Origin of the sequence: Nostoc sp. CALU 1950, from assembly GCF_051172895.1 — a bacterium.
Taxonomy (GTDB): Bacteria; Cyanobacteriota; Cyanobacteriia; order Cyanobacteriales; family Nostocaceae; genus Nostoc; species Nostoc edaphicum_A.
Map to the genome: position 1 here is coordinate 1 of NZ_JBDNJQ010000059.1, position 44,403 is coordinate 44,403.

Genomic DNA, 44,403 nt, shown 5'->3' on the forward strand with positions numbered 1-44,403 from the left:
AAAAAGCTCTTTGATGTTCTTTTACCACAGAATGTTACTATTTTGGAGATGTCTAAAGCATAAGCAGCTTGACGATGTTTTTCTACCAAGTGAGGCGGGAAAATAACTCGTGTCTGTGTGCATATATGGGTAAAAGTAGCGAAGCTGCTATGAGCCGCTACGCAACGGCTGAAAACTTTACTCAAAGAAAGTTTCATCAACATTTTTCCAGTTTTACTCAAAAAATGAGATTTTGGCAGACTGGATATGCACTTGAAGCTGTACCATTTAAACCCCACTGAATTTTGTAGCCTGAAGGCTCTATGGCTATGTTGCCAAAGGCTGTACCAAATAGCCTAAAGTCGAATGGGCACTCTTCTCGCCTCTAAGCATAGCAGTTTCAAAAGTTTAAGATAGATACAAGAGAGTTACTTGAAAACTCTTCAGGAGCCATGATTGCCAGTTGGTCAATGACTCGACTGCGATGTTCAATGGCATGACGAATACACAGAGAGTACTCCTCATATTGGATTGAATCTATATCTTGATGAGGGTAGATGAGCTTGAGAAGACCGGCCGCTGTTTTCTTGATAGCAGTTTGATTGCGGCTAGTTAGACCTTCTATTTTGGCATATTTTTCAATACTTATAGAATAATTAGTGCGTCGCAGGCGGTTAAATATTTCAGCTAGGTAATCAGTAATAAAGCCGTATCCCTGAGCATAATTTTCAGTACGAATTTTAGGCATTTCCCAACCAGGTAGGAAAGCATGAATTCGATCTAGGAAAGCAGTGTCTTGTAAGTCAACTGGTAGCACAGAAAAAAAATGTTTATAGCTAACTATAGGTTTTTTATTTTTTATATCTGTATCGATATTGCCACCAAGGACTATGCTAGCTTGAGCATTATATTCATCACTTCCACGAGAGAAACGCCCGGTTTGCATATAGTCTTTAAGTACTGAGATTGTACTCGCGGCATTGGAAAACTCTGTGTGGGCTATCTCATCGAAAAAGACAACATCTTTCTGCCCTAAAACTCCTACCTTACGAGTGTTTTGGTTAAAAAATAAAGTTGCAGGTGTAGCGCGACTGCCAGAAAGAACAAATGAGTGGCTGGATGTATTGCGATATGTGTAAGTTTTACCTGTCTCACGCGGCCCCAGTTCAATCAAGTTGTAATTAGCCTCTACAAATGGCACAAGGCGTAATAACATTAAATATTTTTCTCGTTCATTAAATCGTTCCGGCTCAAAGCCGATAGAGGTAATTATTAAATCAATCCATTCATTTGTTGTAAATAATCTTCTTTTTTCAATATAATCATCCAGATCCAAGCGAGTTACTTGGAAAGGTGTGAATTGCTTAATATAAAAGGGATACTTTTTACGACCTAATTCGTAGGTAGAATCGTACTCAAGAACTGCTGTTCCCCAAGCTCCGCAAGTGAGTAAAACATCACTAAATTTATGGAGAATACTAGGGCTAACACGGACATAGCTTTCACCAATTGCAGGGACTTCAGCCCAATAATGGTCACGAGTCGCATCGAGACGAACTTGGAACTGACCGAGGATTGTATATTCTCCCTTCTCTTTAATTCTGCTTTTGATAAGTTCTTTGCCCTCAGAGCCAACGTAATGCTCATTCAGAAGTCTGTCAATTTTGTGTTGTCCTATACTAGGATCGGCAGGGTCAACATACCTAGCACAGAGGTATTCCATGACATAACGAGGGAATTCTTTGTAGGCATCGTTCCAGCGGGTCAGGGGCTTAAGAACGACACGATCGCTTAAGTGAGCAAGAACTTTTTCGTCTAATGACTTTCTAGCATTCATGGAGGCAAAAGTCTAGCATTCATGGAGATAACAGTAGCTTTAATCATTAAAATCTAATCCAGCTAGTGGATCTGAAAACTCAACTTTATCGTGACGAGCAGAGATTTGCAGAGATATACGGTTTATAGCATGACGAGTTCCTTCGGTATCTAAAAGTTCAATCGTCAAAATTTGCTGACCAAGATGACCTAAGAAAGTAAGAGTCACAGGAGTATGAGTACCTGCAACCAGTTCTTGCTGTAAAAACTGTGGTTGGTTATCATCAATGCGCCAATTAATTAAAAAGGATCTGCGTTGTGTGCCACTATTAAGAATGGAGAAAACTAATTTAATTTCTTCATCCTCGCTCAAGAGCAACTGACTTGGTAAATCTAGTAATTCGAGTTTACGAATTTGTTTAGTTATGGGTTTGAGGATTGCTCCTGGCACAACCATTTCATCTAAAGAGATGCCGCCATGAGTAAAACGCTCCATTTTATGGCTATCAGGGCGATTAAACCATTGCCGTCCCACTGCAACTTGATAGGTATACTCTGAAAGACCGTAGCTAACGCTCTTTCCGTGGATAGCCTGATCTGTTTTCAGGTAGCGATAGCGAACATCATGGCTGTTAATCTCGGTGATTTTGATTTGATCCTGCAAATCGAGTTCGATAAATCCGTGGTCACTCGAAAGGACAACAATATCTTGGGGATTAATGCGAGATTTTAAATCTGGTAGTATGGATTCCACTAAAGTTTTTTGAATAAAATCATTGAGCAGGGCAAGGTCATCACGCCAGTTGTGAATCCAATCATCACTGACGTTATAAATAAGAATGTTGTATTTTTTAGCATCTTCTTCGCCAAGTCCTAATTTCAGCTGACCTGCGACGGTTTCAGAACGGACAATAATTTGGAGTTCTTGGTCGCGGTGATCTTGAGGAATCTTGAACTTTTTAGCTGCAAGAAAATTGTGATTTTTGATAGGTATACCTGAAGCATTTTTCCACTGTTCGGGAGTTGTGCCTGCAATTAAAGCAATACGAGCGATATCAGTGATAGATGGCAGAGAAGTCAGATAAAGTTTTTCTTCAATCTGAAACTGGTCTTCTAGAATAGGACGGATAACTAGATCCCAAGCATCTAGCCTCATACCGTCAAATATTAAAAACCAAACACGAGTGTTATTAGGAATCGAAGATGGCAGAGCATCTGAGAGAAATTGCGTTGAATGGCGGGGATGATGACAAAATTTAGACCAGTTAGAACCTGTTACTAAATCAGCCAAATTTTCATCTAGGTGATTTAGGAAATCTCGCCACTGCGATCGCAAATTCTGGAGCTGCTTAATGATGTTCTCCAACAATTGTCCTGGAAGTTGCTTCAACTTAATAACGCCACGGATAGCACGGGAGATTTCTAATTCCTGAGTGTGGATTTTCTCAGTGCGATACCACTCAAGTAGGTGAGAAATGTCATTGAAGACAGGACATGGTTGAGATAGATGACTATTCACCTTCCGACTCACTGCTAAGACTTGTTGTAGGGTTTGAGCTATATAGCAGTAGTTGCCGATTAGGGAACGAGGAGTGTAAACAACTGGGTCGAATTCCTCTAGGGGTTTGCTTTCCTCAATTGCAATACAAACTGCTGCCACCCAAATTCCTGAGATGTCAGTTCGACTGGCAATTTCTTGCTTTGTAGCGGTAAACTGCCGAACTAGATCGCTGAGTTTTTCAAGTGTTAAAAGTTGCTCGGCTCTGGTAAATAAAGTTGTCCAGGTGGTTTTATCTTCTTGAAGCAGCGTCAGAGCCGATTCGATGATGGACAAGCAGGCGATCGACAAACGGGGTAGCCAGAGTAGGCGATCGACCGCTTGAGGTGTGAGCATTACTGTTGCTGCATGGTAGGCGTAGACAAAGCAGATCAGGTCAGATGGTGGAAATTCCAGAAACTCAGATGGTATAGGGAAATCGCCAATTAGTTCAACCAATGAGGGGTTGAGGTCATTGCTTGGCGTGGTCAAAATGATTTGCAGATACCAAGTTAGGAGACTGGCTGGGCTTTGGCTGGGGATGTTGCATAGTAGCTCTAAAGTCAGTTCTGGTTGACCGATATGCAACAAGAGCAATTTAAGATCATGGCTATTGAGGACAGATTTGTTAGTAATGTGGTGAAAAAGTTTTGCCGCATTAGCTAATGCCCCTAAGTGTGGTGCAGCTAGGTTGTCTTGGGTAGCTAAGTCAGATGGCCAAGCTTTGTAGGGTGTCAGTTCTGCAAGAATGCTTTCTAGACGCAGGTCAAGAATGCCATCGTGACGATTGAGTAAGTCTGCCAAATATGTCAAGTCGAGAAGTGGGCTGACTTTGCCGATTGGTGGACGTATCCAAATGATTACGGGTTGGGTTTTGTCCAAATGGTTGAGTCTGGCGCGAAAGCGAAAATCATCTCCTCGGTAGGAAAGGATTTGCCAGGACTTACCCCGATTATCAACTAGATGGTCTGCTAGTTCCAATAAGGTATAAGGATCTAGCCAAAGAACCAACTTAGCAGCTTTGGGTAACTTTGTTAGCCACTCAAGGGTATAGTCATCGAGCTTACTGGGGATACTCATGCAACATCCTCCGTTGCTTGTTCTGTAATAGGCTCCAGGTTGCGATAGCCAACACCACCCCAGCTGGGTCGTTGCCCAATTGCAACTTGGAGGTATGAGTCAACCTGTGCATATGCTGTCAGTTTGGCTTCATAGAGCTTTTGCAGCGCTTCCCGTCGCTGGTCGAGAGTAGCAGTATTCGTAGGAATTGGGTTGTGTCGGCTGGGATCGTATGGTTCGCTATTAACCAGAACTTGTAGAACACGGGCGCATGGGTTATCCGTTCCGCCATATTTGGTAATGTAAACTTCAACACCAACACCAACATAGCGAACGCGGTACTTGCCATCTTGTACAGAAGCTAAACCTTTTGATAGAGTACGCTGCACAGATTGAGCCTGTTGTTGCAAGTCTTCAAGGTCTAAACGGAGAGAACGATCAACTTCCTCACTGTTAGCATCTTGCCCTATGGCCAGCACTGAAGTATCCCCATTACGCTGGCACACTTTGCCAATCTGGCGAACTGCCTGTGCTTTTTTGTCCGACAGTTCACCCAGGTTAACTTGAGCGTAAATCAATGAACCACGATAGAAAAAGCGATTTCGATAGCAAAAATTGAGCCAATTAAATAGTGTCTCAGAAGTCGGCTGTTGGCGCTTAGATCCTAAAGTAAATAGAACAATTTCTCGGAATAGCTCTGTATCTAAGTCTTCTAAAATGGGATTTAGAGTTTCATCACTCATCCAGTTCCGTGGGATAAAGATAGCTTCTGCGATATTTATATAATCTTGAGCTTCAGAAAGTGTGCGCCAAAAAGCTGATTCTCCTGGTGGATAAGCGTAGAAATTACCAAGGAACTGTAGAAAATCTTTAGCATGAAGAGGTTCACGGATTTGATTAAAAATATCTCTAATTATCTTTGAAGCTTCTCCTGGTTGGTACTGACGTTTACCTTCAATAGATAAACCAAATTTCTTTTCCTTATTAGAAGCAGTTTGACAAAAAAGAGGGCTAACATTTAAGTATAAATATATGGTTTTGGCATCATACTTACACAGGTCAATATCTTGTTCTAAGTCCGACAAGGTAACAGGACTAGCTTTAAGTTTAGCAACTAATAAATTTATTAAATTTTGTTCCGGTAATTCGTAAAATCTTCCTGGAACTCCGTACAAGTTGCTGCGCCCAATTTTCTTGAATAGATTTGGGTGAAAACTTAAGGTCATTGTAACTGTAGGTTGAGTAACTGCATAGGATTGACTCAAATCAGTATAGATATCTTCAGCATCTACAGGTAAAGACTGTTTACTCAGATAGTCAAGCAAAACTTCACGAAAGTGACCGTATTCCATAGTCCCCCACTCTCGTAGTCCATAAATACCACTACCAGAACGGATAATTTCTGGATGCCTATCAACCAAGCTCTGTGCAGCCCTTTCGATATTATCTGCTTTCCAGTCAGGCTTAAGCTGTTTGAGTAGTTGACCTATTTCCGAAAAGTGAAGGGCTTTCCCTGCCTCAGATATAACATAGTAGGCATAATCTGCTAAATCCCATTGAATAGCACTGAATATGCCCGGAAGCTGCTCATTGCAACAGGTATTAATTAAAGTATCTGCTACTTGCTCAGAATTAAGAATATCTTCAGGTAAAAGAGGTAGTATAATTTGGTGAAGTTGAGAGCGATCGCTAAATCTTTGTTCTGTCCAAAACTCTGTAAGCTGATCTTCTAGATTTTCAAAAATTTGGTTAGTAAATGGAGCTATATAGAAGAATTGCTTTTCCAAAATCTGAATACTATGTATTTCAGGAATAAAGTCCATAACCCATAAAATAAATGATGGTAAATGAATCTCACCAGCAGGATATATCTGAGCTATATCTTCACACCACTCTTGAAGATTATTGATGCAACCAGCAGAATGTAGAGCTTCAATTGATACCCGCCTAAATTGTAATAAAATACTTTTTTTATTGATATCATTCAACTTATTTTTTGCTTTACCTTCAATCTGCCGCACTCTTTCCCGGCTTAATCCTATTACTCTTCCGATATCTGCAAGGTTTCTCCGTTTTCCATTTTGTAAACCTAACTGTTGCTTTAAGACAATTTTTTCTTGGTCATTCAAGTCATCAAACCAGTCATCTATCTCTTCTGCAATGGTAATAAAACTTTTAGATGGGATTCTGCCAAAAATAATAGCCTGACAAGTAATTTCACGTGCATCTGAGGCAATTGATGACAAAATTTCACGTGCAGACAATTCTTTTAGAATATTTGGTGTCCACTGATATTTTGTCAAGACTTGAATGAGTGTAACTTTAGGGAGACTAGTAAGCCAGTTAACATAGTCGAGAGAAGCATCACGCAATAATTGGAAAGGAGTTATTAAAACTCTAATTTCTCCATATTCATGTGGATATTGTACTATTATATCTCCTGCTTCAAAAGCATCAATCAAGTGGGCAACTGTAGAATATTTGCTGATAAATTGATGTAGGTGGGGAGATATAGATAAGCAAATTGTAGGTATTTGTAATAAACAAAGTTTTAACCATTCTGGCTGGAGAGAAAGCTCTTGAGTTGCTCTAGAATATGGTGTTGGTTGAAATATAGCTAGTACTGACTTTACATTATCCAGTGATGTTTGTCCAAAACCGTCGATAGTCAATAAATATTCGTCAGAATAGCTTTGTAGTTCTGCAACAGTATTGATTCTAGCTCTCTTCAGTGAATGGAAAACTCGTTTAGATAAATTTAGTATTTCAATAGGAAAATCAAACGCGGTATTATTGACGTTGTTAGTCTCTTTCGGCTTTTCAACTGTCATTACTGGATTAGCACAATCCAGTGAAATATCTACAACAGGGTAAGCCTCCTGTTCTATAGCTAATGTTAATTCTGTCAGATTTTGTTCAGTAGACTGATCACCAAGTTCTTCTGAAGTTTTTTCCTGGGTCTCCACTAGCACCCAACGGGGAGAAACATGAGCAACTTCTTGGGAATCTCGTAAACTTTGAAGGACAAATAATAGTTCAGCAAAAATACTACTTCTGCTACGCCCCTGATAGTGGGGTAGAGCCAGAAGGTGGTCTAAAATTTCAAATGGAGTGAAGCCTTGGGGCGATCGCCCTAAAATCTGTACAATTAGCTCGTAACTCACATTCTGCACCTTAAAATGTTACATCTAGGATTTGGGGAGGCTGGAAGGGGACTGAAGACCTGAATTTCGATATTTGGTGAACAGTCAAACTGAAGACTGGGAACACTATTAAATGTATTTTAGGTTATAAAAATTACTCTATACTAGAGAAAAATTACTCAAACTACTTATTTTTTTAATGGAGGGTGCAGAATGCGGGCTAGAATCGATAGACACAATTCTAGCTGTTCTCTTTTCCAAAAGAATTCCTAATTGTTGACCAGATCACAGATTACTCAAGGTTAATTCGCACAGTCTTACCTGGATTTACCTGTTCTACTTCTTCAAAATTTGCCTCTAGAAGTAATTCCACTGCCTGTACAACTTCTCTTAGTTGCTGGCGCTCTATGGTGGGATAAGTTTCTCTTATTTGTCCCAGTACATTACTTGTGGCAGAGACAACATTCGCTTGCTGTAAGAGGGATTGGAGGATTTGCGTTACCTCATCTGTTAGCAACCCAACGAGATCCTCGGCATTACCTGACTCCAGAACTTGCAGCAGGTTCCTTAGATATTCAGTCTCGGCATTTCTGAGCAGGCGTTTAACCGTTTCGCTTTTCAACCGAGCAAACTGCTCTATCATTGCCCGGTTTAAATTCTGTTGCCAAGCTGTAACCTGATCCGTGGGGACTGATTGCCGTAATTCCAACCGACAATGCCCACATAATGGATCATGTACTAAACCCTGCTGCAACTCCAAATCGATCACTGAACAGACCTGTAGCTGGTTTAGCAAAGCCTGCTGTAGCTGTCGGTGATTGAGAGCAATGGGTAAACCAAGTTCACTAATCCTATTTAACCGTTCCAAAGTTTTCAACTTTTCTTGTGCCCCAGCTAAGTCAGTGCGTAAAGTTTCCACCGCTTGGTAATGCTCACGGTGATGGATGCGGTACTGGTTGATATACTCATTTTTGATCTGTTCAAGCTGCGATCGCAAACTCTCCTGAAAACTGGACGACTCTAGCAGTTGCTCCAAATTAAACTGCACCAGCACTTCATCCAGGCTTTGACGTAAAGGATCTGCATCCAATGGGAGTGAATCCTTCAGTTGTCGCAGATAAGCCCGATCAGCCCCCAAATCTGTACTCAGATGGGATAAATTTTCCAGAGCCACAAAATCCCCGATTACCTTTACCAGCTGTTCCTCACTCCCAAATTGAGACTGGGCAGTTTCAAAGAAGTTATCTAAATCTGAAGTTTGAGTTAGTAACTGCAAAGGTGAAAGTTGTTCAGATACTGACGCTGGCAGGGTAGAACCCAACGTTCTAGCCAAGCTTCTGAGACTATTATCTACAAGTGCTACTCGCTGCCCCCATGTTTGACAACCACGTTTTAGCCGCTCATACTGCTCTAACTTTTGTTGTGAGTCTGTTGTCGTTGTCAAGGTGTCATCCAGGATGCGGGCAAAAGGAACAACTTGATTCCAGTCAACCCCAACAGACTCTTGCAGAACGCGAATTTCCCGGTCAAATTTGTTGCTCCACTTTACCTGCCGGATTATATCTGTTGTCAAACGCCCTTTAGGTGGAGCCATACCATTTTCCAGTTTTATGGTGTTATCATGGCTCAACTCTAGCTCCACTCGTGGGTTGCCGTGATGTACGAAACACAGCAGGTAGAGAGATAGTAAATCCCTTGTCAATCCATAAGGCGAACCAACTAGTAGCTTCTCCAACTGAATTCTTGTTACCCGACCTTGATGCTGATTTAGCTGCTGACGCAGAATCTCAAAAACCTGACAATTTTGAGGATTAAACGTCGCCGAATTTTGAGCAGGCGTTAATCCCAGTCCAACTCCATAGTTTTCGACAGCATTTCGGTTAGCAACCGATGGATTAGAGATTAACAATCCTTCAAATACTTTACGCACATCTGCAAGTTCCAAGCTTTTCCCGCTCTTAAACTCTGAAGCATTAATTAATGCCTGAGTGTAAGCGTCTGCCAGTAGTTTTTGAGCTATAGACTCAATCGCCTGCTCCGCAGTAGCTTGACGAAAAATGTCACTTAGCTTCATGCCCAAAGAGCGCCGTGTAAAAACTTTTCCTTTCCGATAAGCATCAACTTGAGTTTTCTGGAGTTCTGGAACGATTTCCCGCCGTTTCTCCTTAAGAAACTCCCGCATTTTTTCCCCGTCTGCTGTTGCATCATTGCGGTATCTTTCTTCTAGGGCATCAACTGTTAGCCAATCTCGAATTAATTCCTTAGCTGATTGAGTCAGCACAGCGGGAGCCACAACAGCAATTCGGTCATCTAAAATTTCTGAAGAATCAATTTCACCGGGATAGGTCAAGATAATAATTCGCGCATGGTTATCTAAATCTAGTTGACTACCATAAGCGCTACTGTTCCACTGATCTGTCAGTACAACTTCCTGTTTGTACTCCACCCGATTATAGATAACACGCTTTGAGGCTGTAGTGTTTAAACTGAATTTATTTAATAAGTTGTCCTTGCCAAAAGTTTTATTTGGTGAAGCTAGAATAATTTCTCGCCAGGTTGTTAAAAGTTTGCCCTCATCATTTGTGGTTCTCCCCTTAGCACTTCTAAACTTATAGACTGGATTATTGGATCTATCACTTTCTACTGAGACAAAACGGGCTTGTCTCTCACCTACTACTTGTTTTTGTGATTGGTACTCAATTTGATTCAATTCTTTTAATTGTAGTAACACCGAATCAATTGTGTCCTCGCTCATAAGCACATCAGATTGAGTTAGCGTTGCCTCTACGATGTCTGATACTTTTAGCCAATGTTCTATTCCAGAATCCAGGTAGGCAATATGTTCTAAAAACAAAGTTCCCAGGATGTTATCTGCAACGAGACGCTCCGAAGCCTCTATTTCCTCCATTTCTGTTAGATTATCTTTGGCTTCCTGATATGCTTTGTAGCTGTCTTCGTAGAGCGTGTCTTTAAATCCATCAGTCAGACTACTACTTTTTAATAAATCGCTAGCGATAATCAGTCGATTTTGCTGTAGTAGCTCTCCCCGTTTCAAAATGTCATACAGCACACCGATGCCAAATCTTGCTGAAGGTAAGTTCTCCCGTGTAACCCGACGGATAATATCAAAGGCACGCGGCTGAAACGGAAAACGGTCTATAAATTGCTCATAATTAATATTATTTAACCTGAGAAACTTAAAGTTATTGCGATAAAAGTCATAATATTGATTAATTTCTGGTTCTCGGTTAGGTTGTATGTCTCGGATTCTCCGAGAAGCAATTGTGTAGTAATCAGTTTGGTTTCTATCGGCTAATAGACTTAGCTCCTTAAAGCGATCACCTTTCAACTTGGTAGGAGCAGCCTTCTGAGAAGCCACAATCACCCAAATGTTTGCCCCTTCATCTCTAGGCAAGACATGACCAATTGTTTCTAGGGTTTCTTCATCAGCTGCCCTTTGTTCATCAGTTTTTTCCCGGTCTTGCCAGAAAGCAAACTCATCCATTACTATCAGCATCCCTGTATACCCGGCTTCTTGAATCTGCCGATAAATATGTCTGACTCTTTCTTTTGTGCTGATAGCAATTTCAGGCTGAATTCCATTACTCTGACAGTAACGTAATATCTGTTCGGCAGCAGCGCTGTCCCCCTCTTCTGAACGCAACTCAGCGAACGTAACGCTAGCTTCTGCCTTAACAAACCTCTCGATATCGGAACGCAATCCCTCCTTACAGTTTTGATACCATTCCAACAAATCATCATCTGTTGTCACTCTCAGAGGAGGTAAGTGATGATGTTGCTGGCGTTGCAATTCCCATGATTGGGCTGTTTCACGGGCAATAATGTCAAAGAGACTGCGCTCTAGAAGACCTGTTTTTCCTCCTTCTCCTCGCAGAGAAAATACAACTGTTAGTAGTCGCTTGGGTTGTATTTGAAACCGCTCATTTTGGATTTCAAGATCGCTGACAGCATCCCAAATTTTCTGTTCAACAGCATTGCACTGTTCCCCTAATAAGGAGGCTAAGGTACCAAGAAAGTGTGTTTTACCAGCCCCATACTCTGCCTGAATCCAAAATGCTTGACCGCGAAGAGCCACTACCTCTGCAAAAATTTGGTTAAAGTAAGCTCGAATGGAGTCTGTAAAGATATAGGTTTCGACTGTTTCTACTGGCTTACGTAGCGCTTCAATCAACGAAAGGGTAGTTTCGGGTCGTTTAGCTTTAGGAATAATGAGTTCCCGTAATGGGGCTAGTTCAGTGGTCAAGATATATACTCCCTTTTAATGTGTATGGCTTAAAGATTAATTAGGGGACTTTCAACTCGTCCCACTTCTGGGAAAGGCTTCCTGAGTGTTTCAACATCCACCCTCGCACAGTTGGGTAATGCCTCTAATGATTCCAAACTGGGAACTGATGGCAACATAATCATCGCAGCAGTGCCATCTCTGAGGTAGTATTCGTAGAGAGGTGACAGTCCTATTTGGTAGCGAACCAACAGCATGGGCTTGGTCAGCACTAAAAATTGGGGTATCCCTACACTACGGATTTGTTCCAGCTGTTCTTTGAGTTTCTCTGTTAATCTTAATACAGCTTCCCGATTAGGTAGAGGCTCTGCAAGTTCGCTAAGATTGAGGATTTGCAAGCGGTTGGCAGGCTGTTTACCATGTTTCAGAGAAGCACGAAGCAAGTTCAAAACTTTGTCTTCTGGTTCATGGATAAAGAATAGATGACGACCAGCACGGACACTACTAGCTAGGCTCTCAGCAACAGCTTCAAAGTCCTGTAGATTCACGGCAACCTCTTGTGATTCAAAATTTCGTCAGCGCTGTATGCCGTAGTGACTTGCTCCAGCTGATCGGCACGTACATACTTGACGATGATTCTCTGAGCTTCTAAGCAACGCAACAACTTGACTACATCACTGGGTTCGCGCAGTCCCAAGTAGCGCCAAAATACATGATTGAGAATGTCTTTGACGGCGATTGTTGTGGATTGAGGTGCAAACAACACATGGAGCAACACCCCAAAAGCACGTTCTATGTCCGCTTGTTCCCGCACATACATTATCTGTTGCGATCGCGTGACTAATCCAGTTGCTTGCAGTGCTGCACTCAACCTCTGTCTGAGTTTCGGTTTAACTTCTCCGTAGGTTTGTTGAAGAAAAGAGTCAGCCAAATCCCTAAACTCCAGATGATCTCCAGGTTCGCGGTTCAGAACGTTAAGTTTGGCGAAGTCCGCAATCACTGGCTCACTCATCAAAAACTGATACCGCATCAAATGCTGCAACAGCTTTTCATCTTTGTAGCTACGCCACGTCAGCCGCGTCGGTTGGTTAAGAGTTTTTTCAGAGAAAAATCGTTTTACAATTGTTCCTGCACCTCGCCTCCTTGTTTCTTCTGAAGTTTGAGGCAACTTTTCTATTAATTGACCATAAAAAGGCTCAAAATCGCTTACTTTACAACTGAGCTTAATGGCAAAAATACTGTCCTGCCACATATGATCCTGAAAAAATTTAGCCATGCTGAGTTGTACCCTTAAAAGGGCGAGGTTCTACTTGTTACCCAATTACTACTTCCCGTTGAAAAAATCCAAAAGTTCGGGTTTATACCTTGATTATTCCAAAACTATCTTACGCGGATTTCTCATAAATGAGGAAAAATCATATATATTACTGAATGGCACTTAGTTAAGAGACAGCCTTTGCCCTAAATGGCTCTTAGCCTGAAGGCTGAGAGCCTCTGCGATACTCTTCGAGACGGCGTATGTGGCGTATGTAATGGTACTCTCAATGAGGCTATAATTAGTTACAGTTTAAAGTCATCGAAGTATATCCCTAAGTGGTTACTAAACCGAGTTCAGTAGATGAACCGAGAGAAAGCAGCTGTTAAAGAGATTTTACAGGTATTGGAAGTTTTAATAATTAGTAGGGGTTAATTTAGCGTTTAGTGTTTATTTTATTAAAGTTGCAAGTATTAATACAGTACTGATTATTTAACTTTCACTTCTTACCAGTTTTCGATGAATATATTGAGCCAAGATTCTAATGTTTTAGCACGTCGTTTAGCTGTATTTTTTGAAAGTGATGGACACACTTCATTCAAAAATTGCTCTGCATTTTCAGGCTTAATTTCAGAAATATCATTTGCATTTTCCCAACTAAACCATGCTGACCCAATATTTGATGATATAAATTGATAAGCCAGAAACCTCATTTTTCCTTCTCTTGATGGCAAGCGATTAAGTACAGAACAGGCGGGAGTTAGTTGCACACGTTCATCTGCAAGCCCAAGAATTTTTACTGCTGTTTGATAATAAAAGAAATCTCTACTAACAGTTCCCTTTGTCTCTAAAAACTTTTCTCGCACAATTGATGGAGAAGATGGATATTGAACTAGTAGTGATGCGAAATATATAACTCGTTCAAGGTTGTTAGCCTGCGGAACATCATGAGAAAGAACCCTAATGCTGGGCTGGGGAGGCTTTTCAATATTGGGAATATCTCTTGTAGAAATGGATTTAACAATGTGAAACTCTGGAGCATCGGTAGAAATAGCTAAATTTACTCGAATATCATCTTTTTTTAGCTTTTCTATACAATCTTTCCAACTATTAAACAAAGATAATTTGCTTTTACTTTCTCCATTGTCTTCTGTTAAAGAAAGATATTTTATTTGTGTTGCAAGGGAAGTTGATTGATTAGAATTAAGGCTTATATGAAGAATAATTGTCCATGATCCCGGCATTGCCTGTGCAGGTATAAACGTAGGCAATTTAGACATATTAGTAAAAGTCATATCTGCAATTTCTTGAAATAATCGCTCTAACTTATCAATTACACTAGCAATAACTGACCAAGGTTTTTCCTCTTGATGGTTGTCAATATGAACTGCGACTGATAAGCCATCACCACTAAGAATTGTTCCAAATGCCGCAAGAGATGAAGTAATTAATCGGTGTATATTCTCTTTTACTTTATAATAATCACTCGATTCTGTATCAGAATTTAAGACTTGAGTAGTATAAATTTCTTTTAATAAATTACTACCAGCCGACCATATACGTTCATCATAGTATTTATCCTGACGAGCTTTTTTAGCTGTTTGAGAAAATATTTTTATTCCTTCAGCCCATTCTTCTTTTAGCTCCAAGTCATCTACTTGATTCAGCACCAACTCAGTAGAATATTCAAGCTCTTTAAGTTGCTTCTTTGTTCGAGGAGCTTTTGCATAACTGTCTCCATAAGTGGCAATGAAATCCAGAGTTTGTTCGGCAATAAGATGACCTCCTTGAGAAAGGCTAATCTTAAAAAAATAATCTAGTGCAGGAGTTAGTAGCGTAAAAATAGGTGATTCCCAATCCTTCACATAAGATGTAAGTCCAAGAATACTAATTCTTGATGGACTATCAGGAGTAATGCTCTGTCGGGATAATATTGCTGCGAGAAATAACCAAATCACTTCAATTTTAACTTCCGAATCTTTCTTAAGAAGTTCACGCCCCAATACTCCCAAGCCTATTTCTAGAGCCTTCTGCGATCCCAGAGCAAGTAGTGCGGCAAAATCTCGAATACTGGCATTCACAGCTTTTAGGTTGCTGAAAGTTTTTGCCACTTCTTCTCTTGCTCTATCGATATTATCAGAGTCTAAAAATTTTTGTACTTCTACAAGGATAGTTGTCATTCTGTTTCTTTTGGTACAAAAGTGCGCCCCATTGCAATCTCAATGTCAACACGAGAATTAGGGACTTTACGCTTAGGATCTTGGAATGAGTGTGGCTGCGATTCAGGCCCAACACCACCTTGCTCACTCGCAGTTTTCACAAAACGTTTAGCCTTAGAAAAGGCTTGTTTTCGTTCTTTTTGTTGCTCCTTACTGCATTCTGCTTGAATTTTATCAAGAAATAATAAGCCCTCTTGCTCTGTAACAGGGCTTTGTTTTGCCCAAGGGTAGCTGTAGCCACCATTTTGAGAAATATCCCCCCCTTGAGCTTGTACTCTCCCACGGTAGGGTGCTGACGAACTGGATATATCGAACTCTGCCATATTATTACCCACTTTTATGCAATATCTAACTGGTCGAGTAGTTTTAATTGCTTACCACTGATGTAGGACTCATCGCCAATTTTGGTTGGCTTGATGTTTAATCGATTTAATACGATCATTGAGGACAGATTTAACAATCTCATACTGATCAGGAAGTTAGGCTACTAGTATTCGGTCAAGTTTGGTCATGAGCAACGGTTAACTGGCAAATTACTTGTATAACAGCATACGCTTAGATACTGCTAATCAGCAACTTTATCCATTCAGCCAAAAAGCTTAGTGCGTAAACAAATTTTGTGCTTTCCTCATAGTATGCAGAGATAGACATCGAATGTGAAACTCCATTTAGGGGAATACAAAAGCGCTTTAGATTTCTAAGCAGTACCATTTTTGTGCTATCTATTACTAAGGAATTTCAGTAATAATAACTTGTTTGTAATAACAATCGATTTGGAATAGAATGGTATTTATGATCTAAAGTACGAGTATGCCCATGAAAAATCGTATTAAAGAATTTGTTGACAGCAGGGGAATAAGCGTTTATCAGTTCTGGCAAGAAACTGGTATTAGCCGGACTACCGCATATAGCCTGTACAACAATTCCGCTCAGTATCTTGGTAGAGATGTTATGGATGCGATTTGTAGTCGATACAACATACAACCAGATATTTTACTGAAATGGATACCAGCCCAGGAGTTAAAACATGGTGATTAATCCTGCCACTATAGATCCTCTTGCTTTACCTTCACTACCACTTTGTGAGCGATCGCAGTTACCCACCACACCCTGTATCTACTTTGCTGTCGATGCTCAAGGAGTAGTGCAGTATATTGGCAGAGCTATAAATCTTAGAACAAGATGGCAAGCACATAGTAAAGGAGTAGAGCTTGGTGCTATTGCTGGGATTAGAATTGCATACTTACAAACTGATCTGAATTTACTATCAAAAATTGAAGCAGCTTTAATTCCTTGGTTTCGACCTCCGCTTAATAATCTAATTCCAAGACAACCTTGCATAATTGCTGAAGGCACACGAATTCAAATCAGACTAAAACAATTAAGGGAATCGAGAGGCTTGCAACAGAATGAGCTAGCAAGAAGACTTGAAATGTCGTTGGCTAATGTTCAGAAAATTGAGTATGGCAAAGCCAAATCAATACCTTTGGAGACATTAGACAAGTTATGCCAGATTTTGGAGTGTGAAGTTGGCGATCTACTAGTTCGCGTACCTGATAAGGATGGTGGAAGTTCTGAGAAGGAACAAAAAGTAGTTCAAGTAGCTGATGAAGTCAAAGAAGGCAAAATCAGCACACTCAATTCAAAAAGCACAAATGCAAGTGGGATGATTGCAGCATGAGTGCAATCGCTTTAAATTTAATCAAGCCTGTAGCATTAGCGTTGCTCTCTTGAAGTGGAGTAGGGCATGAGTACCAAGAAAAATTAGAGTCGCGGCACGCTGCAACAGAGAAAAGAGAAGTGCCGCAATATGGAAAACAAGTATGGTTGGAAGCTGCTATGGGTAGAGGTAAATGAGGACAAGAGTCTGAAAGTTAACTCTTCAAGTACTGTTCAAGAGGTGGAATTATGACTAAACCATCCTCTAAGCGCAAAAAAGCCACCTCTGCCACATCCAGGGATAGCACACCGCCAGATGATCACGACCTTGAAGATATCTCCCAAGAAGAAAACCCAGCTACAGCAACAATTACAGTTAGCGCTGTTGAAGTAGAGGAGTTGTCCGAAACGGAACAACGGGATCGCCTCCATCTAGAGCGGCGTGTAGAGAGAGCGTTTTTTGAGGCGGGTAAGGCACTGGCAGAATTGCGCGATCGTCGGCTGTACCGTTCGACGCATTCAACCTTTGAAGAGTATTGCAAGGACAGGTTTGGGTTTGAGCGTCGTCATCCTTACAGATTAATTGAAGCTGCTGGAGTTGTAGATAATTTGATCAAAATGTGTCCAAATTGGACACAAAATCAAACTGAAGATGATCCTGCTACAGTCCGCTCCGATCAGCTACAAATCTTGCCTACCAGCGAAGGACAAGTTCGGCCCATGACTAAACTGGAACCCCAGGAACAGCAAGAAGTGTGGCTAAGAGCAGTAGAACTTGCTGGTGGTAAAGTCCCAAGTGGTAGGATTGTGAAGGACGTGGTGCAGCAGATAATGGAACGCACCCAAGTACCCAACAGCTATCAGATTGGCGAAGTCTGCCAAATCATGACCAAAGACAACCCCGAACTCAGGGGCAAGGGTGGCTGCTGGGGTATCGTAAGCCAAGTGAATGATTTTAGCTGCACTGTGAAAATGTGGGATAGCGAGTACACGGTTGGATTACAGCACCTGAAGTCCTTCAACTACCTGCCTGCCGAATGTCGGCAGGTTCAGGAGATATGCGATCGCATATCTCGGGTGTATTCGAGTGGGCTGGAGGAGACAGTTAAAAATCTGTTGCAGTCGTTGGGGAAGGTAAATCGACCTTATCTTACTGCTGTGGAAGAGAAATTGTTGAAGCTTCTGGAGTTGGAGTATGGGAGAATACCCTGAACAATTTTGGCAATTTGGCATCCAATGGCTTTGGGTTGCAGTTTCAATGGAGTTAGCAACACAACGGGACAATGAAGAAGTTGTACGAGGGAAAAGATAAAACTTCCCGCTTCTTGACATCCAGCTATGCCAGTTGTTTAGTTGAGTGCTGTAGAACCCCCTCTACATTATTCATACAGCGCGTCCAGATATATTCTGCCCCATGCCTTTATCCACTTTTCTTGGTCTTGGGATCGCTATTTGGGACATTCTGGGCAGAATCCATGCAGCCAATATCCTCTGTGGCGCTTTTGAGCCTACCGCTCGATGCTTCAAACTCCCAAAAAGTAGCTTGGCTCAATTGTGTTAACATCAACCAAGAAAAGATGCAGAAATGGGCAGAACACGCTCCCATGAAATATCTACATAAATTTCATCTAGTCGAGGCAGAAAAAGCGCGAGTCTTAGGGCAATTTTTTGAGGCTGAAGAGTTTTACGAGCGAGCCATCGCGGGGGCTGCTGAAAATGAGTTTATCCAGGAAGAAGCACTCGCGTATGAATTAGCGGCTAAACATTATCTGGCGCGAGGGCGGTCAAAAATTGCTCAAACTTACATTAAAGAGGCGCACTATTGCTATGATCGCTGGGGCGCAACCGCTAAAGTTAAAGATTTAGAAAAACGCTATCCACAACTCCTCAACACCAACCTAGTTCGGCAATCACATTCAATTGTGACCGATGAAACGATCCGTCATCCGACTGCGGCGATCGATTTGGCTGCGGCGATGAAAGCGGCTCAAGCTATCTCAGAAATGATCCATCTCGATCAATTAACTGCAACGTTGATGCAGGTGGTGATAGAAAATGCAGGAGCCGAAACTGGCGCTCTGGTTCTCCTGGAAGATGATCGGCTCACTGTTGTGGCTCAGTGCAGTGGGAGTAGACAGTGTAACCTAGAAAAGATCGCTGTTGCTGGCTGTGCAACAATTCCTGTCTCCGTCATCCAATCAGTAGAACGCACATCTGAAACTCTGGTGTTTGATGATGCAATCAGCGAACCGTCTTTTTTGACTGATCGGTATATTCAAAACCAACAAACGCGATCGCTCCTGTGTATGCCCATTCTCAAGCAAAATCAGCTGATTGGCATACTTTATCTGGAGAACAATCTCAGTACCGGAGTGTTTACTAGCGATCGCTTGCAAGTCCTTAAACTGTTGATGGCTCAGGCAGCAATTTCACTGGAGAATGCTCGGTTGTATGAACGGTTATCGGATTATTCCGAAACACTGGAACGAAAAGTAGAAGAGCGAACTCAAGCCTTGCAGCAGGAGATCGCGGAACGTCAACAAACCGAAGCCGCATTGAGACAAAGTGAAGCGAATTATCGCAACCTGCTACAAACCGCGAATTCAGTCATCATTCGCTATGACCCGCAAGGACGGATTCACTACATCAACGATTATGGGGTAAAACTCCTGGGCTATGAAGAACATGAGATTTTAGGGCGAACCGTATTTGAAACCATCATTCCAGAAGCCGAACTTTCTGGACGCGATGTGAGACCCTTTGTCCATGATTTACTTCGTAATCCTCAATCGTACCCGAAAGGCGAGGGTGAAAACCTGTGTCGAGACGGTCGGCGAGTTTGGGTTGCTTGGTCGAATCAAGCCATCTTTAATGAACAGGGAGATGTCGTTGAAATCTTATCGGTTGGTAATGACACCACCCAGCGCAGACAAGCAGAAGAGGCATTACAACGCAGTGAAACCAAGTTCCGCAATATCTTTGAAAACTCGCAGGTCGGCATCTTCCGAACCCGCCTCTCGGATGGATTACTTCTCGATGCCAATCAACGCCATGCCAATCTGTTTGGCTTTGATTCACCAGAGGAGATCATTGGGCTTGAACACGCCACAGACTATTATGCAGATCCCAGCGATCGCCAACACGCCATTGAGTTGCTGAAGCGGAATGGGGAAGTGCGAAGCTATGAAGCACAGATGCGAAAACGAGATGGGGCAGTGTTTTGGGGGCTTTTCTCTTTCTATCTGAATGCAGCCGATGACTACATCGAAGGGGTGATTGCAGATATTAGCGATCGCAAACAGGTAGAAGTAGCATTGCAAGCCTCTGAAGCAGAGCTACGGGCGCTCTTTTCAGCCATTCCCGATCCGCTATGTGTTGTTACTGCCCAAGGGCGAGTGATCGAAACAGTCGCAGGGAATCCGAGGCAGTTGTATAGTTCAGTTGAGGAGAAGGTTGGTAAAACACTGCATCAGATTTTTGAAGAAGAACAAGCCGATAAATTTATGGGTTATATTCAGCAGGTGCTGAGAATCCAACAAGTGCTTACCGTTGAGTACAGCCTACAGATAGATGGACGAGAAACTTGGTTTTCAGCGCGCATTGCACCGATTCGGCACGAGCAGGTAATTTGGATAGCGCGAGATATTACGCTGCAAAAGCAAGCAGAAGCAGCCTCAATTTTGGAAGAACGCAACCGCATGGCGCGTGAAATTCACGACACACTCGCTCAGGCGTTTACGGGCATTCTGGCTCAGGTGGGAGCGGCAAAACAGGTGCTAACGGATGATGTAGAAGCAACGCAGGCACACCTAGACCTGATCAAAGAATTGGCGCGAACTGGACTGACTGAAGCGCGGCGATCGGTAGTAGCGCTCCGTCCTCAGCTTTTGGAGGAAGGCAGTCTACAGAGCGCTCTACATCGTCTCGTCGCTCAACTCAGAACTGCCGCAATGGATACCACTTTATATTATGAGATTGAGGGTGCAGTATATTCTCTGCCGACTGAAGTCGAGAGTAACCTACTGCGGATTGGGCAGGAAGCATTAATCAATGCGATTAGACACGCCAATGCTGACGAAATTCGAGTGAAGCTAGGATACGATCGCGATCAGTTTTGCTTGCGCGTGAGAGACAATGGACAGGGCTTTGGAGTTGGGAGTATTCCAGCCTCTGAGGGTTTTGGCTTACTAGGCATGAGCGAACGGGCAGAGCGCATCGGTGCACAACTCACGATTAGGAGTCAACCTGGAGAAGGAACAGAGATGATTGTTACCGTCTATCGGGAGGCATCACAATGAGCCAAGCCATTCGGGTTCTCATTGCAGACGATCATGCTATTTTTCGGCAAGGATTAGCCACCATTATTAACCGTGACCCAGATATGCAGGTGATTGCCCAAGCCGAAAATGGGGAACAAGCGATCGCTCTATTTGGGGAACACCAACCGGATGTCACACTCATGGATCTGCGAATGCCTGAAGTGGAAGGAGTTGCCGCTATCGGTGCAATTTGTGCTACTGCTAAATCTGCTCGGATTATTGTACTGACCACGTATGATAGTGACGAAGATATTTATCGGGGATTGCAGGCAGGCGCAAAAGGATATCTGTTGAAAGAAACTGAACCTGACGAGCTTCTGAATGCTATTCGTACCGTTCATCGGGGTCAGAAGTATATTCCGCCTGATGTGGGAGCAAAGTTGGTACAGCGCCTCAGCAATCCTGAACTGAGTGAACGAGAACTAGAAGTACTCGGTTCACTGGCGCAGGGAATGAGCAATGCCGATATTGCAGCTGCTTTGAGTATCGGTGAAGGCACTGTCAAATCTCATGTCAACCGGATTTTGAATAAATTGGATGTGAGCGATCGCACCCAAGCTGTAATTGTTGCCGTTAAACGTGGCATTGTTAATTTATAGGATGTACTTTCGATAGAATTGGGATTCTAACTTGAGTTAGAACCAGCCTTCTACTCCACGATGGCATGGTTGATCTATCAATTTATACTGTAAAAATTTTAACTTGCTATAGACGACAGCTTGAAGGCGATCGCCTATATTGAATTTATGCAAACAGTTACGCAATCCATTGATTGCGTAAGTAAATTGCCAGGTTCCATGCTTGATGCAAATGTATAAAAATGAACGACGATCGTAGCCACAGTTCCTTACTTGTAACCCCTTCAACCCAGGATTGGATGCGAGGTGTGCTGAGTGCTAAGGTCGTGCTGGTGATGTATGGAGACTATCAATGCTCTAAAAGTGCGGATGTTTACAAGCTGATTAAAGTGCTCAAAGGAGAACTTAGTGCTTCTTTTGGAGAAGATGATTTATGCTTTATCTTCCGTCATTTTCCGCAAGCACAGATTCATCCCCAAGCTCAACGGGCAGCCCAAGCAGCCGTTGCCGCCGCCGCTCAGGGACAGTTTTGGTCAATGCACGACACTTTGTTTGCCCATCAACAGAAGTTAGAAAATGGTTATCTTGTAGAGTACGCCAATGATTTAGGGCTTGATATCCCTCAATTTCTCAAAGAGTTGTCTAAACAAGTGCATATTGATCGCATCAATGAGGATATCGAAAGTGGATTGCAGAGTGGAATAACGGCGGCTCCAGCCCTATTTATCAATAACATCCAATATATCGGACGCTGGAGAATGACAGAGTTGATGGGAACCATTGTTGCTGCCAGTCACTAAGCTCTATTCATATCTAACTTGTTTGTTAGTGCTGGTAAGCTATCGAAATTAGATAGCTAGTACCGCAAGGCGGAATTAAAAATTAAAAATGAATACAGTGTAAGCGTTTCTTTGATTTGGAATGAGTGGTTTATTTACGCCGTGCTGTACTAGCTTTTGCCTACTTTTTTGAACTCCGAACCCGTTTCCCAGAGCCACCACAAGGGTCGTCGGTGATCTCGTCAGTCAATAAAGTTTTTTGGTTGCCAAAGACAGCGCAAAGGCTTGGACGAGTACTACCTCTAAGCACAATGGAGATAACAACATGAACACAAAAACTACTTCTATTCAAAACGCTTCCTCAGTTTTGCTCAAGATGGAAGCGGCAATCAATGCCCATGACATTGATGCATTCGTGAACTGCTTTGCTCTTGACTTCGTGGGTGAACATCCCGTTCATCCAGAACGAAACCTCATCGGTGCAGCACAGGTGCGAAAGAACTGGACTGCTCTCTTCGCTCAAGTTCCTGACATCCAGGCAAAATTAATCACCCATACGATCGCGGATGAGTTGGGTTGGTCGGAGTGGCACTGGCAAGGCAACCATACCAACGGCACAGAACTCGATATGCGAGGCGTTGTCGTTGTGGGACTGAGAGAAAACACGATCGCATGGGCGCGGTTGTATATGGAGCAGCTTGCCCAAGTTGTACAGGCAGACATCCTAAAAGGAGTCTAACTGCCAATCAGCTTTAATCACCTACAAGGAACAATCACGAATGGCACTAAGAAAAGCTGAAACCCCGTCAGGGCAGGGTGTGGGAGGACGGGGAAGAAGTCTTACCCCCCACATTCCCCACACTCAAAATCTTGTTATATCAGGGCTTTGCGATTAACTTAGTGCCATTTGGTATTGATCTGAGATACGTGCAAAAACTTATCACTTAGGTTTCATTCCTGGCAGGAACGGACGGGGGCTGGGTTAATGCTCAAGTTCTTCGCGCTAACGGCGGTTACGCTTAATTCAAATTCGGCATATTTCATCTTCAACGGGAGACGCGCGAGCCTATGCCTCAAGCTCAAGGTGGTCTGACTGCAACCTCGCTCAACGGCAAGCTTTACGTTTTTGGCGGCGAACAGTGGGTTCCAGAGCAGAGAGTGTTCGCAGAAAGTTGGGTATACGACCCGAAAACCGACGTTTGGAAAGCATTACTACCCTTACCAACTCCACGACATGGATTGGGAGCGTCAGCCGTTGGCAACCGAATCTTTGTGTTTGGTGGTGGAACCAGAACAGGCGGAAATGCTGCTACAGCGAGCCACGAAGTGCTAGTGTTGCCCACCAGGTGAGTGCTATGCACTAAATCTCGAAAGTTAAGAGAACACAGGAGAAGTAATCATGCAGATGCGAAAGCTAGGCAATCAAGGACTAATGGTTTCAGAGATGGGGTTGGGCTGCATGGGCATGTCTGAGTTCTATGGCAGCACTGATGATCAAGAAGCAATCGCTACCATTCATCATGCCATTGATCTAGGTATCAACTTCTTTGACACCGCAGATATGTATGGGCCATTCACAAATGAGCAGCTCGTTGGCAAGGCAATCCGCGATCGCCGCGATCAAGTGATTGTTGCGACCAAGTTTGGTAATGTTCGCACATCAGATGGGCAATTTCTAGGCGTGAGTGGTAAACCTGACTACGTGCGCTCTGCTTGTGATGCCTCTTTGCAGCGCTTGGGAATTGACACAATTGATCTCTACTATCAACATCGGGTTGATCCGACTATACCGATCGAAGAAACAATCGGAGCAATGGCAGAACTGGTACAGCAAGGCAAGGTTCGCTATCTTGGGATGTCAGAAGCAGCTCCAGCTACAATTCGACGAGCGCAAGCAGTTCATCCGATCAGCGCATTGCAAACAGAATACTCGCTATGGAGCCGCGATCCAGAGGATGAAATTCTTCCCACAGTGCGCGAATTGGGGATCGGCTTTGTTGCCTACAGTCCGCTAGGGCGCGGCTTCCTCTCTGGTGCAATTACCAAACCAGAAGATTTAGATCCAAACGATTTTCGCAGCCAATCTCCCCGCTTTCAGGGTGAAAATTTTTACAATAATCTGCAATTGGTCGAGCAAGTGAAGGCTATTGCGGCTGAAAAAAGCGTCACGCCCAGTCAGCTTGCTCTGGCTTGGCTCTTAGCTCAGGGTAAAGATATTGTACCGATCCCAGGCACGAAACGTCGCAAATACTTAGGAGAGAATGCAGCCGGAGCAGATATTACCCTTACACCAGAAAACCTACAGCGTATCGAAGTAGTTGCACCAAAAGGAATTGCTGTTGGAGAACGTTATGCACCTGGACATATGAGCAGTGTGAATCAGTAAACGCATTTAGAAATGAACAATCATCTTTCCCGCAGCCGTAGTCGCGGGTCTCGCCACCGCCGATATCTTCCACCGCAGCGGATCGGTCTGGACTGCTGTTATCGTTCATGTCGTTTTCAACTTGCCTACAATCCCGACGATGGTGCTTATCGGCGCGGGCTGATAGAACGGATCGGAGTTTGGGCAGAAGGTCAATATTGATTGAAACAGGAGAAACAGGATGATACTTGAAAATAAGGTGGCTTTAGGACAGGTACTTTTTGCCGGAGGATCGGGCTTGGTGGGGCGCACTGCCGTCAGGTGGTTCCGCGAGAGGCACCCCAGCGTTCGAGTGCTCGTCGGAGGACGGAACCTGCAATCGGCAGGTGAAGTCGCCCAGGAGGTAGGCGCTGCCGAAGCTGTTGCCATCGATCTCGATAAGCCCCGCTTGGGTCTCGGTGATGATTTCACAGTAGCTGCTGTGGTCATGTTGGCTCCCGAAGCCGGACTCAAAGGACTGAGCTACGCGCAGGACTTGGGCATCCCTTACCTGAACATCAACGCTGCCCTCACCGAAATCGGACCTGAGTTGGCGATGTTCGCGCATCGTGCGACTGCTGCACCCGTGGTGCTTGCCAGTCACTGGTTGGCGGGTGCGGCCACGTTTCTGGCACTGAATAGTGCCAAAGGCTTTGAGAGCATCCAATCCATTAGGCTTGGGGCAATCCTTGATGAGAAAGATCCAGCCGGGCCCGCGTCGCTCGAAGACATGGAGCGGGTACACGGGGCTGCTCCAGCCGCACTGGTATTCGAGGGTGGGCGGCGCGTATGGCTGTCCGGCGACGCAGCAAAGGGCAAGGTCGAATCAATCGACGATCGCTCGCTCGATGCCACCGCATTTTCCACGTTCGATATCGTGAGCCTCCAGGTTGCCACCGGAGCATCGGATGTACGCTTCGACTTGGTAACCGATGAATCATCCAGCCGCCGTCGGGGCGGTGGGGCGGCCGCCGAGATCGTCGTCGAGATTGAGGGCGAAGCCGATGGTCGAACGAAGCGATCGCGATCGATGCTGGAGTTCAAACATGGCGCAGCCTCACTCACGGGTATCAGCGTTGCTCTTTCCCTCTCGTCGGTGTTGGGACTGAACGACCGTTCTCCTGCCCGCCCTGGACTTTACCTACCGGAACTACTCTCAGATACCAAATGGTTTCTGGATGAACTCCGCAGTGCGGGAGCGACTATCTACGAAGACTCTAAGTCAACTCTACAGTTTTAGGTGGTAAATCAAATGATTCAGTACAAAGATTTTGCACCTCGGATTACTGAACGGGGACCCTTCGGCGGCGAGTTGGCAAGCTGTCTCAGCAACGCGAAATAGAGTCAAACTTACTGAACCAAGGAACACCATGAATAAGCCCAAGTTTTTTGTCACTCCCGGTTATGGGGAATACCTGCTGAATGAATTGCATTACCACAAGCGGTAAAAATTGGCGATCGAGTGGAGACATCAGGTCAAGGCGGGGTGGATGACAATCTGCAAATTCCCGAATTGCTTGCGGACGAGATTGCTCAGGCGTTTCGGAACGTAGAGCGAACCCTGGCGACTGCTGGTGCGGGTTGGGAGCATGTTGTCCACATCAACTCTTACCATGTTGGCGGGTTTCCCCCAGAGGTTAACGATGTGATGGTCAAGCTATTTCGTCATTACATGCCCAACCATGCCCCCATTTGGACAGAGATAGGAGTTGCGGCTCTTGGACTTCCAACGATGCGAATTGAAATTCGCGTTACTGCAATTGTTCCGTGAGTTTTGCACAAGCGGCAACGGGCTATTGCGAAGTTAGGGAGTTACCTCCGCTGAATGGTATCGAAATCCCGTCACTGTTTATTCTGAATCAAGGGAAGTTGACACAGATGGAATCTATGAAAGCAGCCGTATTAACTGCGCTTGGTGATGCTGAGAAGTTTGAGATTCAAACTGTTCCCAAACCAACACCGAAGGTGAATCAGGTGTTAGTCAGAGTTTGTGCAACCTCGATTAACCCGGTCGATTACCAAACTCGTCGTGGTGATTACAAGGAACTGGTTCGATTACCCGCCATCCTTGGAGTCGATGTTTCAGGGGTGATTGAGGCAATTGGCGAAGCCGTGACCGATTTCTCTTGGGATCAGGTCGTTCTGGCACACCAACGTCTAGAGCAGGGAGGAACACGGGGCAAAATTGTACTGAAATTTACAGAAAATTAGACTAGCTTCACAGCGTTAATAATTGCTAAACGGATTGGAGTTTGATTTTGTCCAGCAAAGCATCACAAGGGGGATGTTGATGAATGACCGACTAGAGCAGAACAAGAGAACCGTCACGGCGTTCTACGACCTGATGTTCAACCAGTGCCAGCCCCGCGAGGCCGTGCAGTGGTACTTGGGGCTACGTACACCCAGCACAACTCGCATGTGTCCGACGGCAAGGACGGGTTCATCGCGTACTTTGAGCAGATGGCGCGCGAGTACCCCGGCAAGCAGGTACAGTTCATGCGGGTGATCGCCGAGGGCGACTACGTGGTGTTGCACTGCCACCAGGTCTGGTCGGGTGAGCCGGACTGAGCAGGCATCGACATCTTCCGCTATCTTCTGCCACGTCTCCATTGCCTAATCCTCTCAAACAAAGGTTGTGTTTAAGATGGGTGGGTAGTTTATCAGGTGAAACATGACTCCAGCAAGATGTGAATCGGGAAAACCTTCTTATCATAGAGAAACGTGGCATTCGTCAGGAATCACGCATGACAATCAAGACACTCAATCACAGAAACACGATCAGCATTTCCTCTGGTAAAGAGACTTTGTCAGCGCAACAGTCCGTGGCAGTCGCCAAATGTGCAGAGCTGGCGGCATTAGCCGATCAGCATACTGATGCCAGGGGAGAGGGTTATCATCCAACCGCGATCGATCCTTTAGTCTTTGTGCGACAAAGCAATCCTTGCATCACCATCCAGGAAGTTAGCGAACCCCTATTCGCGATTGTGGTGCAGGGGCAAAAAAAAGTATCGCTGAATGAGGAAACGTTTCAGTACGGAATTGCTCAGTATCTGGTTCTTTCGGTGGATATGCCGCTGAGTGCCTGTATGGTAGAAGCGACCCCTGATCAGCCCTATCTCGGCTTGAAGCTGAAGCTAGACCCGATGCAACTCTGTGAGATTATTGCTCAAACGAATCTGGGCATCAGTCAGAAAGAAAGCCCAGTCAAAGGTTGGTGTGTCAGCGATGCCGCTCCACCCTTGATCGACTGCGTCATCCGGTTAGCAAAGCTGTTGGATACACCAGAGGATATTCCGTTTCTAGCACCGTTGATGATTCGCGAAATCTATTACCGTTTGCTTACCGATCAACAAGGTGAAGCGGTGCGTCAGATTGCGACCGCTGGCAGTAGTATGCAGCGTATTGCTGAAGTGATCCAACAGATTAAAGCTGATTTTACAAAGCCGCTGCGGGTTGAGGAACTCGCTGAACAGGCGAATATGTCGGCTGCATCATTCCATCGTCACTTCAAGGCAGTCACCTCCATGAGTCCACTGCAATATCAGAAGCAATTGCGACTGTTAACAGCCCGACAGATGATGCTTGCCGAGGTGATCGATGCCACTCAAGCGGCTTATCGGGTTGGGTATGAGAGTACGTCGCAATTCAGCCGCGAATATTCCCGCATGTTTGGTGCACCGCCCATTCGAGATATGGAACGGCTCCGGGTATCCTGAATGCCGTGCATCTTTTGAGAGGATCAGGCAACCATCTGCAAGGTTTGTGTATTCAAACTCCTGATTCTTGCTTATAGGATGAAACTATTCGAGTACAACAGTCTTTAACTGGGGTTCGGCGATCGTATCTTGCTCCTGCAATTAGGTGTTATCGATCGAGCCGCAGACTTCGCAGCCGTTAGGCTGCATACGATCAGTTTGGACAGTCGAAAATGACATATCTGCACTATAGTTTTGTGGCTCAGAGCGCAAACCAGTATCAAACCATATTGAGACAAAGAAGGTCTTGTATGAAAACACAATCAATGCTCAAAACATTGGCAGTGACGATCAGTGGCACAGGGCTGATTGGGCTGCTGGCTATTCCGGCGATGACGCAAGCGCGCACGGATGAGGCAGGTTTTCAGTCGAATGGGACTGCGGTTGAGCCAAGTCATGACTCAACCGCATTGAATAAGCAGCCTGCCCTCGATCAGTTTCCAGCGCTCGTAGATTTGGCTCAGGTAACTCAGTCCAATCAAGCAGACGCCGAGACTCAGGTGATCGAACAGCGCAACAAGGAAATCGTCCGGCAGTCTTTTGACGGTTGGCGCAACGGAACTGGCAACTTCTTTGACCTGCTCGCCCCAGAAGCGAGCTGGACGATTACGGGCACTGGCGCAACTGCGGGAACCTATCGCAAGCAAGCGTTACTCGATCAAGTCATTAACCCAACCAGTGCCCGATTATCGACCCCAATCGTGCCAACCGTACGCGGCATCTGGGCAGATGGCGATATGGTCATTGCCTTGTGGGATGGAGAGGCGACCGCTGGAGACGGCAGACCTTATCGGAATACCTACACCTGGTATTTCAGAATGCAGAACGGCAAAGCAATTGAAGCGATCGCCTTTCTGGATATGCAAGAGTTCAATGACCTGTGGACAAGAGTTTCACCGAGAAACTAGGGCTGGTCGCCATGTCGCTGAGCTAAAGCGACTTCCGCAACCTCAACAAGGAGAATAACCATGACAAACAACACGAAGATCGCATTGGTAACAGGAGCAAGCCGAGGACTGGGCAAAAATACTGCTTTGGCGCTTGCCAAAAAAGGAGTCGATGTGATCGTGACCTATCGCAGCAGCGAGGCAGAGGCAAGTCGCGTTGTCTCTGAGATTGCAGAAATCGGTGGTAAAGCCGCTGCCCTTCAATTGGACGCTTCCAGTACAAAACCCTTTGATGAATTTGCGGCACAGGTCAAACAGACACTTCAAGAGAAATGGCAGACCGAGCAGTTTGATTTTCTGGTAAACAATGCAGGAATTGGTATCCATAAGCCGTTTGCCGAAACCACGGAGGACGATTTCGATCAATTGATGAACATCCAATTCAAAGGCGTTTTCTTTCTCACCCAAAAGCTGTTGCCCCTGCTCAAGGACGGCGGACGGATTGTGAATCTTTCGTCGGGTCTTGCTCGTTTTACGCTGCCGGGCTACTCAGCCTATGCCAGCATGAAAGGCGCGATCGAGGTGCTAACTCGATATATGGCAAAAGAACTGGGACACAGACAGATTGCCGTTAATGTTGTGGCTCCGGGCGCGATCGAAACCGATTTTGCGGGCGGTGCAGTCCGTGACAATCCAGAAATCAACAACTTCCTCGCTTCGCAAACCGCGTTAGGTCGTGTGGGTCTTCCCGATGATATCGGCGGAGCGATCACAGCATTGCTCTCCGAAGACAATCGCTGGGTGAATGCCCAGAGAATCGAAGTCTCTGGTGGTCAGTCTATTTAATTCCAATCCACCTCAACAGTCAGGAGAACTATCATGTTGAATGTAGAAAACAAAGTGATTGCTATCACCGGAGCTAGTAGTGGTATTGGTGAAGCCACCGCAAAGCTGCTCGCCCAAAATGGCGCAAAAGTCGTTTTGGGGGCACGGCGGACAGACAAGCTAGAGAAGCTAGTCAAGGAAATTCACGCATCCGGTGGTACAGCAGAATTCAAAGCGGTCGATGTCACCGCTCGCGAAGATGTGAACGCATTTGTTGAGTTTGCCAAAGACAAATTTGGTCGCGTCGATGTCATTTTTAACAATGCAGGCGTGATGCCCCTATCGCTGATGAATGCCCTGAAAGTCGAGGAATGGGACAACATGATTAATGTGAATATCCGGGGCGTATTAAATGGTATCGCGGCGGGGCTACCGATTATGGAAGCGCAAGGTGGCGGGCAAATCATCAATACTGCGTCCATTGGTGCCCATGTAGTAGTACCCACTGCGGCAGTTTACTGTGCAACCAAGTATGCGGTTTGGGCAATTTCTGAAGGACTGCGGCAGGAATCCCAAAATATTCGCGTCACCACCATATCTCCGGGTGTCGTTGAAACTGAACTGGGTTCTGATATTACCGATGAGTCATCCAAAGGCTTGTTAAAAGAATTTCGCAAAACTGCACTTCCCTCAGAGGCGATCGCCAGAGCCGTTTTGTACGCTGTGTCCCAGCCGGACGATGTTGATGTTAATGAAGTGATTGTCCGCCCAATCCGCCAGACGATGATGTAAATATCGGACGACATCACTCCATCTCATCACTGACTTATTCAAGTCTTCAAACCACAAAATCGTGAAAATAGGGCAACGCAAAAATAAGCATTTCAGGATTTAAAAGCGGCCATTTTATCGGTTCTTGTCAGATTTTGGTGATGATGAAAGGTTACGCGCTTTAAGGCAGAAGGCAGGAGGCAGAGGGCAGAAGGGTTTAAAACGTTTTCTTATCCGGGCGTGGGATTTGTGACTTCAAGGGGCGATCGCTTACGGCTTTCAAGTGATGCAGATGTTCTATAATCCTTGCTATGCTTCAATTGTGGGAATTTTTCCTTCCTCTTCCTTCTGCCCTCTGCCGTCTGCCTTCTGCCTTACCCCAACCAAGATCACCAAAAGTTGCCAAGAACCATTTTATCCTTTAATTCCGGCCACTTTATCGGTTCTTGGCAACTTTTGGTGATGATGAAAGGTTACGCGCTTTAAGGCAGAAGGCAGAGGGCAGAAGGCAGTGTCACTGGAACGATAACTTGGCAGAAAAGGACGGCTTATGCTTCCAATCGCCAAAAGGACAAATTATGGTTCTAAGCCCCAAACTTAAGCCCAGCGAGGATGTAAAAAATAGAACTAGTGTTGAACCAACGTTTTTATTAGGTTTAAAGGATACTTCCATTTTGGGACTCGCGGATAGCTTTATGCTTCCATTTTGAGTCAAAAGACAAGTTATCCTTCCAATGTTAGGACTTACTGACAATCCAGTAACGCAGCAATAATAGTTTCAGACATTGAAATACTCGGTTATGCTTCCAGACCCTGAAATCTTTTGGGTATAGTGACACTGATCGAAATGACCCTGTTTCACCTTTTGCCGAACGCGAGAGGTGGAATGAGACAGTCTATTGACGCAGATAAATATAGAGTCACGAGGAAAATCTTGTGTATGTAGTTTTCGGTGCGACTGGACAGACGGGGTCTGCGGTTGCTGACGCTTTGCTTGAAAAAAATCAGTCGGTGCGCGTCGTTTTGCGCTCGGACAAAACCGCCGCCGCTTGGCGGGCGAAAGGCGCAGACGTTGTTTTTGCGGACATCAGCGATTCAGAAACGATGACCAACGCGATGCGGAACGCGGACGCTGTTTACGCGATGAATCCGCCTGCATACAACGTCGCCGATATGTTCGCCGTGGCGAGAGGCATCGGTGAGCGTTACGTTGCCGCCATCAAAAATTCCGGCGTGCAGAAAGTCGTGTTGCTGTCTTCGATCGGCTCGCAACACGCTTCAGGCACGGGAAACATTTTGACGACGCACATTTTGGAGACAATTTTCGGCAAATTGAAAATTCCCGTCGCTTTTTTGCGGGCGTCGGCGTTTATGGAAAATTGGAGCAGCGTGGCGAAGATTGCCGCTGAGCAAGGCATTTTGTCGAGCTTCTACACGCCGCTTGAGCACAAGATTCCGATGGTTTGCGCCGCAGATATAGGACGTACCGTTGCCCAAGCGATGACCGAAGATTGGACGGGTCAGCGCATCATTGAACTGCACGGTGCAGCAGATTATTCGCCGAACGATGTTGCCGCCGCTTTTGCCGCTGCTCTCGGACGCGACGTACGGGCAGTCGCTGTCCCCGAAAGCGATTGGCAGGCAACGATTTCCAGATTTGGATTCTCGCCTGAAGCCGTCAACAGTTACAGCGAGATGATGCGCGGCTTTAATTCGGGTCACATTGTTTTTGAAGGTGGCAGCCACCTTCAAACAATCAAGGGGCAAACGATGATTGCAGATGCCATTGGCAAAATGATCGCAGAACAAACTTAAATCAAAAATTTTACCCATAAAGGAATACATCATGACGACAACACTTGTGGGCAAAGTTGCACTGGTTACAGGCTGTTCACGCGGGTTAGGAGCGGCGATCGCCAAACGTCTGGCTCACGATGGGGCAGCCGTCGCGCTCACCTACACTTTGTAATCCCCAAACTCAACCAGGAGAATATGACTCACTACGACTACATTGTGATCGGCGCAGGTTCGGCAGGCTGCGTGGTTGCCAATCGGTTGACCAAAGATCCTGAAACAACTGTGTTACTTCTCGAAGCAGGCAATCCAGATACGAAACCAGAGATTCACATTCCAGCAGAATGTGTCAATCTGTTAGGAACTGATGTGGACTGGGGCTATTTCTCCGAGCCAGAACCCTACCTGAATCACCGCAAAATCTTCTGTTCCCGTGGCAAAGTTCTGGGGGGCAGCAGTTCGATTAATTTCATGACCTATGTTCGAGGCAATCCTCATGATTATGACCACTGGAAGGAATTGGGAAATTTCGGTTGGAGTTATCAGGATGTTTTACCTTATTTCAAAAAATCGGAACACTCCTTACGAGGTGAATCTGAATTTCATGGAATTGATGGGGAACTGAGTGTAACCGATCTGATTGCGCCGACTGCGATCGCTCAACGATTTGTAGAGGCTTGCGTCGCAGCCGGATATGACTATAACCCTGACTTCAACGCTAAACAACAAGAAGGAGCAGGACGCTATCAAGTTACGATTAAAGATGGCAAGCGGCATAGTGCTGCTGCGGCTTTTCTTGTACCCATTCTCCAGCGTTCCAATTTGACCATCACCACTGGAGCATTGGTGACTCGATTGTTATTTGCAGGAACCCGCACCGTTGGAGTGGAATATCTACACGAAGGAACCCGGCATCAAGTTCAGGTCAATCAGGAAGTGATTTTATCAGCAGGTGCGTTCGATTCGCCGAAACTACTAATGTTGTCTGGAATTGGTAATGCAGAAGAACTGCGATCGCTCAATATTCCGGTCGTAGCCGATCGACCCGGTGTGGGTCAAAACTTGCAAGACCATATTCTTATTCCTATTGTGTATCAAGCAACTCAGGATCTACACTACGCAAGCACGAGCGGGATTGGAGAAGCTGGACTATTGCTGCATAGCGAGGTCAATTCGGAGGTTGCACCTGATTTGCAGTTCTTCTTCAATCCTACCCAGTTCCTTCCACCTGGCTATGCTCCCGCTGAGTTTGGATTTACAGGGGCTGTCACGTTGACCCATCTGCAAAATGTCGGTAGTGTTAGCTTGCGTTCGTCTGATTCCACAGATCCACCCCAGTTTCAGATGAACTATCTGCAAAGTGAAACGGATGTGCAAAAGCTCGTTTTCTCAATTAAATTAATGCGGCAATTACTTCATACCAGTTCCTTGGATGAGTTTCGCGGTGCAGAAATCGCTCCGGGTGCCGACATTCAGAGTAATGAAGCCCTTGAAGCATACATTCGGGACACTGCTAGCACAGTGTCCCATCCGGTCGGCACTTGCAAAATGGGAACTGATCTGATGGCGGTGGTAGACCCGGAACTTCGAGTACATGGCATTCAAGGGTTGCGAGTTGTTGATGCCTCTATCATGCCAAAGATCACGACAGGAAATACAAACGCACCGACCATCATGATTGGTGAAAAAGCAGCAGATTTAATCAGGAAAAATTCATGACAGTCATTTCAGTGACTCGGTTACGATTACGATCACCTTATTATCAACCAGCTTTTCTAGAGTATGCCGAGCGCACCTACGACCAAGCAAAACAGGCTCCTGGCAACATTCATACGACTACACGAGCACAAACCGAGATGATTACCTACGATTTGCTAGCGATCGTGCCTGCCCAGTGTTCTAATATCTGGAGATTAAATTAATGGCAATTCTGAAACAATTCGGGATTCTATTTGGGTTGGGCAGTGTGGGAATTGTCATGTTCACGATCGCGTCTATTCCTTTAGTCGAGCAACAGTTAGCGAAACTGTCTCCAGAAATACTGGAAAAAGTGCCGCCATTAGGGATTTTAATGTTTCTGCAAGGACTACAGTATTCAATTCTACTGGCAATCAGCATTTTAATCGGAATTGGTTGTGCCTATCGTGTTGGATTAAGCTCCCATTTGATTGATCATTGGGTGTTTCACACCGCTAAGTCTCCATCTTTTGCCGTTGAGATGAAGTGGAGCTTGGGTGTGGGTGCAGCGGCGGCGATCGTTCTCTTGTTGCTCGATCAGTTGATGCAACCTGTCTTACCTGAAGCGCTACGGGCAGCCAATAATACAGAGCCAAGTTGGTTGAATTTTCTCACAGCAATGTTCTATGGCGGCATCACTGAGGAAATTTTGATGCGCTGGGGTTTAATGTCGCTGCTTGTTTGGATCGCGTGGAAAGGGCTAAAACAAGGCGTTACGTTGCCAAGTCAAGGGATTTACCAGGGTGCGATCGTTCTAGCCGCGTTGGTATTTGGACTACTACACCTGCCAGCGACTGCCGCGATCGTTCCCCTCACTCCAGTTGTGATTATTCGGGCGTTGTTACTGAATGGGATTGTGGGGATTGCGTTTGGCTGGCTCTTTTGGCAATATTCGCTAGAAGCTGCAATGTTAGCCCATATCAGCTTTCATGTTTTTGCCTCTGTTCTTAGCGGTTTACTGGCAAGGTTGGCTTAAGTTTTGGAATAGATATCGTAGGGCTAGCACTGCCCACAAAGCTTTACCGTGAAAGGTTTTAAAAAGAAAGGTTTTAAAAATGCTGGGCAATGCCCACTACTTGAATTGATGCTCAACTCTACAGTTTTAAGGTGGTAAATCAAATGATTCAGTGCAAAGATTTTGCGCCTCGGATTACTGAACGGGGACCCTTCGGCGGAGCTTCCGATTATGAATCCTTCTCTGAGGTTGTGAGTGAGGTCAATCAGTGGATTGAAAATACAACGATACAGGTGATCAATGTTGAAACCGTTGTTTTACCAGATAGCTTGAAAAGCACAAGTGATGGTGTCTACGGCGTGACAGTCAGTAATGGGGTCTACCCAGTGATGATCAGCCAGGGCGTTACAGTCAATTGCTTTCAATGTGTGCGTGTGTGGTACAGAGAATAAGCTTCACCGGAGAAGAAATAATGAAACGATTTACCTTGTTTACTTTTCTGTACCTCGCGCTCGGAGTTTGCCTGAGTGCGATCGCACTTGGATACCCAAACCTGCCTTCGGGTCTTCAAAGAAGCTTGTTCATCAGTGCAGGAACCTCCTACATTGTTTGTCTCCTCAGCACCTTCCCATTTTGGCGCGAGAGGACGATCCGCTTCTATCGCAGACGGAATTCAGCGGTAATTCTACCCTGGTTGCTGATTGGATTCAATATTGTTTGGATGATCTGGGAGGTTCAGAGTCAGAACTGGACGATGGAAGCCATTTTACAAGCGTTTTCGCGGCTAATATTTGTCTTAGGGTTTGCAGAAATCATTGTGATTACATGGCAAGTGAATTCTGAACATTAGTGTCTAAATCAGATGATCCTGAAACGAACTCGCTCTACACCGATCGGAGCAAGCAGATGGAGTAATAACTCCGACACGAAATCGATGCTAACTAGAACTGATCCATCAGGAGGACAATCATGAAACTTCAAACCATTTTCAGATTAATAACGATCGCTACAGGATTGCTCGGAGGTTCATTCACTCATCCCGCGATCGCCCACAGCATTCCTCCACAACAAACCTCCCCCATTCTGATCGCCACTGCCTACACTGATTTAACCTTACCTACCTTACGCCAAGGCGATCGCGGCAGAAACGTGCAATTGTTACAGCACATCCTTCAAGACAGTGGCTCTTTAGGAGCCGCAGGTGTGAGGTTAGACAATCCAAGAGGGGCGATCGTCGATGGCATCTTTGGTGCGGTAACAGCGTCTGCGGTACGCGATCTCCAGCGACGATACAAAATCCCAGTTACAGGGCGAGTCAATCCAACCACCTGGGAAGTCCTGGATATGCACGCAAACCCCTATCGATCGCCACTTCCCTGGAAACAACAGAACATTACACAACCACAAGCCACAAGAGATTTCTAATGAACCGAAAGATTCTTTCAACCAAAATCACAACCACAATCGCAATCACAATTCTGTTCGGCATACTCCTACTGTTCAATTTTCCATCCCTGGCTCAAGTCAGTTCACAAGTGATTCCCAGAATCGAAGTGATCGAAAGTTCTGAAGGAATTCCACCCAGCTACCGTTTAGTCATTAGCCGGTCGCAGGACAATGTTTATGTCTTCTGTCCGACTGACTTCGAGCCACAGTTGGACTATCTGCGAAATGTGAAGGCGATTCAATGTAAGTCGTTTACCAGTCCCTAGAAGTAAACCAGTGAGGGGCAACAGCAAACAACTCACACCACTTTGTTGCTTTGAACAGAGGAGAGATTCAGATGTCAGAGAACAATAAAGCAATTTTAGAAGCGGCAAACGCAGCGATCGCGCTCAGGCAACTATGAAGGATTCTTGTCGTTCACGTCGTTTTTAACCTGCCTACTATCCCGCTGATCGCAGTCGCTGGCATGGGCTGAGATGCGATTGGAGTTCAATTTTTGAAGGTCAATATTGATTGAAACAGGAGAAACAGGATGATACTGCAAGATAAAGTGGCGTTAGTTACTGGAGGAACATCGGGCATTGGTAGAGCAACGGCGATCGCTTATGCTCAACAACAAGCAAAGGTGGTGGTGGTGGGTCGTCGAATTGATGAAGGTGAAGAAACTGTTCGATTGATTCAGGAAGCTGACGGAGAGGCTATTTTTGTGCAAGCAGATGTCACGAAAGAAGCCGATGTTAAAGCAATGGTTGATAAATCGGTTAGCGTTTTTGGTCGGTTAGATATTGCCTTTAATAATGCAGGAACGGTCGGTGAAAATCCCTCTTTGATTGAGCAAACAGAAGCGGAATACGATCGCACGATGAACGTCAATGTCAAAGGCGTTTGGTTGTCGATGAAATATGAAATCGCTCAGATGTTGAAACAGGGAAGTGGTGCAATCGTCAATACGGCATCTGCGGTTGGAGTCATTGCACTTCCTAACATACTCCTCTACACCGCGAGTAAACATGCGGTAGTAGGTTTAACAAAAGCTGCTGCACTCCAATATGCCAAAGCGGGTATTCGCATCAATGGTGTTGCACCAGGGTCAATTCAAACATATCTGTTTGAAGCAGCTACAGATGAAGTCAAAGCTTACTTGGCAGGACTTCACCCGATCGGACGAGTTGGAACACCGCTTGAAGTTGCAAATGCAGTCCTGTTTTTATCATCTGACATGGCATCGTTCGTAACAGGTGAAACGTTGATGATAGACGGTGGGTTTGTAGCGCAGTAGTCGAAAGGCAGTGCGAAACGTTGCGACCAAGTAGTGATCGACACCGATATGAATCTCGCAGATAGCGACTTTGCCGCAGGGCAGACCAATGTTTAAAACTGCAAAATCACGACAAGAGACACTGAAATTCGACCTCTCTGGATTTCGACTCTCATTTCAACCGCTGCAACGCGTAGCCCTTTTCGTTCTGGCGCTACTCTTTACCACTCATTTCGCCTCCGCTTGCTCGGAGTTCACAACCATGATGCCTATCACCTATCCTGAAACCAGGCGAGTCGATGTCATCGAAGAACATTTCGGACAGGCGATCGCCGACCCCTATCGCTGGCTGGAAAACGATGTCTGCAACGACAAGGAAGTCGCCGCCTGGGTCGATTCGCAAAACAAAGTCACCAACTCTCATCTCAATACGCTGCCCGGTCGAGAGATTTTCAGAGATCGGTTGAAACAGTTGTATAACTATGAGCGGTTCTCTATTCCGGTCAAGAAAGGTGGACGGTATTTCTACCTCTATAATTCCGGACTTCAAAACCAACAGGTTCTCTATGTCCGCGACAGTGTGAATGGCGCAGGGCGCGTACTGATCGATCCGAACAGTTGGGCAAAGGACGGGGCGACCGCACTTGCCGAGTGGTCAGCTTCTGATGATGGCAAGCGCGTGGCTTATGCGGTGCAGGATGGCGGTACCGACTGGCGCACGATTCGGGTACTGGACGTGAACACGGGCAAGGTACTCGACGATCAGGTCAAATGGGCGAGATTCACCAGCATCGCATGGACTAAGGATGGATCTGGCTTTTTCTACGCCCGTTACCCTGAACCGAAGCAGGACACCGAATCGCAAGCAAGCGTAGCCAACCATGCCGTCTATTTTCATGCGATCGGCACCCCCCAGGCGCAAGATCGGCTGGTCTATACAAACCCGGATCAGCAGAATATGCTGCATACCTTGAGGATCACCGAAGACGGGCGTTACGTCGCGATTGTTTCCACGCCCGTTTCAATCGGCAACACACTGACCGTGGTGGATCTCCAGAGCGCCGACTGGAAACCCCGCAAGCTGGTCGATAATCTTGATAATTCATGGCTGATCGTCGGCAATGTGGGGACGAAGTTCTTCCTCATGACTAGCCAGGACGCGCCGCGCTACAAGGTCGTGACGATGGACATCGCCGCCGCTGACCCAGTGAGCAGGGATGTAGTGCCGGAGCAGGATTCGGTTTTGGGCAATGCGTCGCTGGTCGCTGGACGGTTGCTGATCTCCTATCTGGCTGACGTGAAGACGGAAGTTCGACGCTACACGCTCGATGGCAAGGCTGATGGTGTGGTGAAGCTGCCCGGTATCGGTACCGCTGGCGGTTTTAAGGGTAAACAGAGCGACCCGGAAACCTTCTTCATCTTCACCAGCTTTAACGCTCCGGACGTGATCTATCGATATGATGTCGCCAGCAACACAGCGCGGGTGTGGGCACAACCCAAGGTTGCGATCGATCTCAGCCAGATCGCAGTCGAACAGCGTTTCTACAGGTCGAAGGATGGCACCCGTGTCCCAATGTTTATCGTCCGACGCAAGGATGTGACCCGTCCGGCACCGACCCTGCTCTATGCCTATGGAGGATATGGAATCCCCCTGGTTCCTGCTTTCTCGCCGGATTCTCTGGGGTGGGTCGAACAAGGCGGAGTGTACGCGATCGCCAATATTCGCGGCGGTTCCGAATATGGCAAGGCATGGCATGAAGCGGGTCGTCGTCAGAATAAGCAAAACGTCTTCGATGATTTCATCGCAGCGGGCGAGTATCTGAAGGCGCAGGGGATCACCCCACAAAACGGCTTGGCGATTCAGGGCGCCTCGAATGGCGGACTTCTAATTGGCGCGGTGGTCAATCAGCGCCCGGATTTGTTCGCCGCCTCGCTGCCCCAGGTCGGTGTGATGGACATGCTCCGCTTCGACCAGTTCACGAGCGGGAAAACATGGGTAGACGAGTTTGGGTCTCCAGCACGGGAAGCGGATTTCCGGAACCTCTTGAAATATTCGCCTTATCACAACATCCAATCTGGCAAGGCATATCCCGCAATCCTCGCCACCACTGCCGACACGGACGATCGCGTGGTGCCGGGTCATAGCTTCAAATATGTCGCCGCGCTCCAGGCAGCGGGTATCGGACTCAAGCCGCACTTTGTCCGCATCGAGACACGCGCGGGACATGGAGCGGGCAAACCTACGGACAAGATCATTGAGGAAACGGCGGATATGTGGGCTTTTGCCGCTCATTGGACGGGGCTGGATGTGAAGCCAGCGAAGTGATCGCGTCAAACAAATCAACATACGTCGAACTAATCGAGGAAGCTTCAGAAGGCAGGAGGCAGGAGGCAGAAGGGAACCCACGTTTTTAAAAGTGGGATTGAAGCAGGGACGCTTTGTATCTCGCGCTATGCGTCTCGATACAATTCTTTTTTTAACTGGGCTTTATACCCAGAACTGAAGTTTCTATTAATACTTTTTTCCTTGTGCCCTCTGCCCTCTGCCTTTCTTGGTAACGCCTCACACCACTCTATTTCCGTCAAGGCGTAAGTCCTAACAAACTAATTTACAGTCCGCGCTTTGGTGGGGTCATCGATGACCCCGTTGATACCTGAACCCATTAACAACTAGCTCGAAGGAGTTTATCCCCATGTCTCACATTTCTTCTAACCACAAGCAAGATCGTGGTCTACCCACACAAGGCTGTGAGCCAACGGTTTCCGCTAAGAGGAGAACCATGCTTGTGAGCAAGCCTCACGTCCGAAGCTCGCTAATGATTGGGGCGGTGATATTGGTTCTTAGTGCCTGCGGCCAGCCCACATTCGGGCACCCGTCAGAGCCAGGAGGAAAGATCCCTGCAAAGCTGGAACGCTTCTACAACCAGAAGCTGACCTTCGGCTCGTGCGAGGGCTACGCCACTACGGATGCCGACGCTAAGGACTTCGCCAACGACACCTTCAAATGCGCCCGGCTTGAGGTGCCGCTCGACTACCAGAACCCCGGCGGGCGAACCGCGCAGATTGCACTGCTGCGCGTACCGGCTCAGGGCAAGCCGAGCAAACGAATCGGCTCCCTGCTGGTCAACCCAGGCGGCCCCGGCTTCTCAGGGATGAGCTACGCGGTCACGGTGGCAAAGGCCTCGGCCGACAGTCCGATCGCCAAGCAGTTTGACCTGATCGGGTTCGACCCACGCGGGGTTGCGGCCTCGACACCAGCCCTAGACTGCTTCACCGATGCCGAACGAGAGGCCGACTTGTTGGTCAACTCGATCAACTCCGGGGGCAACGACTACACCGACCACGAGACCCGTCAATTGTACCAAAAATGCGCCGAGCGTTCCGGCGGTGAGGACGTGCTGGCTCACGTCGGCACGCGCGATGTCGCCCGCGACATGGACGTACTCCGCGCGGTGCTCGGCGATGAAAAGCTCTCCTTTTTCGGCACCAGCTACGGTACCCGACTCGGCGCGATTTACGCCGAAACCTTCCCGCAGAACGTGCGGGCCATGGTGCTCGACGCCGCGGTCGACCCCACCATCGGCACCACCGAGCGTCGCCTCGTCCAGTTCGCGGGTTTCCAGCGTGCCTTCGACAACATGGCGGCCTTCTGCGCTAAAACCGCGACTTGTCCGCTCGGCACCGATCCCAAGCAAGCTACCGCCGCCTTCCAGCAGATCGTGCGGCCACTGATTGATAAACCGATCATCACCGCAGACGGACGCAAGGTTACTTACACCGCCGTAATTGACGGTGTGACCACTGGGCTTTACGGCGAGACGCTCTGGCCTGCGGTGATCCAAGCCATCACCGAACTCAAGGCCGGAAGCGGTAAAACTCTGCTGTTCTTGCGCGACATCCTCAGCCAGCGCAGTGCCGACGGTAGCTATGGCAATGGCAACGAGTCCCTGGTGGCCATTAACTGCCTCGACGAGGAACGCCACACGCCCGAGCAGGAGAGCGCGATGACGCGCGACATTTTCAAGGTCGCACCGTTTCTGGACACTGGCCGACCCGTCAACGCCCGCGACTTCTGTGAGCATTGGCGCGTGAAACCCACCCTCGGCTACCCCTACGCCCAGAACATCAAAGGACTCCCTAAAACCTTGGTCGTGTCGGTCACCCGCGATCCGGCCACCCCGCACGAGGGCGGCATCAGCCTCGCCAAGACGCTCGGTGCAAGCCTGCTGACCGTCGAGGGCGAACAGCACGGTGTAGCCCTCACCGCCGGCAATGCGTGTGTCAACGACATCGTCGCCGACTACCTCATCGGTCTCAAAATCCCCGCAGACGGCGCTCGCTGCGTCCTTTAGGCGCGTTGGGACACTAGGGGAGATCCAATAAAATGCCCAGCCGTATCAATAATATTTTTGGCACAACCGAGATATCTAGGCGCTTTCGTCCTGCGGGGCGAAAGCGACGACTGGGCGTTTTATTATTTGGATCTCCTGTAAAACGTAAGAATTCAATTACGGGTTCAGGTTTATGCAGTTTTTGCCTCAGTTCCTGAAATTGGTCGATGTTCATAGTCTGGATATTGATGAGGTGGGACGAGCAGACAGCACTGTGATAAATTTACCATCAGTTATAAATTGTTGATTAACGAAGCCAAAGATAAAACCAGTCAGGTGCAATCACTACTTGTAATGCTCCATTTAAATTTGTTAGCACATTTGAAGTCATGTTGCAAAAATAGTGTACGTGATCCAGTTTTGACTTCAATCGGCTGTAGAATAGCAAATAAAAGCAATCTTTGGTTTAATATTTCCGCTCTTACTTGTTTGTAGAAAGTAGTAATTTATGACAGAAACACAACAAGAAGAAATCATAAATTTACGGGCATTGAATTTAACACCCAAACAGATAGCCCGAAAATTGGGTATTAAAGTGTCAGAAGTGAATGCAGCGATTCAAAATCAAGCACAGCAAACCACATTAGATAGATTGACAAAAGGAGAGCTAGACCCTGTATATCAGTGTTTAGCAAGCGATAGTCTTATCCAATTGTTGCCGAAAATCCCGCCAGAAAACAGCATCAAAAATCTGCTGACAAAAATCCTACCTGTAAAAAACAATGACGATATCGATCGCGGTTTAGGATTGGTAGTGATTGCAAGAGTTGCTCGATACAATCAAATCACGGTCTGTAGCTACCTTTTAGATATATGGTGCTTGGGTGTTAAAGATACCATCTCACCACGTACAGTAGACAGGATAAAATTTAAAGAATTTACAGAATCACTATTCGAGCCATTTCCCGGAAAACCGCACCTTGTTCCCCTTGAAGTTGCTCAAGGGATGATATTTAGTGCTTGCGAATACGCAGAAAGCTTAGGATTTCAACCACACAAAGACTTTTCTAAATCGCGTTCGCACATCGGAGAATGGGATGGGACAATACGTATTGAATGTGGTCGTGATGGGAAACCATTTTATGTCAATGGCCCCCATGATAACAACCCTAAAAAAATCATGGAAACATTGAAGAGAAGCAGAGGTGAAGGTAATTTTGATTTTCTGATTGGTTCAGATCCTATTGAAAAGAATTTTTGGTAAATGCAATTAACTTGATTTTCTGGTGCGTCATTACGATGTCATCCAGGTTTGAAATACTCAGCGCAGTGAATGTACTCAGTTTCACTGCTCCCCTTTGGCATGGCGAACACACGGTTGGGTTGCAGCACCTGAAGTCCTTCAACGACTTGCCCCAAGAGTGTCAGCAAGTTTAGGAGATAAGCGATGGCGCTGTTTCTCCTACTGTAAGTGATTGCATCAGTAGGTTATGGAAAAACGAAAATTTGGAAGATGCCCCAAGTGCTGTGCTGAAGTACTTGGGGGAGTTGAAGCGACCGTATTTAACTGCTGTGCAGGAGAAGCTGTTGGGTTTGATTGACTGGAGTTTAGACTAAGCCATACAAAATGACCCAGCAGGGCTGAGTTAATCAGA

38 protein-coding genes and 5 pseudogenes are annotated in these 44,403 nt (G+C 46.0%); 31 read left to right on the forward strand and 12 right to left on the reverse strand.

Features of this window, described 5'->3' with window-relative positions:
* The 9 genes from ABF638_RS17275 to ABF638_RS17315 form a co-directional block, all read right to left on the reverse strand.
* Positions 1-197: hypothetical protein (locus ABF638_RS17275; RefSeq protein ID WP_435024121.1), on the reverse strand; the 197-nt coding region annotated here is incomplete at its 3' end.
* A gap of 182 nt (positions 198-379) precedes the next feature.
* The gene (brxL, locus tag ABF638_RS17280; protein ID WP_435024122.1) at positions 380-1,816 is read right to left on the reverse strand and encodes a BREX system Lon protease-like protein BrxL; all 1,437 of its coding nucleotides are present in this window, start codon (positions 1,814-1,816) and stop codon (positions 380-382) included.
* Positions 1,817-1,855: 39 nt separating this feature from the next.
* A complete protein-coding gene (locus ABF638_RS17285; RefSeq protein WP_435024124.1) occupies positions 1,856-4,411 on the reverse strand; it encodes a PglZ domain-containing protein in 2,556 nt (851 codons plus the stop codon).
* Positions 4,408-7,554 carry a DNA-directed RNA polymerase subunit alpha C-terminal domain-containing protein gene (locus tag ABF638_RS17290; protein ID WP_435024125.1) on the reverse strand — a complete coding sequence of 1,049 codons (3,147 nt, stop codon included), beginning with the start codon at positions 7,552-7,554 and terminating at the stop codon, positions 4,408-4,410. The genes ABF638_RS17285 and ABF638_RS17290 overlap by 4 nt, the downstream gene beginning before the upstream one ends.
* Positions 7,555-7,825: 271 nt before the next feature.
* Positions 7,826-11,797 carry a hypothetical protein gene (locus ABF638_RS17295; protein WP_435024126.1) on the reverse strand — a complete coding sequence of 1,324 codons (3,972 nt, stop codon included), beginning with the start codon at positions 11,795-11,797 and terminating at the stop codon, positions 7,826-7,828.
* Between the two features lie 29 nt (positions 11,798-11,826).
* Positions 11,827-12,324, reverse strand: a complete 498-nt coding sequence (locus tag ABF638_RS17300) for a hypothetical protein (protein WP_435024127.1) — start codon at positions 12,322-12,324, stop codon at positions 11,827-11,829.
* On the reverse strand, positions 12,321-13,052 hold the full coding sequence (locus ABF638_RS17305; protein WP_435024128.1) for a hypothetical protein: 732 nt from the start codon (positions 13,050-13,052) through the stop codon (positions 12,321-12,323). The genes ABF638_RS17300 and ABF638_RS17305 overlap by 4 nt, the downstream gene beginning before the upstream one ends.
* Before the next feature lie 485 nt (positions 13,053-13,537).
* The gene (locus tag ABF638_RS17310; RefSeq protein ID WP_435024129.1) at positions 13,538-15,211 is read right to left on the reverse strand and encodes a hypothetical protein; all 1,674 of its coding nucleotides are present in this window, start codon (positions 15,209-15,211) and stop codon (positions 13,538-13,540) included.
* The gene (locus ABF638_RS17315) at positions 15,208-15,558 is read right to left on the reverse strand and encodes a hypothetical protein (protein WP_392476769.1); all 351 of its coding nucleotides are present in this window, start codon (positions 15,556-15,558) and stop codon (positions 15,208-15,210) included. Before ABF638_RS17315 ends, ABF638_RS17310 begins: the two co-directional genes overlap by 4 nt.
* A gap of 508 nt (positions 15,559-16,066) precedes the next feature.
* Between ABF638_RS17315 and ABF638_RS17320 the strand changes: the two genes are divergently transcribed.
* The 10 genes and pseudogenes from ABF638_RS17320 to ABF638_RS17365 all read left to right on the forward strand — a co-directional run bounded on the left by ABF638_RS17320 (position 16,067) and on the right by ABF638_RS17365 (position 25,134).
* Complete coding sequence (locus ABF638_RS17320) at positions 16,067-16,288, forward strand: helix-turn-helix domain-containing protein (protein WP_435024130.1); 222 nt, start codon at positions 16,067-16,069, stop codon at positions 16,286-16,288.
* Positions 16,278-16,931, forward strand: coding sequence for a helix-turn-helix domain-containing protein (locus ABF638_RS17325; RefSeq protein ID WP_435024131.1), 654 nt, complete (start codon positions 16,278-16,280; stop codon positions 16,929-16,931). Before ABF638_RS17320 ends, ABF638_RS17325 begins: the two co-directional genes overlap by 11 nt.
* Positions 16,932-17,158: 227 nt before the next feature.
* Positions 17,159-18,121 (forward strand): hypothetical protein, encoded by a 963-nt coding sequence (locus ABF638_RS17330; protein ID WP_435024132.1) that lies wholly within the window; start codon positions 17,159-17,161, stop codon positions 18,119-18,121.
* 392 nt (positions 18,122-18,513) lie between these two features.
* Positions 18,514-21,207 (forward strand): PAS domain S-box protein, encoded by a 2,694-nt coding sequence (locus ABF638_RS17335; RefSeq protein ID WP_435024168.1) that lies wholly within the window; start codon positions 18,514-18,516, stop codon positions 21,205-21,207.
* Positions 21,204-21,827 carry a response regulator gene (locus tag ABF638_RS17340; protein WP_029634594.1) on the forward strand — a complete coding sequence of 208 codons (624 nt, stop codon included), beginning with the start codon at positions 21,204-21,206 and terminating at the stop codon, positions 21,825-21,827. The genes ABF638_RS17335 and ABF638_RS17340 overlap by 4 nt, the downstream gene beginning before the upstream one ends.
* A 221-nt stretch (positions 21,828-22,048) precedes the next feature.
* Positions 22,049-22,606 (forward strand): DsbA family protein, encoded by a 558-nt coding sequence (locus tag ABF638_RS17345; protein ID WP_435024133.1) that lies wholly within the window; start codon positions 22,049-22,051, stop codon positions 22,604-22,606.
* 304 nt (positions 22,607-22,910) lie between these two features.
* Positions 22,911-23,324 (forward strand): nuclear transport factor 2 family protein, encoded by a 414-nt coding sequence (locus tag ABF638_RS17350; protein WP_435024135.1) that lies wholly within the window; start codon positions 22,911-22,913, stop codon positions 23,322-23,324.
* A gap of 314 nt (positions 23,325-23,638) precedes the next feature.
* Positions 23,639-23,935: pseudogene (locus ABF638_RS17355) on the forward strand (kelch repeat-containing protein); the annotation flags it as partial.
* A 49-nt stretch (positions 23,936-23,984) separates the two neighbouring features.
* The gene (locus ABF638_RS17360) at positions 23,985-24,971 is read left to right on the forward strand and encodes an aldo/keto reductase (protein WP_435024136.1); all 987 of its coding nucleotides are present in this window, start codon (positions 23,985-23,987) and stop codon (positions 24,969-24,971) included.
* A gap of 22 nt (positions 24,972-24,993) precedes the next feature.
* Positions 24,994-25,134: a CPBP family glutamic-type intramembrane protease gene (locus ABF638_RS17365; RefSeq protein WP_435024170.1), complete on the forward strand. Its 141-nt coding sequence runs from the start codon at positions 24,994-24,996 to the stop codon at positions 25,132-25,134.
* 81 nt (positions 25,135-25,215) lie between these two features.
* Here ABF638_RS17365 and ABF638_RS17370 read toward each other — a convergent pair whose 3' ends face one another.
* The gene (locus ABF638_RS17370; protein WP_435024137.1) at positions 25,216-25,557 is read right to left on the reverse strand and encodes a hypothetical protein; all 342 of its coding nucleotides are present in this window, start codon (positions 25,555-25,557) and stop codon (positions 25,216-25,218) included.
* A 103-nt stretch (positions 25,558-25,660) separates the two neighbouring features.
* Complete coding sequence (locus tag ABF638_RS17375) at positions 25,661-25,849, reverse strand: hypothetical protein (protein WP_435024139.1); 189 nt, start codon at positions 25,847-25,849, stop codon at positions 25,661-25,663.
* 17 nt (positions 25,850-25,866) lie between these two features.
* On the opposite strand from ABF638_RS17375, the gene ABF638_RS17380 reads away from it, so the two are divergent.
* The 20 genes and pseudogenes from ABF638_RS17380 to ABF638_RS17475 all read left to right on the forward strand — a co-directional run bounded on the left by ABF638_RS17380 (position 25,867) and on the right by ABF638_RS17475 (position 42,769).
* Positions 25,867-26,229, forward strand: coding sequence for a hypothetical protein (locus ABF638_RS17380; RefSeq protein ID WP_435024141.1), 363 nt, complete (start codon positions 25,867-25,869; stop codon positions 26,227-26,229).
* Between the two features lie 130 nt (positions 26,230-26,359).
* Positions 26,360-26,760: pseudogene (locus tag ABF638_RS17385) on the forward strand (RidA family protein).
* Positions 26,761-26,867: 107 nt separating this feature from the next.
* Positions 26,868-27,164, forward strand: a pseudogene (locus tag ABF638_RS17390) (alcohol dehydrogenase catalytic domain-containing protein); the annotation flags it as partial.
* Positions 27,165-27,279: 115 nt separating this feature from the next.
* Positions 27,280-27,554: pseudogene (locus ABF638_RS17395) on the forward strand (nuclear transport factor 2 family protein); the annotation flags it as partial.
* 179 nt (positions 27,555-27,733) lie between these two features.
* Positions 27,734-28,705: an AraC family transcriptional regulator N-terminal domain-containing protein gene (locus ABF638_RS17400; RefSeq protein WP_435024143.1), complete on the forward strand. Its 972-nt coding sequence runs from the start codon at positions 27,734-27,736 to the stop codon at positions 28,703-28,705.
* A 290-nt stretch (positions 28,706-28,995) separates the two neighbouring features.
* Positions 28,996-29,652 (forward strand): nuclear transport factor 2 family protein, encoded by a 657-nt coding sequence (locus ABF638_RS17405; RefSeq protein WP_435024144.1) that lies wholly within the window; start codon positions 28,996-28,998, stop codon positions 29,650-29,652.
* Between the two features lie 60 nt (positions 29,653-29,712).
* Positions 29,713-30,477 (forward strand): SDR family NAD(P)-dependent oxidoreductase, encoded by a 765-nt coding sequence (locus ABF638_RS17410; RefSeq protein ID WP_435024146.1) that lies wholly within the window; start codon positions 29,713-29,715, stop codon positions 30,475-30,477.
* Positions 30,478-30,510: 33 nt separating this feature from the next.
* Positions 30,511-31,248: an SDR family oxidoreductase gene (locus ABF638_RS17415; RefSeq protein WP_435024148.1), complete on the forward strand. Its 738-nt coding sequence runs from the start codon at positions 30,511-30,513 to the stop codon at positions 31,246-31,248.
* Positions 31,249-32,163: 915 nt separating this feature from the next.
* Positions 32,164-33,042 (forward strand): NmrA family NAD(P)-binding protein, encoded by an 879-nt coding sequence (locus ABF638_RS17420; protein WP_435024150.1) that lies wholly within the window; start codon positions 32,164-32,166, stop codon positions 33,040-33,042.
* Positions 33,043-33,073: 31 nt separating this feature from the next.
* A pseudogene (locus tag ABF638_RS17425) lies at positions 33,074-33,190 on the forward strand (SDR family NAD(P)-dependent oxidoreductase); the annotation flags it as partial.
* Positions 33,191-33,219: 29 nt separating this feature from the next.
* Positions 33,220-34,740 carry a GMC family oxidoreductase gene (locus ABF638_RS17430; RefSeq protein ID WP_435024152.1) on the forward strand — a complete coding sequence of 507 codons (1,521 nt, stop codon included), beginning with the start codon at positions 33,220-33,222 and terminating at the stop codon, positions 34,738-34,740.
* Entirely contained in the window at positions 34,737-34,943 is a 207-nt protein-coding gene (locus tag ABF638_RS17435; protein ID WP_435024153.1) for a hypothetical protein, read from the forward strand. The genes ABF638_RS17430 and ABF638_RS17435 overlap by 4 nt, the downstream gene beginning before the upstream one ends.
* Positions 34,943-35,734 (forward strand): CPBP family intramembrane glutamic endopeptidase, encoded by a 792-nt coding sequence (locus tag ABF638_RS17440; protein WP_435024155.1) that lies wholly within the window; start codon positions 34,943-34,945, stop codon positions 35,732-35,734. Before ABF638_RS17435 ends, ABF638_RS17440 begins: the two co-directional genes overlap by 1 nt.
* A gap of 143 nt (positions 35,735-35,877) precedes the next feature.
* Complete coding sequence (locus tag ABF638_RS17445) at positions 35,878-36,165, forward strand: hypothetical protein (protein WP_096646670.1); 288 nt, start codon at positions 35,878-35,880, stop codon at positions 36,163-36,165.
* A gap of 20 nt (positions 36,166-36,185) precedes the next feature.
* Positions 36,186-36,563 carry a hypothetical protein gene (locus ABF638_RS17450; RefSeq protein WP_435024157.1) on the forward strand — a complete coding sequence of 126 codons (378 nt, stop codon included), beginning with the start codon at positions 36,186-36,188 and terminating at the stop codon, positions 36,561-36,563.
* A 119-nt stretch (positions 36,564-36,682) separates the two neighbouring features.
* The gene (locus ABF638_RS17455) at positions 36,683-37,138 is read left to right on the forward strand and encodes a peptidoglycan-binding domain-containing protein (RefSeq protein ID WP_435024158.1); all 456 of its coding nucleotides are present in this window, start codon (positions 36,683-36,685) and stop codon (positions 37,136-37,138) included.
* On the forward strand, positions 37,138-37,425 hold the full coding sequence (locus tag ABF638_RS17460; protein ID WP_435024160.1) for a hypothetical protein: 288 nt from the start codon (positions 37,138-37,140) through the stop codon (positions 37,423-37,425). The genes ABF638_RS17455 and ABF638_RS17460 overlap by 1 nt, the downstream gene beginning before the upstream one ends.
* 266 nt (positions 37,426-37,691) lie before the next feature.
* Positions 37,692-38,438 carry an SDR family oxidoreductase gene (locus tag ABF638_RS17465; protein WP_435024162.1) on the forward strand — a complete coding sequence of 249 codons (747 nt, stop codon included), beginning with the start codon at positions 37,692-37,694 and terminating at the stop codon, positions 38,436-38,438.
* 241 nt (positions 38,439-38,679) lie between these two features.
* Positions 38,680-40,743, forward strand: coding sequence for a prolyl oligopeptidase family serine peptidase (locus ABF638_RS17470; protein WP_435024171.1), 2,064 nt, complete (start codon positions 38,680-38,682; stop codon positions 40,741-40,743).
* Between the two features lie 490 nt (positions 40,744-41,233).
* Positions 41,234-42,769, forward strand: coding sequence for an alpha/beta hydrolase (locus ABF638_RS17475; RefSeq protein WP_435024164.1), 1,536 nt, complete (start codon positions 41,234-41,236; stop codon positions 42,767-42,769).
* Positions 42,770-42,782: 13 nt separating this feature from the next.
* Here the strand turns inward: ABF638_RS17475 and ABF638_RS17480 are convergent, their stop codons facing one another.
* Complete coding sequence (locus ABF638_RS17480; protein WP_435024165.1) at positions 42,783-42,983, reverse strand: hypothetical protein; 201 nt, start codon at positions 42,981-42,983, stop codon at positions 42,783-42,785.
* A gap of 273 nt (positions 42,984-43,256) precedes the next feature.
* Here ABF638_RS17480 and ABF638_RS17485 point away from each other — a divergent pair, with 273 nt between their 5' ends.
* Positions 43,257-44,012, forward strand: coding sequence for a helix-turn-helix transcriptional regulator (locus ABF638_RS17485; RefSeq protein ID WP_435024167.1), 756 nt, complete (start codon positions 43,257-43,259; stop codon positions 44,010-44,012).
* Positions 44,013-44,403 lie beyond the last annotated feature (391 nt).

Coding starts and splice junctions, on each gene's coding strand:
- ABF638_RS17465 (WP_435024162.1), top strand. CDS start 37,692: ATGATACTGCAAGATAAAGTGGCGTTAGTTACTGGAGGAACATCGGGC.
- ABF638_RS17305 (WP_435024128.1), bottom strand. CDS start 13,052: ATGGCTAAATTTTTTCAGGATCATATGTGGCAGGACAGTATTTTTGCC.
- ABF638_RS17335 (WP_435024168.1), top strand. CDS start 18,514: ATGAAATATCTACATAAATTTCATCTAGTCGAGGCAGAAAAAGCGCGA.
- ABF638_RS17440 (WP_435024155.1), top strand. CDS start 34,943: ATGGCAATTCTGAAACAATTCGGGATTCTATTTGGGTTGGGCAGTGTG.
- ABF638_RS17405 (WP_435024144.1), top strand. CDS start 28,996: ATGAAAACACAATCAATGCTCAAAACATTGGCAGTGACGATCAGTGGC.
- ABF638_RS17450 (WP_435024157.1), top strand. CDS start 36,186: ATGAAACGATTTACCTTGTTTACTTTTCTGTACCTCGCGCTCGGAGTT.
- ABF638_RS17330 (WP_435024132.1), top strand. CDS start 17,159: ATGACTAAACCATCCTCTAAGCGCAAAAAAGCCACCTCTGCCACATCC.
- ABF638_RS17285 (WP_435024124.1), bottom strand. CDS start 4,411: ATGAGTATCCCCAGTAAGCTCGATGACTATACCCTTGAGTGGCTAACA.
- ABF638_RS17375 (WP_435024139.1), bottom strand. CDS start 25,849: ATGCGGTGGCATCGAGCGAGCGATCGTCGATTGATTCGACCTTGCCCT.
- ABF638_RS17310 (WP_435024129.1), bottom strand. CDS start 15,211: ATGACAACTATCCTTGTAGAAGTACAAAAATTTTTAGACTCTGATAAT.
- ABF638_RS17460 (WP_435024160.1), top strand. CDS start 37,138: ATGAACCGAAAGATTCTTTCAACCAAAATCACAACCACAATCGCAATC.
- ABF638_RS17325 (WP_435024131.1), top strand. CDS start 16,278: ATGGTGATTAATCCTGCCACTATAGATCCTCTTGCTTTACCTTCACTA.
- ABF638_RS17400 (WP_435024143.1), top strand. CDS start 27,734: ATGACAATCAAGACACTCAATCACAGAAACACGATCAGCATTTCCTCT.
- ABF638_RS17320 (WP_435024130.1), top strand. CDS start 16,067: ATGAAAAATCGTATTAAAGAATTTGTTGACAGCAGGGGAATAAGCGTT.
- ABF638_RS17410 (WP_435024146.1), top strand. CDS start 29,713: ATGACAAACAACACGAAGATCGCATTGGTAACAGGAGCAAGCCGAGGA.
- ABF638_RS17445 (WP_096646670.1), top strand. CDS start 35,878: ATGATTCAGTGCAAAGATTTTGCGCCTCGGATTACTGAACGGGGACCC.
- ABF638_RS17455 (WP_435024158.1), top strand. CDS start 36,683: ATGAAACTTCAAACCATTTTCAGATTAATAACGATCGCTACAGGATTG.
- ABF638_RS17485 (WP_435024167.1), top strand. CDS start 43,257: ATGACAGAAACACAACAAGAAGAAATCATAAATTTACGGGCATTGAAT.
- ABF638_RS17415 (WP_435024148.1), top strand. CDS start 30,511: ATGTTGAATGTAGAAAACAAAGTGATTGCTATCACCGGAGCTAGTAGT.
- ABF638_RS17480 (WP_435024165.1), bottom strand. CDS start 42,983: ATGAACATCGACCAATTTCAGGAACTGAGGCAAAAACTGCATAAACCT.
- ABF638_RS17430 (WP_435024152.1), top strand. CDS start 33,220: ATGACTCACTACGACTACATTGTGATCGGCGCAGGTTCGGCAGGCTGC.
- brxL (WP_435024122.1), bottom strand. CDS start 1,816: ATGAATGCTAGAAAGTCATTAGACGAAAAAGTTCTTGCTCACTTAAGC.
- ABF638_RS17360 (WP_435024136.1), top strand. CDS start 23,985: ATGCAGATGCGAAAGCTAGGCAATCAAGGACTAATGGTTTCAGAGATG.
- ABF638_RS17345 (WP_435024133.1), top strand. CDS start 22,049: ATGAACGACGATCGTAGCCACAGTTCCTTACTTGTAACCCCTTCAACC.
- ABF638_RS17475 (WP_435024164.1), top strand. CDS start 41,234: ATGATTGGGGCGGTGATATTGGTTCTTAGTGCCTGCGGCCAGCCCACA.
- ABF638_RS17370 (WP_435024137.1), bottom strand. CDS start 25,557: ATGCGCGAACATCGCCAACTCAGGTCCGATTTCGGTGAGGGCAGCGTT.
- ABF638_RS17435 (WP_435024153.1), top strand. CDS start 34,737: ATGACAGTCATTTCAGTGACTCGGTTACGATTACGATCACCTTATTAT.
- ABF638_RS17470 (WP_435024171.1), top strand. CDS start 38,680: ATGATGCCTATCACCTATCCTGAAACCAGGCGAGTCGATGTCATCGAA.
- ABF638_RS17350 (WP_435024135.1), top strand. CDS start 22,911: ATGAACACAAAAACTACTTCTATTCAAAACGCTTCCTCAGTTTTGCTC.
- ABF638_RS17340 (WP_029634594.1), top strand. CDS start 21,204: ATGAGCCAAGCCATTCGGGTTCTCATTGCAGACGATCATGCTATTTTT.